The 41,434-nt window shown below is 68.4% G+C and carries 39 protein-coding genes and 1 pseudogene; 27 read left to right on the top strand and 13 right to left on the bottom strand.

Translation table 11 applies throughout. The annotated features are described in order from the left end of the window. Window positions 1-895: 895 nt before the first annotated feature. The 3 genes from ACGF4C_RS24635 to ACGF4C_RS24625 form a co-directional block, all read right to left on the bottom strand. The gene (locus tag ACGF4C_RS24635; RefSeq protein WP_393568979.1) at window positions 896-1,894 is read right to left on the bottom strand and encodes an NUDIX domain-containing protein; all 999 of its coding nucleotides are present in this window, start codon (window positions 1,892-1,894) and stop codon (window positions 896-898) included. Between the two features lie 62 nt (window positions 1,895-1,956). Beyond that, window positions 1,957-3,249, bottom strand: a complete 1,293-nt coding sequence (locus ACGF4C_RS24630) for a caspase family protein (RefSeq protein ID WP_393568978.1) — start codon at window positions 3,247-3,249, stop codon at window positions 1,957-1,959. A 29-nt stretch (window positions 3,250-3,278) separates the two neighbouring features. Next, window positions 3,279-3,743 carry a hypothetical protein gene (locus ACGF4C_RS24625; RefSeq protein WP_393568977.1) on the bottom strand — a complete coding sequence of 155 codons (465 nt, stop codon included), beginning with the start codon at window positions 3,741-3,743 and terminating at the stop codon, window positions 3,279-3,281. Window positions 3,744-4,100: 357 nt separating this feature from the next. Between ACGF4C_RS24625 and ACGF4C_RS24620 the strand changes: the two genes are divergently transcribed. Both ACGF4C_RS24620 and ACGF4C_RS24615 read left to right on the top strand, forming a co-directional pair. Then, the gene (locus ACGF4C_RS24620; protein ID WP_393568976.1) at window positions 4,101-4,712 is read left to right on the top strand and encodes a hypothetical protein; all 612 of its coding nucleotides are present in this window, start codon (window positions 4,101-4,103) and stop codon (window positions 4,710-4,712) included. Further along, window positions 4,709-6,379, top strand: coding sequence for a M48 family metalloprotease (locus ACGF4C_RS24615; RefSeq protein ID WP_393568975.1), 1,671 nt, complete (start codon window positions 4,709-4,711; stop codon window positions 6,377-6,379). Before ACGF4C_RS24620 ends, ACGF4C_RS24615 begins: the two co-directional genes overlap by 4 nt. A gap of 87 nt (window positions 6,380-6,466) precedes the next feature. Here the strand turns inward: ACGF4C_RS24615 and ACGF4C_RS24610 are convergent, their stop codons facing one another. Then, on the bottom strand, window positions 6,467-7,012 hold the full coding sequence (locus ACGF4C_RS24610; protein WP_393568974.1) for a YceI family protein: 546 nt from the start codon (window positions 7,010-7,012) through the stop codon (window positions 6,467-6,469). A 303-nt stretch (window positions 7,013-7,315) separates the two neighbouring features. On the opposite strand from ACGF4C_RS24610, the gene ACGF4C_RS24605 reads away from it, so the two are divergent. The 7 genes from ACGF4C_RS24605 to ACGF4C_RS24575 all read left to right on the top strand — a co-directional run bounded on the left by ACGF4C_RS24605 (window position 7,316) and on the right by ACGF4C_RS24575 (window position 15,540). Next, window positions 7,316-7,525, top strand: a complete 210-nt coding sequence (locus ACGF4C_RS24605) for a ferredoxin (RefSeq protein WP_030410627.1) — start codon at window positions 7,316-7,318, stop codon at window positions 7,523-7,525. Next, a complete protein-coding gene (locus ACGF4C_RS24600) occupies window positions 7,515-8,888 on the top strand; it encodes an NAD(P)/FAD-dependent oxidoreductase (RefSeq protein ID WP_393568973.1) in 1,374 nt (457 codons plus the stop codon). The genes ACGF4C_RS24605 and ACGF4C_RS24600 overlap by 11 nt, the downstream gene beginning before the upstream one ends. Window positions 8,889-8,937: 49 nt before the next feature. Continuing rightward, window positions 8,938-10,146, top strand: coding sequence for a cytochrome P450 (locus ACGF4C_RS24595; protein WP_393568982.1), 1,209 nt, complete (start codon window positions 8,938-8,940; stop codon window positions 10,144-10,146). Between the two features lie 787 nt (window positions 10,147-10,933). Next, the gene (locus ACGF4C_RS24590) at window positions 10,934-11,632 is read left to right on the top strand and encodes an LPXTG cell wall anchor domain-containing protein (RefSeq protein ID WP_393568972.1); all 699 of its coding nucleotides are present in this window, start codon (window positions 10,934-10,936) and stop codon (window positions 11,630-11,632) included. A gap of 109 nt (window positions 11,633-11,741) precedes the next feature. After that, the gene (locus ACGF4C_RS24585) at window positions 11,742-12,344 is read left to right on the top strand and encodes a hypothetical protein (protein ID WP_393568971.1); all 603 of its coding nucleotides are present in this window, start codon (window positions 11,742-11,744) and stop codon (window positions 12,342-12,344) included. Window positions 12,345-12,519: 175 nt separating this feature from the next. Next, a complete protein-coding gene (locus ACGF4C_RS24580) occupies window positions 12,520-12,954 on the top strand; it encodes a VOC family protein (RefSeq protein ID WP_393568970.1) in 435 nt (144 codons plus the stop codon). 495 nt (window positions 12,955-13,449) lie between these two features. Continuing rightward, window positions 13,450-15,540 carry an NACHT domain-containing protein gene (locus tag ACGF4C_RS24575; protein WP_393568969.1) on the top strand — a complete coding sequence of 697 codons (2,091 nt, stop codon included), beginning with the start codon at window positions 13,450-13,452 and terminating at the stop codon, window positions 15,538-15,540. 229 nt (window positions 15,541-15,769) lie between these two features. Here the strand turns inward: ACGF4C_RS24575 and ACGF4C_RS24570 are convergent, their stop codons facing one another. Continuing rightward, window positions 15,770-16,471, bottom strand: a complete 702-nt coding sequence (locus ACGF4C_RS24570; RefSeq protein WP_393568968.1) for an NAD(P)-dependent oxidoreductase — start codon at window positions 16,469-16,471, stop codon at window positions 15,770-15,772. Between the two features lie 113 nt (window positions 16,472-16,584). On the opposite strand from ACGF4C_RS24570, the gene ACGF4C_RS24565 reads away from it, so the two are divergent. The 7 genes from ACGF4C_RS24565 (at window position 16,585) to ACGF4C_RS24535 (ending at window position 21,270) form a co-directional block, all read left to right on the top strand. Further along, on the top strand, window positions 16,585-17,304 hold the full coding sequence (locus ACGF4C_RS24565; RefSeq protein ID WP_393568967.1) for a TetR/AcrR family transcriptional regulator: 720 nt from the start codon (window positions 16,585-16,587) through the stop codon (window positions 17,302-17,304). Between the two features lie 72 nt (window positions 17,305-17,376). Beyond that, window positions 17,377-18,312, top strand: a complete 936-nt coding sequence (locus ACGF4C_RS24560) for a LysR family transcriptional regulator (RefSeq protein ID WP_393568966.1) — start codon at window positions 17,377-17,379, stop codon at window positions 18,310-18,312. A 369-nt stretch (window positions 18,313-18,681) separates the two neighbouring features. Next, window positions 18,682-19,521 (top strand): DMT family transporter, encoded by an 840-nt coding sequence (locus ACGF4C_RS24555; protein WP_393568965.1) that lies wholly within the window; start codon window positions 18,682-18,684, stop codon window positions 19,519-19,521. After that, window positions 19,481-19,840, top strand: a complete 360-nt coding sequence (locus ACGF4C_RS24550) for a LamB/YcsF family protein (protein ID WP_393568964.1) — start codon at window positions 19,481-19,483, stop codon at window positions 19,838-19,840. The genes ACGF4C_RS24555 and ACGF4C_RS24550 overlap by 41 nt, the downstream gene beginning before the upstream one ends. A 25-nt stretch (window positions 19,841-19,865) precedes the next feature. Continuing rightward, window positions 19,866-20,045, top strand: coding sequence for a CopG family transcriptional regulator (locus ACGF4C_RS24545; protein ID WP_393568963.1), 180 nt, complete (start codon window positions 19,866-19,868; stop codon window positions 20,043-20,045). 1 nt (window position 20,046) lies between these two features. Further along, complete coding sequence (locus tag ACGF4C_RS24540; RefSeq protein ID WP_393568962.1) at window positions 20,047-20,391, top strand: VOC family protein; 345 nt, start codon at window positions 20,047-20,049, stop codon at window positions 20,389-20,391. 21 nt (window positions 20,392-20,412) lie between these two features. Continuing rightward, window positions 20,413-21,270, top strand: coding sequence for a class I SAM-dependent methyltransferase (locus tag ACGF4C_RS24535; RefSeq protein WP_393568961.1), 858 nt, complete (start codon window positions 20,413-20,415; stop codon window positions 21,268-21,270). Window positions 21,271-21,512: 242 nt separating this feature from the next. Here ACGF4C_RS24535 and ACGF4C_RS24530 read toward each other — a convergent pair whose 3' ends face one another. Next, the gene (locus tag ACGF4C_RS24530; protein ID WP_393568960.1) at window positions 21,513-22,610 is read right to left on the bottom strand and encodes a hypothetical protein; all 1,098 of its coding nucleotides are present in this window, start codon (window positions 22,608-22,610) and stop codon (window positions 21,513-21,515) included. Window positions 22,611-23,208: 598 nt separating this feature from the next. Between ACGF4C_RS24530 and ACGF4C_RS24525 the strand changes: the two genes are divergently transcribed. Next, window positions 23,209-23,766: a DUF3291 domain-containing protein gene (locus ACGF4C_RS24525; RefSeq protein ID WP_393568959.1), complete on the top strand. Its 558-nt coding sequence runs from the start codon at window positions 23,209-23,211 to the stop codon at window positions 23,764-23,766. A gap of 286 nt (window positions 23,767-24,052) precedes the next feature. Continuing rightward, window positions 24,053-24,607, top strand: coding sequence for a TnsA-like heteromeric transposase endonuclease subunit (locus tag ACGF4C_RS24520; RefSeq protein ID WP_393568958.1), 555 nt, complete (start codon window positions 24,053-24,055; stop codon window positions 24,605-24,607). A 573-nt stretch (window positions 24,608-25,180) separates the two neighbouring features. Here the strand turns inward: ACGF4C_RS24520 and ACGF4C_RS24515 are convergent. Then, window positions 25,181-25,873 (bottom strand): TetR/AcrR family transcriptional regulator, encoded by a 693-nt coding sequence (locus tag ACGF4C_RS24515; RefSeq protein WP_393568957.1) that lies wholly within the window; start codon window positions 25,871-25,873, stop codon window positions 25,181-25,183. 53 nt (window positions 25,874-25,926) lie between these two features. Between ACGF4C_RS24515 and ACGF4C_RS24510 the strand changes: the two genes are divergently transcribed. Next, on the top strand, window positions 25,927-27,045 hold the full coding sequence (locus ACGF4C_RS24510) for an FAD-dependent oxidoreductase (protein WP_393568956.1): 1,119 nt from the start codon (window positions 25,927-25,929) through the stop codon (window positions 27,043-27,045). 388 nt (window positions 27,046-27,433) lie between these two features. Here ACGF4C_RS24510 and ACGF4C_RS24505 read toward each other — a convergent pair whose 3' ends face one another. After that, the gene (locus tag ACGF4C_RS24505; protein ID WP_393568955.1) at window positions 27,434-27,970 is read right to left on the bottom strand and encodes a GNAT family N-acetyltransferase; all 537 of its coding nucleotides are present in this window, start codon (window positions 27,968-27,970) and stop codon (window positions 27,434-27,436) included. Window positions 27,971-28,241: 271 nt separating this feature from the next. Between ACGF4C_RS24505 and ACGF4C_RS24500 the strand changes: the two genes are divergently transcribed. Both ACGF4C_RS24500 and ACGF4C_RS24495 read left to right on the top strand, forming a co-directional pair. After that, window positions 28,242-28,841: a 2'-5' RNA ligase family protein gene (locus tag ACGF4C_RS24500; protein WP_393568954.1), complete on the top strand. Its 600-nt coding sequence runs from the start codon at window positions 28,242-28,244 to the stop codon at window positions 28,839-28,841. A gap of 697 nt (window positions 28,842-29,538) precedes the next feature. Beyond that, a complete protein-coding gene (locus ACGF4C_RS24495) occupies window positions 29,539-31,212 on the top strand; it encodes a hypothetical protein (RefSeq protein ID WP_393568953.1) in 1,674 nt (557 codons plus the stop codon). A gap of 145 nt (window positions 31,213-31,357) precedes the next feature. Here ACGF4C_RS24495 and ACGF4C_RS24490 read toward each other — a convergent pair whose 3' ends face one another. Then, complete coding sequence (locus ACGF4C_RS24490) at window positions 31,358-32,038, bottom strand: ArsR/SmtB family transcription factor (RefSeq protein WP_393568952.1); 681 nt, start codon at window positions 32,036-32,038, stop codon at window positions 31,358-31,360. A gap of 101 nt (window positions 32,039-32,139) precedes the next feature. Between ACGF4C_RS24490 and def the strand changes: the two genes are divergently transcribed. The 3 genes from def (at window position 32,140) to ACGF4C_RS24475 (ending at window position 34,743) form a co-directional block, all read left to right on the top strand. Continuing rightward, window positions 32,140-32,814, top strand: a complete 675-nt coding sequence (def, locus tag ACGF4C_RS24485) for a peptide deformylase (protein WP_393568951.1) — start codon at window positions 32,140-32,142, stop codon at window positions 32,812-32,814. A gap of 455 nt (window positions 32,815-33,269) precedes the next feature. Further along, window positions 33,270-33,791, top strand: coding sequence for a hypothetical protein (locus tag ACGF4C_RS24480; RefSeq protein ID WP_393568950.1), 522 nt, complete (start codon window positions 33,270-33,272; stop codon window positions 33,789-33,791). Window positions 33,792-33,810: 19 nt separating this feature from the next. After that, window positions 33,811-34,743 (top strand): ribosome-inactivating family protein, encoded by a 933-nt coding sequence (locus ACGF4C_RS24475; RefSeq protein WP_393568949.1) that lies wholly within the window; start codon window positions 33,811-33,813, stop codon window positions 34,741-34,743. 559 nt (window positions 34,744-35,302) lie between these two features. On the opposite strand, the gene ACGF4C_RS24470 is transcribed toward ACGF4C_RS24475, so the two are convergent. Continuing rightward, window positions 35,303-35,746, bottom strand: coding sequence for a hypothetical protein (locus ACGF4C_RS24470; protein ID WP_393568948.1), 444 nt, complete (start codon window positions 35,744-35,746; stop codon window positions 35,303-35,305). Between the two features lie 481 nt (window positions 35,747-36,227). On the opposite strand from ACGF4C_RS24470, the gene ACGF4C_RS24465 reads away from it, so the two are divergent. Beyond that, window positions 36,228-36,524 (top strand): DUF1330 domain-containing protein, encoded by a 297-nt coding sequence (locus ACGF4C_RS24465; RefSeq protein WP_393568947.1) that lies wholly within the window; start codon window positions 36,228-36,230, stop codon window positions 36,522-36,524. 635 nt (window positions 36,525-37,159) lie between these two features. On the opposite strand, the gene ACGF4C_RS24460 is transcribed toward ACGF4C_RS24465, so the two are convergent. From ACGF4C_RS24460 to ACGF4C_RS24450, 3 genes are all read right to left on the bottom strand, one after another. Next, window positions 37,160-37,519 carry a hypothetical protein gene (locus ACGF4C_RS24460; protein ID WP_393568946.1) on the bottom strand — a complete coding sequence of 120 codons (360 nt, stop codon included), beginning with the start codon at window positions 37,517-37,519 and terminating at the stop codon, window positions 37,160-37,162. Window positions 37,520-38,231: 712 nt separating this feature from the next. After that, window positions 38,232-38,864 (bottom strand): HAD family hydrolase, encoded by a 633-nt coding sequence (locus ACGF4C_RS24455; protein WP_393568945.1) that lies wholly within the window; start codon window positions 38,862-38,864, stop codon window positions 38,232-38,234. Window positions 38,865-38,908: 44 nt separating this feature from the next. Beyond that, complete coding sequence (locus tag ACGF4C_RS24450; RefSeq protein WP_393568944.1) at window positions 38,909-40,111, bottom strand: MFS transporter; 1,203 nt, start codon at window positions 40,109-40,111, stop codon at window positions 38,909-38,911. Window positions 40,112-40,200: 89 nt separating this feature from the next. Here ACGF4C_RS24450 and ACGF4C_RS24445 point away from each other — a divergent pair, with 89 nt between their 5' ends. Both ACGF4C_RS24445 and ACGF4C_RS24440 read left to right on the top strand, forming a co-directional pair. Beyond that, entirely contained in the window at window positions 40,201-40,962 is a 762-nt protein-coding gene (locus ACGF4C_RS24445) for a DeoR/GlpR family DNA-binding transcription regulator (protein WP_393568943.1), read from the top strand. Window positions 40,963-41,011: 49 nt separating this feature from the next. After that, window positions 41,012-41,303 (top strand): annotated as a pseudogene (locus tag ACGF4C_RS24440) (GNAT family N-acetyltransferase). Window positions 41,304-41,434: the final 131 nt, after the last annotated feature.

The following is a 41,434-nucleotide window of genomic DNA, read 5'->3' as shown; positions in this document are numbered from 1 at the left end:
TCCTGCGTGCCGCCACCCTGCGGCCGCACCTTCGACGGAGGGATCAGCGGCCGCGCGATCTCCCACAACCCGTCTGGAACAATCCAACTCCACCTCCCGCCCCATGTTCAGCACAACGAGCCACCGCCACATAGGACACGGTCTAAGTACCAGATAGGGCGGCAGGCCAGGGTCTTTGTTGACCCCATGCCATTTCCCGTCGGATGAACGGCGTGTCACCTGCGCGTCCGGCACGGGTCCGTCCCACTGGACTGGAAAGTCTTTGCTGGAAAAGGTGTAGTCGTCACGTAGTCGAACTATCGGCGATCCGCATTTCCGCTCCCCGTCCCATCGGCCGACCAATTGGGAATGAGTTACGGCCTTTGGAGTGACGACGGGTTTGCTTGTCCCGCAAGAAGACGGGGCGAATGCTGTCACGGTGGCAGCTGCAAGGCTTGCACTGATGCGAAATATGTCGGATTTCACGCTATCTGCTTCCGGCCGCCTTTTGGATGGTGCCCAGTATGCCGGTCGGTGATCCGAAACCGATCGGGCGCTGGAGATGCCCCCGCGCAGGGCGTCGGGGAACATCGTCCACAGGCGCGGGTTCATCCCCTGTGCGGAGAGCAGGTCGGTCAGGTGGGGCCCGCGGGGCGGGGGCTGGTCGGGCTGACTGCGCCGTACGTAGGACTGCGGCATGAGGACTTCGCGCGGGAGAGCCAGCAGGGCCTGACGCACCGGTCCGGGCCTGAGGCCGCCGTTGTCTTCCAGCCGGCGACCATCGCGGCCCGCGCCGCGGCTACCTCGTGGGCGAGAGGCCCTTCACCGCTATCAGGGAGGGCGGTGGCGGACGGGAACTGATGTGGCAAGGAGACGGACTTCGTGCTCAGCCGGGAGTCGCCTGGAGGAGTACCAGTCATAACCATCCCCTCTCGGTGTAGAGGCGCCCCGCCTGGATGCCGTCGATGGCGGCTCGGGTGTACGGCACGATGGGCTGGGGAAGTGCCTGCGGGTGCCACCAACCCCATCGGGAGCACTTGTCGGGCTCGCGGATCTCGGGGTTACCCCTCCAACGGTGGGCGCGGAAGACCAGCTGCATGCGTGGCAGTGTGCCTGGCGCATCGACGAGATGGACAGCGTGCGCATACTCGACGTCGCGTGGGTCGATGTCCAGGCCGGCCTCTTCCTGGGCCTCGCGGACGAGGCAGGCAACGGCGGACTCCTGCTCGCAGTGGCCGGCCAAGAAGTGCCATGTGGATCCTGCGTAGGTGGAGTCGGGGTGACGCAGCCCGAGCAGCACTTCGCCGTCGGGGTTCTCCAGATAGAGGTGTACGCCGATGACGTTGAGCACGGCATTGCCGCCCCCGGCCGGCACGGCGCTGTGGGAGCGAGGGGTGCGCCGGCTGGCAGGGGCGTGGTCGACAGCTGTCGTCGAGGGCCCAGTGCCGCTCGGGGTGGCGGCGGGGAACATCTCGGCGTGGCGACGAATCAGGTCGCGGGTGGACTGGGCCATCCGCAGGCGCGGCAGGGTCTCGGGTCGGAACCAGTGCAGCATCACCCCCTCAGTCAGCGGTAATGCCGCGGGGTCGCCGCTCCATTGGCCGACGAAGATGTGAATCGGGACGCTGGTTCCGTCACTGGCGCGGGCTTCCTCCTCGGCGAAGGGGGCGAGGTGGGGGATGCTGAGGCCGGCCTCTTCCTGTAGTTCGCGTCGGGCCGTCTCCTCCAACGACCGGTCGCCCGGTTCTTGGCCGCCGCCGAGGAGAGACCAGGCACCCGGCTCCCAGATGCCGGGAATGTCGTCGCGCAGGTGTAGCAGATAGGCGCCGGCCCCGTTGTGGATCAGCGCTGAAGCGTTCGCCTGCCCGTGCGCCGGTGGCAGGGCGGCAGCGAGTGGCGGGATGTCCTGCGTCATGAGTGCACGGTCCTGAAGTCGCTTTCGGATACCGACGGCTTCCATAGCTCAACGAACGAGCTTCAGGAAGGGCCCTGCACGCGCCGGTGCAGCGCATGCGTGAGGGCCAGAGGCGGGGTAGGCACCTCTGCCGCGTCGCACAGGTCATGGGTGCGCAGCGGCGCTGCGGCGTATGCCTTTTTCAGGGCGCCGGCCAGCTCGGCCGGGTACCGCAGGGCGCACCGGTGGACCAGGAGGACGCGATTGCGCATCTCCCATGGACTGGGCGGGCGCCGCCACAGGTAGATGGCGGCAACGTCGGGGGTCAGCTCCGCGTACTCGGCGAAGCGTGTGGCGAGCTTGTCCACATCCGGCTTGGGCAGCGTGAGGTACCGAGAGACCATCGTCGTTGCTGCCGCTCCCCTCCTGCTGAACGTGGTCCACACGTTCGCGGGCTCGTACATGTGAGGGCCCAGATTGTTCGCGAGCAGCCCGCCCTGGTCGCGTTGCCGGGCCATCCAGCGCCCCATGCGACCGGGCTGAGACGGGACGCTGTCGATGACGCCGTCCCACCAGGACGCCAGTACCGGGTCAGACCGGTCGCTCCATGTCTGTGCGTCATGTTCCTGTGGTGCGGCCGGGGCCTCTTCGGGGGCGTGGTTGCGGGCGATGCAGATGTGCCCAGCGGTGGCGATGTTCAATTGCTGAGGTCGCCGATCGCCACGGGCGAGAAGTCCTTGTTGCAAGGCCAGGAAGATGCTGTCCATCGTCAGCAGCTCCGGAGCTCCGGGAATTCCGTTCTCCAGCAGCCTGATCAGTTCGCCGGAGAACGCGCTGAACGTGCTGTCGGGCGGGCACAAGCTCTGCTCGTTGCCTGACGTGGATGTCAGGAGGTAGGTCCCTTCAACGCCGAGAAAATCCTTGACGTGTGTCGTATCCGGGATCCTGCGCAGCCCAAGACCGCTGCAACAACAGTCCAGGATCACCACTCGCCGGAGGGCGCTTCTCGCACTGTACGTTCCGTCTTTGCTCAGCAATGCGGTCGCGACCTCTTGGAACCGCAACCAGGTATCCAGGCGCTCGGGCTTCGACGAGGAAAGGCCCAAGTGCAGCTCCTCCAGGTCAGGGCTCAGGTGCCCGTGCCCGGCGTAGTAGAAGAGCACCGTGTCCGTGGCACGGGCGACCGCCTCGTGAATCGCGTCGAACAGCGCTTCACGGGTCTTGGGCAGCACACACCGGTCCGGGGGCAGGCCCCACACCTGCGGGTCCGCAAAGAGTTCCCGCATCCGCCGCACGCTGCGTGCGAGGCCGGGGAGATTGGCCGAACCGTGGGTGAGGTCGTAGTCATAGTCATAGTCACCGAGGAATACGGCCATGGACTTCATCGGATCCGAGGGGGCCACGTTCAGCACGCGTTGTCCGGCCCTTCAGTGCCGTCATCGCCTGCGCCGTCATCGCTTGTGGAGCCATCGCCCGAAGGCTCGTGAGGCTCGTGAGGCTCGGGGGACTCGGGGGGCTCGGGCGGTAGAGCGTTCAGCGACCGGATCGCTTCCTCGTTTTCCTCCGGCGTGCCCTCGGAGAGCCTCACCCTGACGTGTCGGCACTCGATGGTCACCGGCGGGTGGCCGTTGCGCTGTCGGCGCCAGGTGGCGATCGCCACGACGAGCGTCGCGAAGTTGAATGCGTTTTGAGTGATGACGTTGATCTCTTCCAGGGAGAGACCCGGCTGGGCACCGACCCGGGTGCTGCGGGGAAACGACACCTCGGCCGATGAGATCACTGAGGGATTGTGGACGAGCCACCTTCGGAGAGAAAGACATTCCTGCGCGACGTTGTGGACTTCGCCCTGGACCGTCAGCCGTATGTCCATGCTTTCCCCCCGATGGCAGCGGCCGATATCCCGCGCCCCCACGCGTACCAGCGGGAGCGTAGACCTTGCACTGCTGCTCGAAAAGGGGGATTACGGCACTGCCCATATGCGAAATTCAGTTCGATGTGGGAGCTGTCGCCAGGCCCGTCAGCGACGCGCTCACCGGCGGCACATACGACATCGACAGTGGCCACCAGCCCCTCCAGTCGCAACAGTCCTACGGTCATTGCCGGAGTGCCGACTGGCCTCCGGGCCGTGACCGGTTCCGCACCCGCTCTACCCGTCAAACTTTCTGCCAACTGCCGCCATACTGAAGGCATTTGGTCGCCACGCAGGGATGAACCATGAGGGGGCAACGTGGTGCCGCAACACTCCGAGCACAGACCGGACTTACGGACCGACACCGAGACCGGGACCACGACCAACATCGACACCACGGCCGACATCGACACCACGACCAGCATCGACGCCGACACCTACCTCGTCCGTGTCTCACGCGATGAGTTCGCCCGGCGGGTGGTGGCCCGGGTCGCGCCCGAGGAGCTGCCGGCCTTCGCGCTGCTCTCCCGGCCGCGCGCCCGTACGCCGAAGCTGCGGGACACGCCGTTGGGCAGTGGCCTGGACGAGATGGTGGGGGCCGTCACCCCGGTGGGGGTGCTGGTCAGCGGTTGGGCGCTGACCGCGGTGGCGGGAGGCGCCGCCGACGAGATCAAGAACCGCAGCATGCGCCTGACCCGGACCCTGCTCGACCGGCTGCCCCAACGCCTGCGGCGCCGGGCGGAGACCGAGGAGGTGGCGGTGGCCGTCGCGGCGCTGACCGCGGAGCAACTGACCAACGTACGGGCGTCGGTGCGGGCGAAGGCGGTGGCGCTCGGGATGCCTGCGGACCAGGCCGGAGTGCTCGCCGATGCCGTGGTCGGCGAACTGGCGCTGCTGAGACCCGGCGGGGACGAGGAGCCGACGCAATGAAGCCCGCTGCCTCGCGCCCTTCGTACCCGCCGCGCCCTTCCGGCTCCCTCGACATCGAAGCGTTCCCCTCCGATATGTCGCTGATGCTGCTCCTGCTGGTGGTCACGGTCCTGGCCCAGGACCTGTTCTTCGCCCTGTGGATGGCTACGTTGCAGGCACCCGTGACGGAGCTGTGCACGGGCCCGACCCTGGACTGTCCCAGGGATGCCGGCGCGATGGTCACCGGCTCGGTGAACTACCTTCTGATGCTGCTCGCGCCCGGGCTCGTGATCGGGGCGACCACCAACTGGCGCCGGCAGCGGCGTTCCACGCCACTGACCGAGACCACGTTCCACGGTGCCGCAGAGGCGGTGGGGAGCCTCATCCGGGAGGCCCGGCTGAGTCGGAATCCGGTGGTGATGGTGGACCGGCGGCTGGCGTCGGGAGCGTACGTCACCGGTCAGCAACGTCGGCCCCTGCTGATGCTCGGCCCGGAACTGCTGGTGCTGCGCGAGAAGGGCGACCACGGCCGGCGGATCTTCGAGACGGTGGTCCGGCACGAGCTGGCGCATCTGCGCGGCAGGGACCTGCAGACATACCACCTGGTGACGGTGTTCCGCCCCTCCAACCTGTTCGCCGGGGCCTTCATCGCCTTTGCCATGGTCCTGGACGTGCTCAACCGCAACTCCACGCCGGGTGCCCTGGTGGTCACCCTGCTCCGGGCCTTCCTGCTCACTCTGCTCGGCGAGCTGATCGCCCGCGCCTACCTGCGGGTCCGCGAACACCATGCCGACCTGCACGCCGGCATGACCGACCGCGACGGACTGCTCGCCGCCCTCGGCGCGGACCGCGGCCGGGCGGATGGAACGGGCGCGGCACGGCTGCGGTCCTGGCTGCGCCACCACCCCCTGGGCGACGAACGGATGGGCGTGGCCAAGGCACCGGGCCGGGTGCTGGCCTCCTCGCCGGGGCGGGTGTTTCTCGGTGCGACCGTCGCAGGTGTGCTGCTGCCGACACTCCAGGACATGCTGCTGCGGTTCTACGGGCCCGAGAGCGGGGCCTTCACGATCATTGTGTGCGGGGTGCTCGTCGGATGGGGATTGACGCTGTTCGTGGGGTTCACGCTGTGGCGTCACCAGTGGTACGCGGCAGGTCCGGCCCGGCTCGGCCGGTCGGCGCTCACCGGTCTGATCGTGGCCGTGGGGGTGTTGGCGGGCGGTTGGCTCGCCCTCTACACGAGGGTGGCCGGCTTCGGTCTCACCGGCATGCCGCTGGTGCCGTCGTTCCTCGCCGTGTTGGTCGTCGCGGCCGTGCTGCTGTGCGGCTGGCTCACGGTCGTCGGGGCGCAGTGGTACCGGGGCGATCCCGACGCGCAACGCATGTCCCGGTTCCTGAAGTTGGCCGTTGTGCCGTCGTGCCTGCTCGGCGGGTGGCTGATGGCCGGTCTCTGGATGTGGGGAGTGGTCCTTCAGGACGTCCTGACCGCTTGCTCGACCAAGGTCTATCGGTGTGTGACGATTGCGCCGGAGCGGGACGTCGCCAAGGCGGTGACCGGGTTCTTCGGACCTGGACCGGTGCTGGTGGCGGTGATTCTCATCGCTCTGGGCGTCCCGCTGGCCGCCCGTTTCGCCGCACCGGTCACCTCCAGGATCTCGCGGGGAGACCGGCCGCCGGGGCGCACCGGGTGAGCGGCGGGGGACCGGCGCACCGCCCCGTCCGCCACTACGAAGGGAAGCCTCCGAGGCGGGACTTGCCCTTCGGCACACGGGTTGTTGTCAGCCCTGTCGGACGGCGACCACGTCCAGTTCCAATGTCACCTTTGGGCTGATCAGTATCCGGGTCGCTGCGTTCCGGTTCACCCCCCAGTCGTTGCGGTTGATCGTGAAGTCGCCCTTGAAGTGCACCCGGAGGCGGCCCCGTGGGTTGCTCCTGGCGTCGGTCAGCGCGAAGTCCACGGTGACCGGCCGGGTCACGCCGCGAATCGTCAGGTCACCGGTGGCTCGAAAGCCGGAGGGGGCGAGCGGTTGGACCGTGGTCGAGACGAAACTGAGGGACGGGTGGTGGGCCGCATCGAAGAAGGTGTCGCGCAGCTGGTCGTCCCGTAGGCGGTGGTGGGTCTGGATGCTCCTCGCCCGGATGACCAGCCGGATGCCGGACTTCGACGGGTCGTCGCCGTCGACGTGCGCACTGCCGTCGAACTCCTCGAACCGGCCGCGCACCCTGGCGCCCATCGCGGGCCGGGCGACGAAGCCGATCCGCGTACGGAGGGGGTCGATGACGTAGTCGCCGGCCAGCTCGCTGAGTGCGGTCGTGGTGGACATGCGGGGCGCTCCTGAGGGGAAACGGACGCTGGGCCCCGGCGACGGAGCCGCCGATGCCGCCCTTCTCCAGGCTATTCCCGACGACGGCCGTGACGCAGGGGCGGCGCCGTCGGCTTCCGTCGGCGGTTCCGCTCGGTCAGCGGCCGGTACGGAGCGGAGCTCCTCAGTGGCGGTCAGAGGCGCCTCGCCCGCCACACCGTCGACACCGCCGCCCCGCAGGCTGTCCACCGAGCCCGTGCGGGCATCCCGGACTCGTCCCATGCTGGAAACGAGGGGGTTCAGGCGACGGAGGAAGTGGTGAGCATGCAGACCGTTGTGGACCTCACGCGCTGCCAGGGCTATGCGCAGTGCGTGTTCCTCGCGCCGGACGTGTTCCAGCTGCACGGGGAAGAGGGGTTGCTGTACGCCACGGCCGTCCCCGATGACCAGGTCGAACGGGTGCGCCAGGCCGCGGCGGCCTGCCCGGTACAGGCGATCCTCCTGGGCGAGGAGGTGAGCGCCGGTGCCCGGTGACCTCAAGGACGGCCGCATCGTCATCGTCGGCGCGTCGCTGGCCGGATTGCGGGCCGCGGAGACGCTGCGTGCGGAGGGCTTCGCCGGCTCACTGACCGTGGTCGGGGACGAGCCCCATCCGCCCTACGACCGGCCGCCACTGTCGAAACAGGTACTCCTCGGCAAGGCAGCGGCGGACAGCACCGGACTGCCGATGCGAAGCGACCCGGACGCCGACTGGCGGCTGGGAGTGCGTGCCACCGGGCTGGACACCCTCGCGAAGCGGGTGGAGCTGGAGAACGGCGACTCACTGCCGTTCGACCGGGTACTGATCGCCACCGGGACCCGTGCGCGGCCCTGGCCGAACCCGCAGGAAGCCGCCCTGGACGGGGTCTTCACGCTGCGTACCAGGGACGAAGCCGGGAGCCTGGCCGAGCGACTGACAGCCGGGCCGCAGCGGGTGCTGGTGATCGGTGCCGGCTTCACCGGCTCGGAGATCGCCTCGGCCTGCCGCGAGCGCGGGCTGGAGGTCACGGTCGCCGAACGCGGCCCCGCGCCCCTGGTGGGCGCGCTCGGCGGCACCCTGTCGAAGCTCGCCGCCGTCATGCAGCGCAATCACGGCGTGGACCTGCGGTGCGGCGTCACGGTGACCACCCTGCGCGGGGACCGGAACGGCCGGTTCACCGGTGCGGAACTGTCCGACGGCAGCCGCGTCGATGCGGACGTGTGCGTCGTGGCGTTGGGTGCCGTGCGCAACGTGGAGTGGCTCGCGGAGTGCGGGCTGGCCGCGGGCCCGCGCGGGATCGCCTGCGACGCCGGCTGCCGGGCCTTCACCATGTACGGGATCGTCACCGACGACGTCTTCGTGGCCGGCGATGTGTCCCGCTTCCCCCACCCGCTCTTCGGCTACCAGATGCTGTCCCTGGAGCACTGGGGCAACGCGGTCGCCCAGGCCGAGGTGGCGGCCCACAACATGGTCAACCCGGGTCCGCTGCAGCGCCCGCACCTGGCCATCCCGATGTTCTGGTCGACCCAGTTCGGATTCAACATCAAGTCGGTGGGCGTGCCCACCTACTCCGACCACGTGGTCATCGCCCAGGGCTCCCTGGAGGCGCGCCGGCTGGTGATGGCCTACGGCTACCAGGGGCGGACCACCGCCGCGGTCACCGTCGACATGGCCAAGGCGCTCGACTACTACCGGCACCTGATCGAGACGGCCGCGCCGTTCCCGCCCCCGTCCGGCGCGGCGGACCGTGCGCTCGCGGCCGACATCCCGATCCCTTCCGACGTGCCCGACCCGAAGGTGCTCTCCCACGGGCCCACCGTGGCGCTCACCGGATACCTGCCCGATCGCCGACTGACCGTGGTGCAGCCGACGCGCTGAGCCACGCCCCGCCCCACCACCAAGGAGCGCCACCATGGACTCCGGCACCCTGGACTCCCAGACCCTGCTGGCACGGATCACCGACTACGCCAGTCGTCCCGATCCCTACCCGCTGTACGCGGAACTCCGCAGCGCCGGCCCTGCGGTGCGGCAGACCGACGGCAGCTACCTGATCGGCACGTATTACGAGATCGCGGGCCTGCTCCACGACCCGCGCATGAGTGCCGACCCCCGGTCCCGCGGCGAGAGCGAGATGACCCACAAGCCGCCCTTCCTACGGCTCGACGATCCCGAGCACCACCGGCTGCGCACCCTGGCCATGCGGCCGTTCGGCCCGCCGCACAGCCCGGGCCGGGTCGATGCCATGCGCGGCGAGGTCGATGAGATCACCAAGGAGTTGATGGGGAAATTCCAGGCGGGGCGCCAGGTCGACATCGTCGACGACTTCGCCTATCCGCTGCCCGTCTCCGTCATCTGCCGGCTGCTCGGCGTGCCGCGCGAGGACGAGCCGCGGTTCCGGGCATGGTCCGACGCCCTGGTCGCATCCGCCGACGTGCGGCCGGAGGACGACTCCACCGAGCTGGCCCGGGCGGGCGATCAGGCGCGGATCGAGATGGGCGGGTACCTGGTCGCCCTCGCCGAACAGCGCCGTGGCCACCCGACCGGCGACATGCTGTCCGACTTCGTCAACGAGCCGGACCCCGCCCTGCGGCTCACCCAGGAGGAACTCGCGGCAACCGCGGTGCTGTTGCTCATCGCGGGCCATGAGACCACGGTCAACCTCATCACCAACGGGGTGCTCACCCTGCTGCGCCACCCCGAGCACCTGGACCAGCTGCGGCGCGAGCCCGATCTGATGCCACGGGTGGTGGAGGAACTGCTGCGCTATGAACCCCCGGTCCACATGCGGGAGCGTATTCCCCTCGACGACATCGAGGTCGCCGGCACCACGATCGCCCAGGGCACGCCCGTGGTACTGGTGTTGGCGTCGGGCAACCGTGACCCGATGCGGTTCCACGAGCCCGACCGGTTCGATCCCACCCGCCCGGACAACGAGCACTTCGGCTTCGGCAGCGGCATCCATCTCTGCTACGGCGGCCCCCTGGCCCGCATCGAGGCCCAGTCCGCACTGCGCGCGCTGCTCCCGTACCTCAGCACCGCCCGCCTGGGGCAGGACCCGCCCCCGTACCGGCAGAACGCCATGCTCCGCGGCCCCCGCCACCTGCCGGTCGACCTGAAGGTAGCCGTCCCGCACTGAGCAAGCCGTCGGTGTCTGAGTCTGACCCTGCCTGTCTGCCACGAGGTGCCGGATGCCGGTACGCGACGTACTGCCCTGGCCAGCCCGCCGTGCTCCGCCACTCGACGATCTTTGAAGAGGGGGACCTAACGGAAATCCCAGGATACCTCCCACCTTATGCGCCGCTTCAGTGACTTGAGTGTGGAACCTTTTCGTTGTGCGAGTGGTCCTATATGAGGCGCAGGTGTCCGCATGTACGCACGTCTGCATGCGCACTGATGCACACCATGGGTCATGCATGGCCTGAACATGCCGAACGTCAACCTGTGCCGCCCAGGCGGCACTTGGGATGATCCGAGAGGTCTGCTGGATGAAGATTCGCCGTGCCCTGACGGCCGCCGCAGCGGCCGCTGTGTTAGCGCCCGCCGTCGTTTTGGCCGCGCCCGCCGCCGCGTTCGCAAGGCAGCCGGTGTCCGAGCCCGGTCCCCGCACGCCCGCCTCTCCCGACTTACCCGACGCCCCAACACCGGCGGACCGGCCGGCGGATACCGCAACGAGCGGCGGCGGAACGGGTAACCCGGACGAGCCGCGGCGCCCGGGCGAAGCCGCTGCTGCCGGTGGCTCGGCATCCCAGGACGGCGACGGGGCCGCCCGTCCCGCCCCGGGGAAGCCGCCGAAAGCTGCCGGGACCGCCGAAGGGACCGCTGAGAAGACCACCGGCGCGGGTGGTGCCACCGGTGGAGGCAAGGGCGCCGGTGATTCCGATGGTGCGGGTAAGTCCTGCGCGTTCGAGTCCGACCAGTTGCACGTGGCCGTCCACGGGCTGCCGCACCAACTGACTGCCGGCGGCGCCTGGACCCCCTTCTCCATGACGCTCACCAACACCACCGGCAAGCCCCTGGCGGAGGTCCAGCCCTTCCTGCTGGTGTCCTCCGCCGAAGATGTCGACCGGCCGTACTGGGAGCTGGAGACCGAGTACCGCGACGCCAAGACGGGTCGGTGGAAGACCTTCCATGACGCGGAGCCCGACGACCTGTTCGGCTTCTTCGCCGTCGGCCCGCACAGCACCCTCACGCTCCAACTGCGCACCCGCGTGGTCAAGGACGCCAAGCCCGGCACCGGGTACGCGCTCGCCGCCGGCGACTACCGCAACCGCGACGGCTCCTGCGGTTCGGCCAAGGAAGCCTGGTACGACTTCACCATCCTCCCCACGGGCACGAAGCCGACGCAGCCGACGACCACCAAGCCCAGGAGGCCGGGCAAACCGGGTGGCACGGCCGAGCCCAGCCACAGCGCCGCGTCCGGCGGCGGTACAGGTGGTTCCGATTCCACCGGTGGCCTCAGCCCGCAGGGAGGCGCCCACCTCGCCGCGACCGGCTCCCCGTCCACGCTCCCGGCGATCGCTCTCGCCGGCGGAGCCGCGATGGTGGTCGGCGCGGGAGCGGTCATCGGCGTGCGCCGCCGGAAGGGCCTGGCCGGCCCGGGCGTCACGGACGTCACGGCGTAATCCGCACCATTTCCCCAAGATCCTGGAAACCCACGAACCCACCGCCTTGGGACCCAAAGACATTGGTAACGAAGGTTCCCAAGGTCCGACGAACCGGGAAGAGATCTTCATGAAACTGCGCCACGCCCTGTCGGTCTCGGCCGCGACGGCCGCCCTGCTCCCCGTGGCGATGGCCGCCGCGCCCGCCTCCCAGGCAGCCCCTGCCGCAGACATCCCGACGTGCTACGACCTCGACACCGCCTACGGGCAGTACCACAACAACACCTTCGTGGGCCGCTCGTTCGGCATACCCAAGTCGATCACTCTCGGCACTCACTGGACGACCTACACCGCCACACTCACCAACGCCTCGGCGAAGGAGCTGAAGTCCTTCGAACTCAGCGCCAAGCTGGGCAGTTATGTCTACAACGAGGGCGAGCGCGACCTGAGCCCGTACGGCGATCTGCAGTACTGGGACACCTCGCAGCACGCCTGGAAGACGCTGCGCAAGGCCGGTGGAAACGCCGGCGGCGCCATCCCCGGCCCGAAGACGCTGAAGCCCCGCGAGTCCGTCCATGTGCAGCTGCGGTTCAGGGTGGGCAAAGACCTGCCCCTGGACCAGGCATACGACGCGTTCACCGGCCTCACCGGCACCTTCGTCGACCGCTACCGCAACATGGACTGCACGGCCCACGGTGACGCCGTCGGCCGTTTCTACCCCCGCAAGGGCTGAACCCGCGGCGAGGGCTGCCGCCGCCGCGGCACGACGGCGGCGGCACCCTCTTGGAATCCTGGCACCCACCGGTCGGTGGGCTGCGCCGCCAGGGATGCGTCGTTCTCGGAGACCCGACAACTTCCGAATCCACGCCGGGAGATGAGCAACGGAGTCCCTTTGCTATGGTGCGCCGATGTCATCGATCAAGCAGTTCCAAGTCACCTTCGACTGCGCAGAGCCTGCACGTCTCGCCGGTTTTTGGTGCGAGGTGTTGGGGTACGTCGTACCGCCGGTCCCGGAGGGGTTTGCCACTTGGGAGGACTACCATCGCGCGCTGCCGCCTGAGGATCAGGTCGTCTACTTCGCATGCAGTGATCCCTCGGGTGTGGGCCCGCGCCTGCTCTTCCAGCGCGTTCCCGAAGGGAAGATCGTCAAGAATCGGGTGCATCTTTGTGTGCGGGCCGGCACCGGACTCGTGGGGGAAGAGCGCCTCGCCACGCTGGAGGCCGAACGCGCACGACTGGCCGCGCTCGGTGCGGTACACGTGCGAACGCTGCTCGCCGATGGCGAGAACGAGTCGTGCATCGTGATGCAGGACATCGAGGGCAACGAGTTCTGTCTCGACTGAGCGTCTTCCGCGACGGCGAGAGCGGGGGGAGCCGTCTCCTTACGTGCTCGACAGGGGCCCGGACCTTGCGGTGGGGGACGTGTCGGACGGCGAGTCGGGTGTGAGCGTCGATGCCCTGCCTGCGCCACGGTCCGCGCACGGCAAGTTCCATCAGCCTGCGGGAACGCGTCCCGGTCCGGGAGCGAGCCGGGATTCTGGGACAACAGCAGGGACTGAACCCACCTCCGGCCAGGATGTCCGCGTTGTCCCGGTCGAGCTTCCGACACAGCTCACCGACAGCGGCAGTGGGTGGCGTGGGGATCGCCGTGCACGGGCTCAACGGATCGCGCCGAATGGCCGTGGCGTCACACCTTTGGGGAATTGACGCTCTGTAAGTGCGGAGATACAAGTGTAGAAGTTGGCGTAGCGGCATCGGAAGGTGCTCATACCTATCCGCTCCCCAACACCGTACTTTCTGGGGGATATTCGACATGCCGGACACCAGGTAGGCCTGTCGTGGCCGCGCGCAGGACGAGGGTGGTAGCTGCCGTTGCGCTGGCTTGCACCAGTGCCGGCTCGGGGATTGCCACCGAGTTCGTGCCCAATCAACTGCCGGACTGGCTGGTGAAGAACTCCGCGCTCGCCTGGGCCGCCTTCGGCATCACGACACTGCTGTGTCTCGGGGTTGCGGCATGGCAGGCATGGATCGAGCCGCAGGAGGATCCCGCACCCGATGCTCCGGTTCGCCAGCAGCACCGGAGACTGATGCTCCAGCGCCAGCGGAGCTTTTGGATCGACGGGGTCCTGAACCAGTCACTGGAGGTGGTGACGAGGCTCGAGCTGGGGCTGGAGACCCGCTCGGACGCCGTCGAGCGCCCGTGGAACGTAGTGGTGTACGACGATCCGGACCGGCCGCGTGCGCTTCCGCCAGGAACATCCGCCATCGACGTTTTCGACCAGTCCGGAGGCTCGCTGCTGATCCTTGGCATGCCCGGGTCCGGCAAGACGACGTTGTTGCTTGAGACAGCCGCGGAACTGCTCCAGCGGGCGCAGTCCGACGGTGAACAGCCGATGCCCGTCGTTTTCAACCTCTCCTCGTGGGCGAAGTTCGAAGGTCCCCTCGGCCAATGGCTCGAGGACGAGCTGCACCGCCGGTACACCGTTCCGCGAAGACTGGCCCGGCAGTGGCTCCACGACGAGATGATCCTGCCCCTTCTGGACGGTCTCGACGAGGTCAGAGTCGACCGCCGCGAAGGCTGCGTACGGGCGATCAATGACTTCCTCAGCGCGAATGGGCCCCTGCAAATCGTCGTCTGCTCGCGGGTCGCGGACTACGAAGCCATCGGCTCGCGGCTCCGCCTGAACAGGGCTGTCCTGATCCGGGACCTGACGCAAAGCCAGGTGCTCGCCCACCTCGCCGGCGCCGGAGCTCAACTCGCAGGGCTCCACACGGCCATTGAACACGACGGTCAGCTGCTGTCGCTGCTGTCCTCCCCGCTGCTGCTGAATGTGGCTTCTCTGGTCTATCGGGGCTTGTCCGCAGCGGAACTGGAGGCCGAAGGCCGGGTTGCGGACCGACGTTCACACCTGATCGACAGCTACATTCAGCACACGCTGCGCCGCAGGCCGACCGGTCGTGCCTACGAGGACGAGCACGTGGTCCGCTGGCTCGGTGAACTCGCGCATCAGATGAGCCAGGACGATCAGACCGTGTTCCACGTGGAGTGGATGCAGCCTGCGTGGTTGTCGAGCCCGCTGCTGAGGATCGTGACGGCATGCTTCGCCCCTCTTCTCCTCGGTGTGGCGATGGCTCTTGCGACCGGGTACGCAATCGACCACGCCAACACCCTCGGTGCCAGACTCTTCGGCTTGGGGAACGACGTCTATGTGGCGGGCATGTCGACGGGCTGGCTCACAGGGGCAGCGATCGGGGGGCTGGTCTGCGTTTTTGCGTTCGACAAAACCATCCGTCCAGCCGAGAGCATCTCTTGGTCGTTGCACTCCCTGCGGCAGAACGCCGGCCGGCAACTGCGCTCGGCCCTGCCGTGGGGCATTGCGCTCTCAGCCACCGTTGGGACCATCATGCACGTGTGGGGCCCGACCACCACGGTGATCTTTGCGGCCTTCTTCATGGCCTTGCCGATCACCTTCTACGTGGTGGTCGGTGGGGTGTCGCCGCAACTTCGCGAGGCCCGTATCAGTCCGAATGAAGGAATGCGTCGCTCTCTGAGGAACGCTGTCGCCGTGGGTCTGCCCGGAGGTACGGCCATCGGCATCCTGGCAGGAGTGGCGTTCGGGGCACGGATGACGCTGCTGTTCGGCTTGATCGATGGGCTGACGTGCGGCAGCTCCCTGTTCGTCCTGACGGCGTTGCACACCGGAGGACGTGCCTGGCTGCACCACTACACCCTGCGGGTGATGCTGGCGCTACAGGGCCGCATCCCCCTGAGGTGGGTGCGGTTCCTGCAGTACGCGAGCGACCGGATCCTGCTCCGCCGGGTCGGCGGCGGCTACATGTTCGTTCACGGTCTGTTCCTCGACCACTTCGCGGCCCTGCACGCGCGTGCCGCGAATGGCTCGGTGCCTTCCAGGCCATCGGCCCGGTGAACGTGCCGACAGGTCACGCCAGGCCTCATCCCAGACTTCGCCCGAACCGGCGCGGCATGTGTTGTGGCAGACAGGCTGTGGTGGGTCACGATATTCCCCATGGAGAAGTTCATGGACTTCCCCATGGGGATGCCGAACGCGCCACGGCGGGTATGCGGTCCTACCGGCACGGCGGCGCGCTTGCAGGGTCAGCCGCCCGGCAGCTGCCGCGTTGGTCCGCCGACCTCGGTCAGTAGCCGATCGTGAAGCGGCGTTGGACGAAGCGCGGCAGCTCAGCCTCGTCGACGAGGGCGACGGCTGCGTCCTCCATGGAGATCCGGCTGCGCCCGTCCGCGTCGAGGACCGGCTGGTCGCCGCCTAGCCTGAACCGGCCCGTCCGCTCACCTGGCGCGATGTCCTCCGCGGGGCTGAAGTAGGTCCACAGCCGGTTGGAGGTGCGCAGGACGTTCAGGGCGTCCCGGTGCCCGCGCACCGCGGCGGCGTACTCCCTCGGCAGGCCGATCGCGTCCAGGGCCTCGTGCAGGAGTTCGTCGGAGTCGGCCCGTACGACACCGGGTGCGATCTCAAGGCTGCCGGCGCCGCCGATGACGATGAGCCGGGTCCGTGGGTGACTCTCCAACGCTTTCAGGAGTGCTCGCGCGGCGGTGGCGTACGCCGTGGGATCGGCGATCGAGCGGGCCACGGTGTCGGCGATGTCTTTGGCGGCGTTTCCGGGCTGGAATCCGCTGATCAGCACGTCCAGGCCGGGTATGGCGGCGGCGACGCTGTCGGCGTCGAGAACGTCGATGCTCTTCCAGACGACGTTCTTCCGGTCGTCGTCGATCCGCATGGCCTCGCGACTGAAGGCCGTGACGTGGTGCCCCCGTTCGAGGGCTTCGGTGACGACGCGACTGCCGATGCCGCCCGTGGCCCCGATGACTCCGATGTGCATGGCTCTCCCCTTGATAGCTGCTCACGCTGCCGCCCCTTCGCGGCATGCAGAAACTATACGCCGTGAAGTTTGGATACGGAGCACAATAAAAGGACGCTGTAGAGTGAGCAGTCATGGGAAGCGTGGGAAACACCAAGGGGCGCCGTGCGCGACTGCGGGCCGAAACAACCGCCGAGATCAAGGAGGTCGCGCTGGAGTTGATGGCCTCGGGCGGGCCCGACGCGATCACGCTGCGGGCCATCGCGCGCGAGATGGGGATGACGGCCAACGCCATCTACGGCTACTTCGCCACCCGCGACGACCTGGTCACCACGCTGATCAACGACGTCTACACCGCACTGGCCGACACCGTGGACGCTGCCTGGGACGCCGCACCCGCCGAGGATCCGGCCGCCCGGATCGAGGCATGGGCCGGCGCCTTCAGGAGCTGGGCGCTGGCCAACCCGGAAGGCTTCCGCCTCATCTACGGCGACCCGGTCCCCGGCTACCGGCCCCCCGAGGGCGGCGCCGCCCCCGAAGCCGCCCACCGTGTCTGCACTGGGATCACCGCCCTCGCGGCCGCGGCCTGGCCGCACGCCGAACCCCGTTACGGCGACAGCGACTTCGCATGGACCGACTTCGACCCCGGTCTGCTGGACAAGGTCCGCCCGGCCTTCCCCGACCTGCCCCCGGCCGCCGTGGCTCTTGCCCTGCGCATCTGGAGCCACCTGCACGGCCTGGTGTCATTGGAGATCTACGGCCACCTGCAGACCCAGGCCCTCAGCCCGGAAAAGCTCTTCCGCGAAGAACTGGTTCAGCTCATCCATTCCTTGGGCATCACACCCCAGAGTTGACGGCCCCGCACGAGTGGATCTCCCGGCCTGGACGGTGCTACGTGATCGCCGGCGGCGCCCAGCGGCGCCGGCGTGATCAGCGGCGACGGCTCGCGCGCCGCGGCACGGGCCGCCTCTCAGCGACAGCTCGCGCTATACGCTTTGCTTATGGATTGGGACCTTCGAGAGCTGCGGTTCTTCGTCACCGCCGCCGATGCGGGGTCGTTCACCGAGGCCGCCGCGCAGTTGTTCGTCTCACAGGCGGCGGTCTCGCGCACCATCGCCGGCCTGGAGAAGAGCGTTGGCGAAAGGCTGTTGCGTCGCCTGCCGCGGGGATGCGAGCTGACCAGCACCGGACAGCAGGTGCTGCCACAGGCCCGCCGGGTGCTGGCCGAGGCCGCGAGGTTCACCGAATTCCTCGCCTCGCGCCACGGTGTCCTGCGGCTGGGATACGCCTGGGCGGCTCTGGGGCAGCACACCACGCCCCTGCAACGAGAATGGGCACAAGGGCACGCCGAAACGACGTTGGAGCTTGTCCGGCACAACTCGCCGACCGCGGGCCTGGCCGAGGGCCTGTGCGATGTGGCGATCGTGCGACGCGCGGTCGACGAGAAGCGGTTCGACTCCCTCGTGGTGGGACTGGAACGCCGGCTGGTCGCCTTCGCTTCGGATGATCCGCAGTGGTCGCGTCGCCGCCAGGTGAGCATGGCCGAGATCGCGGACCGCACCGTGGTCATCGATCCCCGGGTCGGGACCACCAGCGGTGAGCTGTGGACAGGCACCGACCATCAGCCGCGGTTCATTCGGTCCACCGACGTCGACGGCTGGCTCGACATCATCGCCGCCGGACGCGGGGTGGGGACCACCGCCGAGGCCACGGCGCACCATCACCCGCGTCCCGGCGTGACCTATCGCCGCATCAAGGACGGCCCGCGCATTCCCGTCGCGCTCGCCTGGTGGCGTGACCACCGTCCCCATGGGCTCGGCGACCTGATCGATGCCGTGACCCGCCTCTACGCGACCGCCTGAAGCGCGCGAGCTCGACCGGATCGCGGAGATCACCAGGGCGAAGCGGAGATCACGGCGAATCTGCGCGACGGCGAGGCCGGGTTCGAGCTGGCTCTCGGGCTGCGTTGTTCGCGGCGCCCACGGGGTGCCGCCTCCGAGAGCGTCCCCGTGGGCAGGGGAGCGGGCCGATCCCCACTCCTGGACGATCCATACGCCCACCGTATGGATCGCGCAGAGATTGCACTTCATGTATGTAGGCCGAGCACTCATTGTTGGGGCATGAAATCTGCGCCCTCCCCTGTCCCCCTCGACGCCACTCCCGTCTCCTCGCACCCCGTGGATGTGCCTGGTTCCGGCCGACGAGAGGATCGATGGGGCGGAATCGCGCTGATGTTGGGCAGCGGACTGTCCAACCAGTCGGGAGCGGCTCTCGCCGCGCTCGCCTTCCCCGTGATCGGCCCGGCAGGGGTGGTGGCCGTACGCCAGTGGGTGGCCGCCGCCGTGCTCGGGGCGGCCGGCCGGCCGCGGCTCCGCAGCTTCACCGCGGCGCAGTGGCGTCCGGTACTGGGCCTGGCGCTGGTGTTCGCAGGCATGAATCTGTCGCTGTACACGGCCATCGAACGGATCGGCCTCGGACTGGCCGTCACGCTCGAATTCCTGGGCCCCCTGACCGTGGTCCTCACCGGCTCACGACGCCGACTCGACCTCGTCGCCGCCCTCGCCGCCGGGGGAGCGGTGGTCGTACTCGCACGCCCCACACCGTCCACCGACTACCTGGGCATCGGCCTCGCCTTGTTGGCCGCGGTCTGCTGGGGCTGCTACATCCTGTGCAACCGCACCGTCGGCACCCGACTGCCCGGCCTGGAAGGCTCGGCCGCCGCAGCGCTCGTCTCCGGTGGCCTGTACCTGCCAGTGGGCGCGTGGGTGCTCTGGCACCACACGCCGACACCGGAAGCGTTGGTCCGCGCGCTGGCAGCCGGAGTCCTCTCCTCGGCCGTACCGTTCGTGTCCGACCTGCTGGCGCTGCGCCGGGTGCCGCCGCACTTCTTCGGCGTCTTCATGAGCGTCAATCCCGTCTTTGCCGCGCTGATCGGCCTCATCGTTCTGGGCCAGCACCTCGACGCTGCCTCCTGGTTGGCCATCGCAGTCATCGTCACCGCCAACACCGTCGTCGTCTCCACGGCGGCCCGTGGCCTTGCGGACAACGGGAACTCCGTGGCCGCGCCCTGACCGTCCAGGCACACTCGCGCCGAGGAAGACCGGGCGCTGCCCCACGGACCGACAGTTGTCCAAACGGCGCAAGCATCTTCCGACGGCTGGCGAAAGACCAGCGCAGCGCACGCTTACGCCCGTCGCTTCCACGCGGGTGACCCCGACACCAAGGCGCGCATGTGCGCGCTCGTCGTGCGCCCTCGCCGCGCGCCAGCGGGTGACGGTCGGTGCGCATGTCGGCTGCCACGACCTGCGGGGATTCGACCGGCGGTACATCGCGGTTGTGCTGAACCGGCTCGGGGGTTGCATTGCCGTATCGGTGCACATGGTGATCTAGCTTGCTAGGATGCTAGCATTCACTTGTGAGTGATGAGGGAGTCAAGCAGTTCAACGTGTACCTGCCGATGGGGCTGATCAAGCAGGTCAAGTACCGCGCGATCGAGTCGGGCATGTCGTTGTCGGCGCTCGTCGCCGAAGCGCTGCGCGCCTACCTCGACGATGACCACGGGAATCAACAGCATCCACCCAAGAAGGAGACCTGACATGACGACCGAAGGAATCGAGGCCGTCTTCCTGACGACGCACAACTGGGGCAAGGCGGCAAAGTTCTTCCAGGAGCTGGGCTACACGCTGGAGTTCGCGACGGACCACAGCTCCGGCCAGCTGCGTAACGGCGATGGTCCCTACGTGTTCATCGCCGAGGTTCCCGAGGACCAGGAGCCTCAGACGCGGATCGTGCTGAAAGCGCCGACCGCAGACGCGTTCCGTCCCGACCCTGTCGTCGAGGTGGTCACGCCGTTCGAGGAAACCCATTACGGGACCCAGGAGATGACCGTCCGCGATCCCGACGGGCGTCTGTGGAGCCTTCAGGCTCCCGCCAAGAACTGACTGCGACGAAGGGGGAACATCATGGCGCACGAGCAGATAGAGGCACCGGACAACACCGCGGTGCGAACCGCCCTCTGGCGGGCATTGCACCTCCAAGTCGACCCACCCCCGCATGTGGTCGAGGACGAGATCGGCCTGCAGCTGGTGGCCCCCAGCGATGACTGGCGCGACCGCCCGGACATGGATCCGCAGGCCACCAGGGGGTTCCGGGCAGCCATCGTTGCCCGCGCTCGTTTCATCGAGAACCTGATCGCTGAGCAGGCCGACCGGGGCGTGACCCAGTACGTCGTTCTGGGGGCCGGCCTGGACACCTTCGCCCAACGCAAGCCGGAGCTCGCCTCCCGCCTGCAGATCTTCGAGGTCGACCAGCCCGGCACCCAGGCATGGAAGCGCCACCGCCTGGCCGAACTCGGCTACGACATCCCTGACTGGCTGCACCTGGTACCGGTCGACTTCGAGGCCGGCGCGTCCTGGTCCGAGCAGCTGTCCATCGCCGGCTTCGATCCCGGCCGACCAGCGGTCATCGTCTCCACCGGCGTCACCATGTACCTCACCAAGGACGCCACCGCTGCCACCCTGCGCCAGATTGCCGCACTTGCGCCCGGCTCCACACTCGCCATGACCTTCCTGCTGCCGACCGAACTCGTCGACGAAGCCGACCGCCGCGGCCTCCGGGCGAGCGAGGAAGGCGCGCGAGCGTCTGGAACGCCGTTCATCAGCTTCTACACCCCGCAGGAGATGCTGGCACTGGCGCGCGAAGCCGGCTTCAAAGACGCCAGGCACGTACCGGGGGCTGCGCTCGCCGAGCGCTACTTCGCCGACCGGACCGACGGCCTTCGCCCGTCAAGCGGGGAGAGTCTGCTGTTGGCCACCACCTGATCCTCGTCCACGCCGGTTGGCCTCCGAGGTCCGTGTAACGCCCGCCGTTTTCGCCGAGACCTTCCGCGTCCTGAAGCCCGGCAGTGGCGGGGGCAGGGCCCTCACCAGGGGCCCTGCCCACCGCCTCAGGCAGTGGCGGGGCATGGCCACGCCACCCGCTACGACAAGACCGCCGAGTCCTACGAAGCAGCCGTCACCTTCGCATCACGCCTGATGTAGGCCTGGTCTTTGACGGGCATGGACTAGGAGCGGGTGGCGGTCGAGCAGCCCTTGCCCTTGCCCTCGGACGTCGTGCCGTTGCTCGTGTCGATCGGCTTGCTGCGGTCGTACGGATCGACCTGATGGGCATCGTCGGCGCGTTGCTCGTCGGCCGTGCCGAAGGGCGGCACGAAGTAGCCGGTCGGGCCGGAGCAGCCGCCGTTGGTCATGTCGAGCGCGTACGAAACGAGGGACATCGTGCCCGGCTCGGTGATGACCTTGGCCGGGTCGTCCCAGTTCATCACCACCTCGCGTCGCACGATCGTACGGACGACCTCGGCGTTCGGCCCGCTGTCGCCCGCCGGGGTCACCGGGTACACAAAGGTGACGTCCGCCGTCACCTGGACCGCTCCCCGCTTCCCTTCCCGATACGTGAGCCGACCGCGCGTCTTGACCACGTCACCGACCAGCCGGGCCTGCTCCGGCCGGAAGCGGCTGAACAACAGCAGCGGGTTGGTCTTGGCACCGGGCGCCGCCGACGACAGGGAGGTGCGGAGATACTCCTGGACGTCCTTCTGGTGCGGGTTCAACAGTGCGATCGCCTTCGTGGGCCGCTCGCCGCGCAGCACGCGGGAGTCGAGCCCCGCGGCCACCAGGAAGTCCCGACTCTGCCGCAGTGCCCGCTCGACCTCGCCGGCGTCCATCCAGCCGGTCGCCTTGGCCGTTGGCACCGTGATTCCTGCCGCTCCGTCGGCCCAGTGGGCGGCAGGCGAACCCCGGAAGGGCTCGGCGAGGGTGGGGCGCAGATGCGGCTCGGCGCCGGGCGCTTCCCGCGGGCGTTTTGACTCGGCGGCCAGCGGAGCCCCTTCCTGACCGCCGCCGTCGCCACCGAACCAGCCGACGACCTCCTGCGGGAAGAGCCCCACGACCACCAGGACCACGGCCGCCACCAGCCCGGTCACGTACCAGCCTGTCCTGCGCCGGGGCCGGGCCGGTGAGTGCGTACGCCAGCCCTCCGGTTGCCCCGAGCGCTCCCGCAACCGCCGCTCCACCTCACGGGCGCGCGCCGACGGCTCCACGGGTGCCCCAGCCACACCCTTCACCGATTCACGGAGGAACCGCTCCCACTCCTCGTCGGACACGGACGACCCGTCCTGCCCCCCAGCCCCGTTCACGCCGCACTCCCGTTCTCGCTCGATGCCCAAGCCCAAGCCCAATGCCCAATGCCCGATGCCTGATGGCTCGATCGCTCGGCTGTCTGATCAGTTGATTGTGCACCGGTCGATCGAGAATCGATCGCATGATCGCATGACCAAGCCGCCGGCCTGCCGGCGAGGTGGGTGAAGTGTCAGGGCGCCGCGCTGTCCGCCGGCACGGGCGTGGGTGTGAGCTTTGACGACAGAACTCAAGGGATTGCCATCGTTCATGTGATCCCGTCTCTTTCTCACGGGGATTTGCTGGGCCGATGCGGACTTCCACGACGGCAGGCAGCGCCACCGCCCCGGCTCCCACAAGGGCCTATGCCAGAAGCCACTTGCTCAGAGAAAACGCAACTTCGACATGGCCCGCAGAGGAAGCTACCTTCACCTGGTCTTCGGCGGTCGCCCACGGTCGCGCGGGGGTTCCTTCAGGCTGAGCCACCCGCGATGGGACGAGTTGGTCACGCCCCACGAATCCTCGCCCCCGTGCGTAACCACCGAACAGGGTCCACACCAGGCACCCCCAACCAGGGAGAGACGCATGCCCCATCTTGCTCTGTACACATTCGGCGTCCTGAAGTCACCTCTCGCCGATCCCGCACCTCTCACGCGCGAGTTCTACGACATTGGTGAGGCCGTCTACCGGAAGATCAGTCAGCAGCCCGGATACCTCGCTCATGCTGAAGTGACAGACGTTGACCGGGGCGCGCTCTTCGAGGCGGACTGGGGTACATGGGGAGAGTTCGCCGTACCGACCTGGTACGGCAAGGGCCGTACGGTGGAAACCACCGCCCTGGCCACGACCCTCTCACTCTGGACCGACCTGCGCCCCGCCTTCGACGCCGTCTACACCGGCCTGCACCGTGCGGCGCTGAACAGGCGTTACGACTGGTTCGAGAAGACAGAACACCCGAGTTACGTGTTCTGGTGGGTCTCCGACGGCGTGATACCCACGTGGCAGGACGGGGTTTCCAGACTGGAGCACCTCCACGACCAGGGCTCCACGCCGCACGCCTTCAGCTTCCACCACTCGTTCGCCCCGGACGGAACTCCGACCAGGGTCAAAGGCATCGGACCGAAGAGCGACCAGGCCCGCTGAGAAGGAAGCCTGAACGACTGGATTCGCTGCCAAACACCTCCATTGAATGACGGCGAACAGCGGCGAGTCTCACTGGATCTTGTCCGTCGGCCTGGTGGGTCTCCGCGGTTCGTGTACGCGAGGCCGTTCCGTCTCACCTGGCTTTCGCCCGGGAGGGCGGTTTGGGCGGTTTCCCTGGCCATAGTTGCTGTTGCTGTTGCTGTTGCTGTTGCTGTTGGGCTGTTGCTGCGGCTCCTGCGTGATCAGCATCAGTACAGCGCCGAGGGGGTGTCGTGGTGTCTTGCCGGTGGGGCCCGAGAGGTTCGAGGTCGAGTACGTCGATGTCGACGGTGTACGCCGTCGGGTCGGGCCGGCCGAGTGCTGGGCGGAGCCGTTCGGGCGGCTGCCGCCGGTTCGTACGGTGCGGACGTATGCGGGGCAGAAGTCGGTGACACGGCAGTGCTCGGCCGCGCCGATGCGGGGCCCGCTGCTGGTGGAGTCGCAGCTTGAGCGACACCACGCGATGCTGCTGGACTTCGATCCGCGAATGATGGGACTGGCCGTCCAGCCGTTCCGGCTGTTCTGGCCCACCCGCCGGAGGCGGCGCGGGCACGTGCCGGACTTCTTCGCCCGCCACGCGGACGGGGAGGGCCAGACGGACGGGGAGGGCCTGGTGGTCGACGTCCGTCCGGACGACCGCGTCGAGCCGGATGAGGCGGAGGCATTCGCGGCGACCGCGCGGGCCTGTGAGCTGGCCGGATGGCGGTTGGCGCGGGTCGGGGCGGTGGATGCGGTGCTGCTGGCGAACGTGAAGTGGCTGGCGGGCTACCGCCAGCCACGCCACTACCGGCCGGAGTTGTGACGGGCCTGCTGGCGGTGTTTGCCGCTCTGGAAGCAGGTGTTTGCTGCTCTGGAGGCGCTGTTCGCGGGGGCGGGACGGGTCGGTGACCGGCCGGAAGTGCTGCCCGTCCTCTACCACATGCACTGGCCCAGCTCCCCCATGTCGACCTGGATAGGGGGGCGTTGGGGCCTGACAGCGTGGTCGAACCGGCGGGGCGGGTTCTGTGAGCGCAGTCCCGGCTGCCTCCCGTGGTCCGGCCCGGCGACCGGGTTCGCTTGGCCGGCGCGGTGCACACGGTCGTGGGCATCAGCGGGATGCTGGTGCGGCTCGCGGACGGGCTGGGAAAGTTCATCAGTCCGGGCCGGTGCCCGCGGCGGCGAGGTAGGCGTCGATCGACCCTGCCGCTCGACCCTGCCGCTCGACCCTGCCGCTCGACCCGTCACCTACTGCAGTTCGTCTCCGGAAGCGGACGTTCGCGACGCCCGATGGCAGCACCAACGTCATGAAGTGGTGGCGGCGCAAGCCCGCACGGTGCGCGGACACCGACCCCGACCCCCGCCCCGGACCTCGCTCACACTCGGCAAGAGCTGAGCGTCACGCCGGCGGCCGGGGGAGTTTGGCGGCCACGGCGTCGAGGACCCAGTCCAGGCCGGTCGCGAAGGACGTCTCGGCGTCCACGTCCGTGCCGTCGTGCACGGCCTTGGCCAGCGCCGGGAAGCGGCCCGTGGCCAACATTCTCGTCACATGCGGACCGGAGGCGCGCTGCCAGTCGCGCTTGGACAGGCTCGTGGTGCGCTCGGCCCGCAGGTTCGCGATCTCGCGCCTGATCGCGCCGGTGAAGTAGGCGCTGACAGTCTCCACGGCGCGCATCACGGTGTCGATGTCGGCGAGGCCGTCGAGGGCGGCCAGCGTGGCCTCGGTCACGGCGAGGCCGTTCGGGCCCAGGGCCGGGCGGCCGCCGAGGAGGTCGGCCAGCCATTCGTGACGGAGAGCGGCCTGCCTGGTGCGGTGGGCGAGGATGCGCAGCGCCTCCCGCCAGTCACCGGCCTGCTCCTCGGGGAGGATCTCGGCCTGGACCTCGTCCACCATGAGGTCGAACAGCTCCTCCTTGGTGGAGATGTATCCGTACAGCCGCATCGGGCCGGCGTTCAGTCGGGCGGCGACCTTGCGCAACGACACCGCCTCAAGCCCACCCTCGTCGGCCAGCGCGATGGCGGCGGCGACGATCCGTTCCCGGTCGAGCGGCACGGGGCGAGTCGGCGGCTCCGGCCGGTCCCAGACAGTCATGGTCACACCCTACTTTTGCGATACAGCGTCTTTCATCAATACAGTGTATCGGTATGAGACATCGCATCGCTGTGGTCGGGAGCGGACCGGCCGGCCTTACCTTCGCCCGCGTCCTGCACCGCCACGATCACCCCGTCACCGTCCTCGAACGTGATCCCGCCCCCGACGCCCGACCCCCGGGCGGCACGCTGGACCTGCACGAAGGGCTGGGCCAGCTCGCGCTGGAGAAGGCAGGGCTGCTGGCGGAGTTCCAGGCGCTGTCCCGTCCCGAGGGGCAGGCCATGCGCATCCTGGACGCGGACGGCACCGTCCTGCGTGACTGGCGACCCGGTCCGGACGAGCGGGCGAACCCCGAGATCGACCGCGGGCAACTCCGCGATCTGCTGCTCGGGACCCTGGATGTCCAGTGGGGGAGCGGCGTAACCCAGGTGGTGCCGGGGGCCGGGGACGGCGTGCGGGTCCACTTCGAGGACGGGCGACAGGAGACATTCGACCTCGTAGTCGGCGCGGACGGCGCCTGGTCCCGGATCCGCCCTGCGGTCTCGTCGGTGACGCCGCACTACACCGGCGTCACCTCGGTCGAGGCCTCCCTCGACGACGCCGACACCCGCCACCCCGACCTCGCCCGGTTGATCGGCGACGGTTCCGTCGCTGCGTACGGCGTGAACTGCTCCCTCGGCGCTCAGCGCAACAGCGGCGGCCACGTCAAGGTGTACGCCAAGTTCCGCGCGCTGCTGGACTGGCACACGAAACTGGACCTGGCCGACGTCGAGGCCGTGCGATCGAGCCTGCTGGCCCTGTTCGACGGCTGGGCCGCTCCCGTCCTCGACCTCCTCCGCCACGGCACCGCTTTCGTCCACCGCCCCTTCTACGTCCTGCCCGTGTCCCACACTTGGCCCCACGTCCCCGGGGTGACGCTACTGGGCGACGCCGCCCACCTGATGCCCCCATTGGGGGTGGGCGCGAACCTCGCGATGCTGGAAGGTGCCGAACTCGCCGAGGCCATCGCCGCCGGTCCTGGAGATCTGGACGAGGCCGTCCGCGCCTTCGAGGAACAGATGTGGGCACGGGCAGGCCGGTGGGCAGAGATCACGATGGCCGGTCTGGAACGCCTCGTGAGCCCGGATCCCGCCGAAGCCCTCGCCCTCTTCGACCAAGTCCAGCCATCCTGACTGCCAAGCGAGAGGATGCCAGCCCAAGACGGCGTCAACCAGCCCCCAGTCGCGGCGAATTGGCCCTAGTCTGCCCGGAATCACCTTACGGGGCAGGGCGGTAGTCGGTAGCCGCTCGACGGGGGGCGCCCACCGGCAGGTCAACAGCCAGGCCCCGGCGAACAGCGCCGCCATGGCCAGCGGTACCAAGAGGTTCAGGGGCGGGGTGCCCGCGCCGGCTCGAAACCATGTCGTGTCGCATGCCACGACTGCCGACAGCGAGTGCATAGACAGCGTTTCGGGAGGCGTTCGGCCGTCTCTGCCTGGTGGGATGTTCAGGAGTTCAGCAGCGCTGGGCTTCGGCCTGGCGGTGCTGTTGAGTTGCGGATCCGCGCTGTCGGGCGCGGGCTCAATCGGATGTTGTGACCGGGGACCACTCGCCGAACCACTGCTCGGCGCCGTAGGCCTCGAACCGCTCCACCTCAGTGAAGCCCAGCTTGGCCGCGAGGCGCATCGAGCGGACGTTGGCGGTCTGGGTGGCGAGCACCACTGGTTCGCCGGGAAGCGCGGCCGCGAACCAGTCAAGTGCCGCTACGCAGGCCTCGGTGGCGTACCCGAAACCCCACGCCTGTGGCAGGAAGAGGTAGCCGAGCTCGGCCTTTCCGGCGGCCTGACGAAGGTGCCCCGTTTCTCTGGTGAGCGTGATCCGGCCGATCATTGCTCCGTCGAGATCGACTATGAAGAGGCCGGGGCGCCGGCTGGGTGTCTGGGGCATCGTGCGCTCGAGCTCGTCACGCGGTTGAGAGCCACCGAGGTAGGTGCCCACCTCTGGCGAGGCCAAGAGCTCGATGACCGCGGCACGGTCCCGGGCCTCGGGCTCACGGAGCACGAGCCTCTCGGTCCTGATCGGGGCAGGTGGCCAGGCGACGGGTCCGAGCTCAGTCATGCCGGCCAGCCAATCAGCACGCTCGGCATCGATCAAGAGTCGCGGACCGGCCAACTCACCGGCCCAGGCCCCGCCTGCCTCCCGTTCTCGTGAACGTCGACTTCGGCAGCGGAGGTCGCCTCCCGACTCGGTCGGCAGGGTGTGCCGTGATCCTCAGGGCCGGGGCGGGCGCGGCAATTGGGCGGTGCCTTGTGATCAACCATGCCTGGGCGCGCGGCACGTCGTAGAGGCTCCGGGTGGTGGTCCGAGCCCGATTTGGGACCATGGCCATGTGGATGGGAATCCGGTCTACGGCGGGGCCGAGCCGGTGGATGTGCTGGAGGTGGCGCCGACGGCCCGGACGGCGGTGGCATGGCTGCCGCCGCCGAAGCTCTGGCCGGTGATTCAGGAGATCCGCTGGGAGCACGATCCGCAGGTGCGGCGGTGGCCGCCGCATGTGAATCTGCTGTTCGGATTCGTGCCGGAGGAGGCATTCGCGCGAGCCGTGCCGTTGCTCTCTGCCGGGGCGGCGCAGAGCACGGCGTTCACGGCTCGCCTGGCCGGAGTGCGGTACTTCCGGCACCGGAACTACGCGACGTTGTGGCTCGATCCGGCTGCGGCGGATCCGGCGCCGTGGACTCATCTGCGCCGGGAGCTGGCGCTGCGGTTCCCACTGTGCCGGGGGCGCGAGGACCGCTTCACCCCGCATTTGTCCCTCGGACGTACGCAGGACCCGAAGCGCCTGGCTGCCGAGTGTGCTGCTCGGCTCGGCGCGCTGGCGGCGGTGGTCGAGGAGGTGGTCCTGCTCTCCCGACGCGGCGAGGGGCCCATGCAGCCTCGGACCGTGATCACACTGGGCACGGGCGAGGTCCGCCGACCACAGGGTTGCTAGGCGCTCAGGCACAACGATCACGATCTCGGGGCGGTCGCGTCGTAGGGGTGGGTAGTTCCATGGGGGAGTGGCTCCTGGTGCGGTCATCTTTCGCTACCCGCCCCGGACGGCTCGACTGTGACTCTTGGGCGCCTTGGGAGGGGTACTGGCAGGGGTGCCCGCTGGGGCCGGGTGCAGTCGACCTACGGCATCGCCGAAGCTGGAGCGCCTGAAGTGGTGGCCGAGTGCGCCCAGGGGCGTTCCTCGGCATGGCCTTCGAACCGTATCGAGGAGCTGGTCAACCCGGGTTACAGTCGAAATGAGCTCCCTGGGAGTGGGGAGTGACCGGCCAGGAGCCGGCGCGCCTCGTCGAGACAGGGCAGCGGCCGCGCTCGTCCAGGCACCCGGGTCCGTCCGGTGGTGGACAGGGCCACGACGCTGATGTGGCCCAGCGCAAGCGTGGGCGGCGCCGGCCGAGGTGTGTCGAGGATGGGGATGGAGCTGCCATGGAGCTGCCCTGTCTCGTGTGGGGTGCTGAGCCGCCGTAGATCACGGAAAAGGGACTGGGGGTGACTGTCTGCGCCGGCTGTGAGCGGGAAGATGCCGCTGCGGGCTTGTGCTGTTCATCGAGCGTGGAGGCTGACCGCAAAGCCTTGATCGGCGCCTGCGCGCGGGGAGGCGGACTGGCGGCGAGTCGGAATCCTCTGCAGGAGGTCTCATGGACTACTTCGACCTCGGGACCGTCACCCGGCGCGTATCGACACGTTCGCCGGAAGCCCAGCTCTGGTTCGACCGTGGCCTGGCATGGAGCTACGCCTTCAACCACGAGGAGGCGGTCACCTGCTTCGAGTCCGCGGCGGCAGCGGATCGGGGCTGCGCCATGGCGTACTGGGGCATGGCGTACGCCCTGGGCCCCAACTACAACAAGCCCTGGGAGTTCTTCGACGACGCCGATCTGCAACGCTCGGTGGAACGGGCGCACAGCGCCGTCGAGCGAGCCCACGCATTGTGTGACGGGGCCACTCCGACCGAGCGCGCGCTCATTGAGGCACTGCGCAAGCGCTACCCGGACTCGCACCCCGCGAAGGACTGTTCCGTCTGGAACGCGCCCTATGCCGAGGCCATGCGCGCCGCATACGAACTCGCTCCCGACGACCTGGACGTCGCCACGCTCTACGCGGACGCGTTGATGAACCTCACCCCGTGGCAGCTGTGGGACCTGCGCACGGGTGAGCCTGCCGTCGGCGCGCGCACGATGGAGGCGAAGGCCGTCCTCGACCGTGCGTTGCTGACCGGGAGCGGCATCGACCACCCGGGCGTACTGCACCTGTACATCCACCTGATGGAGATGTCGCCGACTCCGGAGCAGGCTCTTTCCATCGGCGACCGTCTGCGGGGACTGGTGCCGGATGCGGGCCACCTGCACCACATGCCCTCACATCTGGACGTGCTGTGCGGGGACTACCGCCGGGTCGTGTCGGGCAACAGCGATGCGATCAGGGCCGACGAGAGGTACCTGAGCCGAGCCGGTGCGATGAACTTCTACACGCTGTACCGCTCGCACAATTACCACTTCAAGATCTACGGTGCGATGTTCCTCGGCCAGTCCAGGACGGCGCTGGAGACGGCCGCGCAGCTTGAGGCGTCCATCCCCGAAGAACTGCTGCGCGTGGAGAGCCCGCCCATGGCCGACTGGCTGGAGGGCTTCCTCGCCATGCGGGTCCATGTGCTGATCCGTTTCGGCCGGTGGGCGGAGATCCTCGCGTTGCCGATGCCCTCCGACCCGGAGCTGTACTGCGTCACCACGGCGATGCTGCACTACGCACGCGGAGTGGCGCACTCCGCCAGGGGGGCGACCGCCGAGGCCGAGGCCGAACGAGCAATGTTCCGCCACGCGGCCGGACGGGTTCCCCAGACGCGGATGCTGTTCAACAATACGTGCCGGGACATCCTGGCGATCGCCTCCGCCATGCTCGACGGTGAGCTCGAATACCGCCGCGGCGCGTACGACTTGGCGTTTTCCGCCCTGGAACGCTCCATCGAACTCGACGACAACCTGCCCTATGACGAACCGTGGGGCTGGATGCAGCCGACCCGCCACGCCTACGGGGCGCTCCTGCTCGAACAGGGCCGGGTCGAAGAGGCCGAGGCCGTCTACCGAGCCGACCTCGGACTCGACAACACCCTGCCCAGGTCCTCGCAGCATCCGGGAAATGTCTGGGCCCTCCACGGCTTCCACGAGTGCCTGGTGCGGCTCGGCAGAACGGGAGAGGCCGCCATCGTCGCCCAACAACTCACCGTGGCCACCGCACTCGCGGACGTCCCCGTCGAGGCGTCGTGCTTCTGCCGCCTGGACACCACGGGCGCGAAGAGCGGCTGCTGTTCCGACTGAACCCGATTTTGTCAAAAATGGACTGATGCGCCTGCGCTTGCGCCGGCCCCCGGGACCGCGGCTACGCCTGTCACCCGGCACCGCGCCTCCGACTGCCACCCGGGGCCGTGCCTCCGACTGCCACCCGGGGCCGCGCCTACGCCTGTCACCCGGGGCCAAGGACGGTCACTTTCCGCTCCGTTCGTTCACCGGTGGATTCCTCTGGTGGATTCATCAACTGTGAGTTGCAGCACGGGTTTTGGTGACGCCCGGATCCTTCGACGAGCAGTGGGTACAGCCGGGTGATCGCGGCTACGGCCACGGCGTTTCGAGGGCGCGCAGTGGGGCGGTGGTCCCGGTCGCGGTAGCCGGCGAGCAGTCGACGGATGGATGTGGCGAGTTCAGCCATCTCCGCCGGCGTGAGATGGAGCACGGCGCTGAACGACTCGTCCTGCTGCCACTCGGCCGGCGCCTGGTCCCGGTGAGCCAGCCAGTGTTGGAAGCTCTCGTCCTCCAGCCCGCGGGCGAGGGTGGTGAACTCTTCCGGCTCTTCCGATTCTTCCTGGTCGGGTTGGTGGGTGGATTCCCACCGCAGCCGCCACGGCCGTGCTCGGCCGCCTTGGTGCGGCGCTTCTTCGATCAGTCCGTACCGGGCGAGCTGGCGCAGGTGGAACGAGCAGAGCCCAGAGCTGTGTCCGAGGCGGGCGGCGGCCTCGGTGGAGGTGAGGGTGCCCGTTTCGGCGAGCAGGTCCAGCAGGGCGACGCGTACGGGATGGTCGGGGAGAAGCCGGCGGGCACGGTCCAACAGGGGAGTTGCGGGTGCGGGTCGACGGTTTTCTTCGCTCACTTTGCAAAGGGTGCTACTTTGCAAAGGACTTGGCAAGCCGTCGGGAGGGCCGGCAACTCGGTCCGGGTGGCTGCGGCACTCACGGAAGGCGTTGAGGATTCATGGCTGTTGGGTTCGGTGACACCGCACAGGATCACCGGGTGCGTGTGCAAGGGGTGCCCGTCGAGTCCTATCCGCGGCTCGCTCCGGAGGTGGACCGGGGTGGGGTGCGTCGGATCACCGTGGTCGGGGAGGACGTACTCCGTCGACGGTGTCGGGAGGTGACTCAGTTCGGCACGCCGGAGCTGGCGAAGTTGATCGATGACATGTTCGCCACCAACCAGGTTGCGGAGGGCGCCGGGCTCGCCGCCAACCAGGTCGACGTGGACCTGCAGTTGTTCGTCTGGGACATCACCGATGAGTGGGGTGTCCGCCATGTAGGGCACATCGCCAACCCGGTTTTGGACGACGTACCCGCCGAACACCGTCGCCTGGTGGAGGAACCCGAAGGCTGTCTGTCCGTCCCTGGTCCGTACCGCGTGGTGCCCCGCCTCGACCGTGCCGTCGTCCGCGGCCGCGACAAGGACGGCAACCCGCTGGTGATCGAGGGCAGGGGCTACTTCGCCCGGTGTCTGCAGCACGAGACCGACCACCTTCACGGCCACCTGTATCTGGACCGGCTCGCACAGCGGGAGCGGAAGGCGGCTCTCCGGGAGATGAGGGACTCCCAGGACCGGGTGTTCGCCCGGCGCGCCGCCGCCGCGAAGAAACTCGGCAAGTCCCCCGCGCTCTCCTGAAAGCACTGAACGCACTGAACGCACTGAAGGCACTTAACAGCCCCGGGCTCCCGTCCCATCCCTGCTCTGTCCTGCCCTGTCCCGCCCTGGAAAGGTGGCCGCTGAGACGAAACGTCCCGGTAGTCGAACGTCGCCTGACGTGGTGCTGAATACTGCCTGGCGGGTCGGGCTTCCCGGTCGGCCGTACGACCCATCGGGCGGGCCGAGCTACCGAACAACCGGCAGGACGTTGAGGCGGAGTTCTGCGACGTCATCGTCATGCCTTGCGCGCATGGAGGCAGGCTCGCGTTGAGCGATCGTCAAAGCAACGTTGAACGCCACTCCCTAGCGTTTCCGGCGCATCGATCACCGATCAACGCCAAGGTGGGGTAGGCATGTTGTTCCGTACGCGAGGCACGGTAAAGGTTTCTTCCTTATACGCCGGGGTGAACACGCCCCGGCGGCGGGCGGCGGTCATGGCTGGGGTGCTCGCGGGTGTGTCCGTGGTGGCGCTGGGGACGGCTTCCGCGGCGCCACAGGAGGATTCCGGCAAGTCGACGAAGGCCGCTGTACAGGCGGCCCCTGCGACCGACTCGGCGCGTGAGCACTGGCAGCCGCCGAAGGACCGGAGCGGGGGCTCCGGCGCCCGCGGGGCGGAGTACCCCGTGCTCAACGCCGACTACCTGATCAGCGAGGTATCGCCGGCGCAATACCGCGGCTGGTGGTACCAGTCCCACCTCACCGGCATCAACGTGACATGGATGACGCCCTCGGGGCGGGATCCGTACGACGGCTGGGACTGGATCGAGATCATCGACAGCAAAGGCAACCGCATCACGTGGGACTGGGTCTGCGGAAACGCCCACTGCGGCGCGTACGGCTCGACCATGATCGGCCTGCATCTGAACAAGGGCGAGGAGTACAAGGCCCTCTACTGGAGCGACGGAGGCCGGGTCACCAAGGGCAACCTGCGCGCCGAGTTCGAGTTCTGGGCCTGACATGGGAGGCCGAGAAGAGATGAAGCGAGGAGCCGAACACCGGTGGCTGCGACGGCGATTGACCAGCGCTACGGTCGTGGTCTCCGTGCTGGCCGGCACGCTCGGTGCGGGCAGCGCGGTCGCCCAGAACAGCCCGGAGGCCGAGCCACGGGCCCGGCCACAGTCGCAGGCCCAGCCGCAGCAGAGGATGGCAGGCAGCGACGAGGAGTACGCCAACCTCTACACGCACACGGTCGGGAACATCCGCAGCGCGATGCTGGGGGACGAGGCCGCCCGGCAGCCCGGGTCCGGCCGTCTGATCCGGAACCCCGACCCCGAGGCCTTCCAGTCGATCAACATCGGACGGCTCGCCGAGCGTGACGACATCCAGGGCAGCACGGTACGAGGGCTCTTCCGCCGGTCCGACAACTATCTGCTGGGCTTCTACGTGCGTCGCGGGAACGGCCGCCAGATCGTGTACACGTTCACCGAGGGCGGGAGAGACATGGTCCCGGACACGGTGTACGAGGGCGCCCAAAGGTCGCGCTTCCCCTTCCCCGTCACCTATCGCGACCTCCCCACCATCCAAGTCGGCCGGGGTCTCCTGAGGGACGCCGTACGCCAACTGTTCGACAACGACCCCGGCACGAGCAACCACAGACTTCAGGACGGTGTCGAGAGGCTGGCCGTGGCCCTGGCCGAAGGGGCGCGGTTCCAGCTGATTCCCGGGCTGATCGCCCAGCACATCCGGGGCGGGCAGGGCTGGACAGTGGGCGAGCACGAGGCGGAGATCCATGACTGGAACGACCGGTCCGAGGTTGTCGTGAACGCGCACGCCGCCGACCCGAGCGGCGGCAACCGCTCCGTGTGGGGGCAGCAGCACCTGTACCGCTGGAACGGCGCCAACGTCATGCTGACCGCGCTGGACCTGGCCCGCCGGCTCTACCTGATCAAGCCACCGCCGAAGCGTTGACATACCGACCCGGTCACCGAGGGCTGCCGCCGCCGTGCTCCGCCTCGTGCTGGAGCGGCGCCGCTGCGACCGTGTCAGTGCCTGGGCGGCGACGATGAGCCGCACGGCGCCCGCCTCGAAGCGGGAACGCAGACACGCCGAACGTGGACATCCCGAACGCAGTCACCCCGAACGCGGACACCCCGAACGCGGACACCCCGAACGCGGACACCCCGAACGCGAGCGATTCCAGGGATTCCCGCTGGCGGCTCGCCTCCGTCCGCGGAGAGCACGCGCTCGTGCTCGTCGCAGTGGGGTGTCGCGCCGGGTCATCTCCGCTCGAGTGGAGGTGACCCGATGGGAATGGGGATGCTGGTGCGGGCTTCCTCCTTGGGCTTCCTCCTCCGGATGCCTGCTGGCCCTCGCGCATCAGCCTCGTGGCTTTGTCCACGGATTTCGACCCAAGTGCCCATCATCCAGGAGCAGTCGGATTGGCCCGGGACCGCTGTTCACGAGAAGGAGAGGCACCGGCGCCCAAGCTTGGTCGCGGGCTCATTCGAGATCCATGTGCAGCTCTCCGTCACGGGGTCTCAGGCAGACGCTGGACTGTCCTCCAACGTGGGGCTTCGTCGTCCGGGACGTCCGGGGAAGGGAAGTGAAACGGCACACCGAGGTACTGGGCCAAGGCACGCCCTGCCTTGTCTGCAGCGATACCTGGCGGAGGCCCGCCGCGGCGGTGGTAGACGGTCGCCAGATGCCGTTCCCCAGCCGGGTCGTCCAGGATCGCGACCAGGAGCACGAACCAGTCGTGAAGGGTGTCGCCGTCCCAGAGAGCCTCGATCGCGGCCACCCGGCCCGGGTGGGCGCCAGCACGGGTGGCCAGTGAGGACACGTCCAGCGGATCGGGCTGCGCGCGCCGCACGCGGTCGCCGAACATTTCGTAGCGCGCGTGCACCACTTGCTCCGCCTCGCGCAGACTCACTTCCAGGGGGCGCAGTGCTTCCCACACGACCTTGATCGCCATGATCGGGCGGTCACACAGTACGTTCTCATCGACCTCCCGGCGGGTCCGCTCCTCCAGGTAGTTCCACCACCCACTCACTGGGCCACCACGGATTGCGCGAAGTACGTCATGGGCCGAACGTACCTCCTCCGCGGAACGGCGGGGCGGCTGCGTCGTGAAGCACCAACCCGTCCAATCAGCCTGCGCGCGGTTCTCAGCACGGTTCTCGCGGGCGGACTGCGATGACGCTCAGGTGAAAGACGTCCCGGACGCGCGAACGCCTGTCATCCTCGGCATTGACGATCTCCGACTGCTCCCCAGAGCTACGCGGATTGCCCGGACCAGCCGCGAAGGTATCCAACTCCTGCAGGAGCACCGCGACAGCTTCATCGACGAGTTGTGGCGCGACCACGGCTGGTAGAGGTCGCCGGAACTTTGGGCGCCTGTCTCACCCAGATGCTGGCCGGATTCGTCGCTTGACGCGCCTGGCAGCATGGCTGGCATGCCTGTTTACGTGATCTCGGAGGTTGATGTGCTGGACGAGGAACTGGCTTACGTCTACCGGAAGTTGGCGGAGGCTTCCATCCGTCGCTACGGCGGCCGCTACATCGTCCGCGGCGCTGTACCCGAAGTCTTGGAGGGCAGCTGGCCCTCGTCTCAGCGGGTGGTCGTTGTCGAGTTCCCAGATGCGGATCGGGCCGAGGAGTGGTACGCATCTTCTGAGTACGCTGACGCGCTTGAGGTCCGGAAGACAGCACTGGAGCGGCGACTTCTTCTTGTTGACGGGGTGCCTGAGTAGCGGCGGCGATCATCCGACGCCGGACAGGCCTCGCACTTGATCTGCCTTTCCGCAGCTCAGCGGACGTGAAGGCGGCCTTCGCCTGATCCATTGCTTCGTCGCAAGGCACAGGTACAGAAGTCTCATGCTTCCGGATGGAGTTGTACACGTGTCTGACCATGTGGGGCGAGGCGTTGTTCGAGCTGTGCGACGCGCTGTTGTGCACGGACGGTCCGGTAAGGACGCTGGTCGCTTCCGCCCTTGCGCCCGAACATCGCCATGGGCCCGGGGCTCTCTACGGCGGGCCTCAAACGGGACCGGATCGATGTCGGGCGGCTGCGTCGTGCCCTGGTCCTGGAGGCCTGATACGAAGCGGCCCGCATCGCCCGCTCGCTGAGGGATCTGCCGGTGCAGATCACTGGCCGGCTCCGCTCCGACCGCGTGATGCGGGCAGCCAACCCCGCCACGCGTCTACGCCCCGAAGGGCGGCCAGCCGCGCTTGACGTCGCCGCCTGGAAAGAGGCTGGTAGGGAGCCGGGAGCCGGGAGCCGGGAGCCGGGAGCCGGGAGCCGGGGCCACAGGGACAGTCTCACAAACCAACCCTTGGGGAGGCGGCTAACCGCCGGGGCGGTCGGCGAGGAGACGGCCTCTCGCGGTCAGCCGTTCTCGTTCAGCACGAGGTAAAAGCCGTATTGATTCTCCGGCGCCAGTTCCACATGGTCGATAGGCCACAGATGAGACTCGTCGTTGCCCGCGCGGACTGGAGTGTTGGGGGCAGGGTCGGCTTTTATTTGATCTCGCATGAGATCGGCAAGGCGGAGGCCCGGATCCCCACTTTCATGCTCCGCCGTCAGGCGCCACTGCCCGTCCGCGGCGCCGTCCTGATAAAGCAGCTGAGGTGAGCCGCCCTCCGTGTAATACAGCTGGTATTCTTCGGCCCTCTCCTCCCCGACCCGCTCCATGAGTGGGATGAACTGTTCCTTGAGTTCCTGGACTGTCAGGTTTCCCTGGGGCATGACTTCCGCCCTTCTGGCGTTGCGGATTGAGCTGAATTGCGGATGAGCTGAAATGGAAAGCTCGCTTAGTCATCCAGAGACGTAGGCAATCTCTTCCATCGCAGCGCAGGCGGGCACTCCACGCAACTCGGGGTAGCTGACGGCATACGCCGGCCCGTGAGCTGTCGCAAGGGGCAGGCGTACCGTCGGTCGTGCACCGCCCGCGTCAGGGTGGGCTGCGCAAATCCAGCGGCCGAACCGGCACATCGGCGCCCATCGTCTGCGCGGGTATCGCTCTGGCCAGGTCCGGTGTGGCGGCGAAGCCGACCTCGCAGCCGGGCCACCGATGACAGCAAACCGATCACAGCAAACCGATCACAGCGACTGCGGCTGCCGTGCCAGTAGTTACGTGATGCGTGGGAGAACCTTGGCGGAGCTTGACAGTTGCGGTACCCACCGCCCAAACGCGAACCCCAACCGATCAACCGCCTCGTTCAGGATCTCAAGGGCATTGGTCATGCTGACCCTGGCACCGGCGCCACTGACAACGGTCCGCGCGGTATCAGCGGTATCAGCGGTATCAACGGACCGCGGCCTGCTCCGGTCCGGCAAGCCTCCGGGTGTGTCGGGTGCCCTTTCCGGTCATAGCGCGGACTCTGTATCTCGCGAAATTCGGCAGGGAATGCGGAATGCCCCTCGGGCCCGGGTCTTTCACGACGTCTCAGGTCGGGTGTTATTTCCCCGTGTGGTGTCGCGTCGGCAGCCAGGTGTCGATGACGGCTGCCAGCTCGTCGCGATCGGTGAAGAGGTGTCCGTTCATGCCGGTGGCTTGCGCGGCGCGTATGTTCTCTTCGCGGTCGTCGACGAAGAGGAAGTCGGACGGCGCGGCCTGCATGGCGACGACGCAGTGATGGAAGGCTGCTGGGGCCGGCTTCGCCACTTTGATCTTCCCGGAGAAGGCAACGTGGTTCAGATTGTGCAGCCAGGGCTGCGCGATGAGGAAGGTGTCCGCGTGGTCTGCGGGGATGTTGGACAGCAAGGCGACCTCGGCGACGTCGCGCAGTGACTGGACGTAGGCGACCATGCGGTCGTCGACGCGTGACCAACTGTCGATGTCGGTGAGACGCAGTTCCTCGATCGTGTCGGCGTCGACGGGCAGGGACAGTCGTCGCAGTACGGCGGTCCAGTACTCGGGTGCGGACTGGTGGCCGGCGTCGTAGCGCGGGCGGCAGGCCCAGTAGGCCGTGGTGAAGGCGCCGGTGGGTGCGTGGCAGCGGGCGGCCATCTTTTCCAGGGCGCCCGGGCGTTGGTGACGGGCGATGACCCCGAAGAGGTCGAACAGCACGATGTTCCGGCCGGTGGACATGGTGGTGGGTGCCTCCGGGTTCCTTGGGGTGTTCAGAGAGGTGTTCAGTGGCTGCTTGTTGCCATCTCGGGGGTGCGGTCGGGTTCGGTGCACAGGATTCCGGCGGCCACTGCGGTGATCGCACACAGCAGGGCCAGCAGTACGAAGGCGTGGTTCAGGGCGACGAGGTGGGTCAGCCAGCCGATGACGGCAGGGCCGGCGAGCATGCCGACGTAGCCGAGCCCGGCGACGCGGGAGACGTTGGCCCCGGCGGCGGAGGGGTCGGCGTGCCCGGCTGCGCTGAACAACTGCGGGACACAGCCGGACAGTCCGAGACCGAACAGCGCCCAGCCTGCGAACGCGGCCCACATCCACGGGGAGAGGGCGACGATCGTGATGCCGACGGCGGCCGCGGTCGCGCCATGGCGCAGGATCGCCATGGACCCGAACCGGGCGACGAGGCGGTCGGCGAGCAGCCGGCCGATCGTCATGGTCGCCGCGAAGGTGCCATACGCGAAGGCGGCGGTGCTCGCGGGTGCACCGAGGATGTCCTTCAGGTGCAGCGCGCTCCAGTCGTTGGCGGCTCCTTCGCACAGCATGACCATCAGAGCCAGGGCGGCGAGGAGCCAGATGCGCCCGCTGGTTCTGCGGCGCTCGGCGGCCGGTGATTGCTCGGCGTCCTCCATCGAGTCCGTGTGGGCGGCGCTGGGTGTGGCCGGCAGCAGGGCGCCTGCCGACACCAGGGCGATCACGATGCCCAGGGCTCCCATGGCGGCCATGCCTGCGGCCGGGCTCAGGCCGGCGCTCGCCGTGGCTGCTCCGACGAGCGAGGCGAGGACACCGCCGACCGAGAACGTGGCGTGGAAGGCCGACATGACGGGGCGGCCGTACGCCTTTTCCACGTGCACGGCGTGGGCGTTCATGCTCACGTCCAGGCAGCCGTTGCAGAATCCGAAGACCAGCAGGGCACCTGCCAGTGTCCATGGGTCGCGGGGAAGACCGGGCAGTGCCAGGGCCGCGCTGCACAGCACGCCGGTGGCGGGGACGACGATGCGTGCGCCGAGCCGGTCGGTCAGACGCCCGGCCGCCTGCATGCCGAGGAAGGCCCCCACGCCCAGCAGCACCAGGAGTCCGCCGAGTGTCGCGTGGCTGATGCCGACCCGCTCCTCGATGGCGGGGATGTGCACCACCCAGGTTCCCATTGTGGTGCCGCACAGGACGAAGTAGACAAAGGTCACCACTCGGGCAGCTCGAAGCGAACGATTCATGACAGCCACCGTAATGAACATCCGACATGTTTGAACATTGTCGCTTCGCACACATTGCTTGTTCGTTTCGAGGAGTGTTCAATCGCGGTATGAGCAACGCAGACCGCCACGGATTGATCGTGCAGGCCGTCAGAGAATCCGGAAGGATCACGGTGCAGGAGCTCGCCGAACTCACCGGCGCCTCCGAGATGACCATCCGGCGCGACCTCGACGTACTGGCCGCACAAGGCGTCCTCGAGCGCGTCCGTGGTGGGGCACGCACCTTGCTGCTCCGGGGCGAGGAGCCGCCCTTCGCGCTGCGTGCCCACGAGGCCGTCGATGCCAAGCGCCGCATCGCGGCAGAGGTGTCCGCACTCATCGCCGACGGCGAGACCGTCCTCCTCGACAGCGGCACCACTTGCCTGGAGATCGCCCATCTGCTGCGCCGACGGCCGGTCACTGTGATGCCCCTGTCGTTGCAGGCCATCCAGGTACTCGACGGGGGGCCGGGATCGGCAACGCTGCTGGTGCCCGGCGGGCAGCCTCGGGCCGCCGAGGGTGCGCTCACCGGGCCCCTCACCCTCGCCTCCCTGGCGGCGCTGCGCTTCGACACTGCCGTCATGGGCTGCTGTGGTCTGAGTGCAGCCGAGGGCCTGACCGCCTACGACCTCGCCGACGCGGCAGTGAAGAAGGCCGGCGTCGCCTCCGCGCGCCGCATCCTCGTCGCAGCCGACGGCAGCAAGCTAGGCCACACCGCCTTCGCGTACGTCGGCCCCGCCACCCTCCTGCACACTCTCGTCACCGACACCACAGCCCCCGCCGACGAGGTCACCGCACTCGAAGGCGCCGGCATCGTCGTCAAGGCCGTCTGACGAGGCCGTTTCGCTTTATGGGGCCCTGGGCGCCGGATACGCTCCCGGCATGGACGTCCGTGTGGAGATCATCCGGGAAGCGAGCCAGGAACTCGTCGACGCCTTCAGTCGGCTGCTGCCGCAGCTGTCGTCGACTGCCAAGCCCCTTGACCATGAAGTCGTCGACCGAATGGTGACCTGCGATGCTCACGCAGGAGGCCCTGCGGATCGCTCGGGAGCGGGGTGCCCGGACGGTGGACCTGACCTCCCGTCCGGATCGTGCGGCAGCGAATCGGTTGTATGAGCGCCTCGGCTTCCGGGCGCGTCAGTCGACGGTTTACCGCTTCACGATCGACCGGTAGGACGCGTGCCGATCTTTTCCAGTGGGCGCCAGCCGTGCTGTCCCGACACGTCGGTGACGGGCGACATGCCTTGAGTGGTCGCCGGTCGCTTCCACCGCCGCCCGATCCTGAGGCGCAACGGCATGTCGCCA

It is taken from the genome of Streptomyces sp. NPDC048197 (assembly GCF_043202395.1).
Lineage (GTDB): Bacteria > Actinomycetota > Actinomycetes > Streptomycetales > Streptomycetaceae > Streptomyces > Streptomyces siderophoricus.
This window is presented reverse-complemented; position numbering and strand designations above follow the sequence as displayed.

Coding starts and splice junctions, on each gene's coding strand:
- ACGF4C_RS24505 (WP_393568955.1), bottom strand. CDS start 27,970: ATGACTGAGCTCGGACCCGTCGCCTGGCCACCTGCCCCGATCAGGACC.
- ACGF4C_RS24555 (WP_393568965.1), top strand. CDS start 18,682: ATGTTGGGCAGCGGACTGTCCAACCAGTCGGGAGCGGCTCTCGCCGCG.
- ACGF4C_RS24625 (WP_393568977.1), bottom strand. CDS start 3,743: ATGGACATACGGCTGACGGTCCAGGGCGAAGTCCACAACGTCGCGCAG.
- ACGF4C_RS24445 (WP_393568943.1), top strand. CDS start 40,201: ATGAGCAACGCAGACCGCCACGGATTGATCGTGCAGGCCGTCAGAGAA.
- ACGF4C_RS24465 (WP_393568947.1), top strand. CDS start 36,228: ATGCCTGTTTACGTGATCTCGGAGGTTGATGTGCTGGACGAGGAACTG.
- def (WP_393568951.1), top strand. CDS start 32,140: ATGGCTGTTGGGTTCGGTGACACCGCACAGGATCACCGGGTGCGTGTG.
- ACGF4C_RS24480 (WP_393568950.1), top strand. CDS start 33,270: ATGGCTGGGGTGCTCGCGGGTGTGTCCGTGGTGGCGCTGGGGACGGCT.
- ACGF4C_RS24615 (WP_393568975.1), top strand. CDS start 4,709: ATGAAGCCCGCTGCCTCGCGCCCTTCGTACCCGCCGCGCCCTTCCGGC.
- ACGF4C_RS24450 (WP_393568944.1), bottom strand. CDS start 40,111: ATGAATCGTTCGCTTCGAGCTGCCCGAGTGGTGACCTTTGTCTACTTC.
- ACGF4C_RS24510 (WP_393568956.1), top strand. CDS start 25,927: ATGAGACATCGCATCGCTGTGGTCGGGAGCGGACCGGCCGGCCTTACC.
- ACGF4C_RS24540 (WP_393568962.1), top strand. CDS start 20,047: ATGACGACCGAAGGAATCGAGGCCGTCTTCCTGACGACGCACAACTGG.
- ACGF4C_RS24570 (WP_393568968.1), bottom strand. CDS start 16,471: ATGCACATCGGAGTCATCGGGGCCACGGGCGGCATCGGCAGTCGCGTC.
- ACGF4C_RS24495 (WP_393568953.1), top strand. CDS start 29,539: ATGGACTACTTCGACCTCGGGACCGTCACCCGGCGCGTATCGACACGT.
- ACGF4C_RS24475 (WP_393568949.1), top strand. CDS start 33,811: ATGAAGCGAGGAGCCGAACACCGGTGGCTGCGACGGCGATTGACCAGC.
- ACGF4C_RS24580 (WP_393568970.1), top strand. CDS start 12,520: ATGTCATCGATCAAGCAGTTCCAAGTCACCTTCGACTGCGCAGAGCCT.
- ACGF4C_RS24635 (WP_393568979.1), bottom strand. CDS start 1,894: ATGACGCAGGACATCCCGCCACTCGCTGCCGCCCTGCCACCGGCGCAC.
- ACGF4C_RS24565 (WP_393568967.1), top strand. CDS start 16,585: ATGGGAAGCGTGGGAAACACCAAGGGGCGCCGTGCGCGACTGCGGGCC.
- ACGF4C_RS24585 (WP_393568971.1), top strand. CDS start 11,742: ATGAAACTGCGCCACGCCCTGTCGGTCTCGGCCGCGACGGCCGCCCTG.
- ACGF4C_RS24455 (WP_393568945.1), bottom strand. CDS start 38,864: ATGTCCACCGGCCGGAACATCGTGCTGTTCGACCTCTTCGGGGTCATC.
- ACGF4C_RS24610 (WP_393568974.1), bottom strand. CDS start 7,012: ATGTCCACCACGACCGCACTCAGCGAGCTGGCCGGCGACTACGTCATC.
- ACGF4C_RS24525 (WP_393568959.1), top strand. CDS start 23,209: ATGCCCCATCTTGCTCTGTACACATTCGGCGTCCTGAAGTCACCTCTC.
- ACGF4C_RS24630 (WP_393568978.1), bottom strand. CDS start 3,249: ATGGCCGTATTCCTCGGTGACTATGACTATGACTACGACCTCACCCAC.
- ACGF4C_RS24470 (WP_393568948.1), bottom strand. CDS start 35,746: ATGGCGATCAAGGTCGTGTGGGAAGCACTGCGCCCCCTGGAAGTGAGT.
- ACGF4C_RS24605 (WP_030410627.1), top strand. CDS start 7,316: ATGCAGACCGTTGTGGACCTCACGCGCTGCCAGGGCTATGCGCAGTGC.
- ACGF4C_RS24460 (WP_393568946.1), bottom strand. CDS start 37,519: ATGCCCCAGGGAAACCTGACAGTCCAGGAACTCAAGGAACAGTTCATC.
- ACGF4C_RS24535 (WP_393568961.1), top strand. CDS start 20,413: ATGGCGCACGAGCAGATAGAGGCACCGGACAACACCGCGGTGCGAACC.
- ACGF4C_RS24515 (WP_393568957.1), bottom strand. CDS start 25,873: ATGACTGTCTGGGACCGGCCGGAGCCGCCGACTCGCCCCGTGCCGCTC.